The organism is Paraburkholderia sediminicola (genome assembly GCF_046026675.1).
GTDB lineage: Bacteria > Pseudomonadota > Gammaproteobacteria > Burkholderiales > Burkholderiaceae > Paraburkholderia > Paraburkholderia sediminicola_F.
The window spans coordinates 1,664,951-1,722,621 of record NZ_JAQQEY010000002.1 but is presented as its reverse complement, the minus strand read 5'-3'; the positions used below and the strand labels follow the sequence as shown (position 1 = coordinate 1,722,621).

The 57,671-nt window shown below is 61.0% G+C and carries 51 protein-coding genes (2 of these 51 running past the window's edge); 30 read left to right on the top strand and 21 right to left on the bottom strand.

What is annotated here, in order from left to right; all coding sequences use genetic code 11:
• Together PQQ86_RS27380 and PQQ86_RS27375 are read right to left on the bottom strand one after the other, a co-directional pair.
• A protein-coding gene (locus PQQ86_RS27380) for a carboxyl transferase domain-containing protein (protein WP_408274056.1) crosses the window boundary here: on the bottom strand, positions 1 to 569 show its start. The gene continues 1,039 nt to the left of window position 1, outside the view; the window shows 569 of its 1,608 coding nt (coding positions 1-569); it begins with the start codon at positions 567 to 569; the stop codon falls past the left edge of the window.
• Positions 570 to 590: 21 nt separating this feature from the next.
• Positions 591 to 1,772 (bottom strand): isovaleryl-CoA dehydrogenase, encoded by a 1,182-nt coding sequence (locus tag PQQ86_RS27375; RefSeq protein ID WP_408274054.1) that lies wholly within the window; start codon positions 1,770 to 1,772, stop codon positions 591 to 593.
• Between the two features lie 280 nt (positions 1,773 to 2,052).
• Here PQQ86_RS27375 and PQQ86_RS27370 point away from each other — a divergent pair, with 280 nt between their 5' ends.
• Positions 2,053 to 2,784 (top strand): TetR/AcrR family transcriptional regulator, encoded by a 732-nt coding sequence (locus PQQ86_RS27370; RefSeq protein WP_408279371.1) that lies wholly within the window; start codon positions 2,053 to 2,055, stop codon positions 2,782 to 2,784.
• Positions 2,785 to 3,430: 646 nt separating this feature from the next.
• Here the strand turns inward: PQQ86_RS27370 and PQQ86_RS27365 are convergent.
• Positions 3,431 to 4,980 (bottom strand): IS3 family transposase gene (locus tag PQQ86_RS27365; RefSeq protein WP_408265283.1). Its coding sequence is split into 2 segments (ribosomal slippage): positions 3,431 to 4,506 and positions 4,506 to 4,980, totalling 1,551 coding nucleotides; the frame shifts between segments, so codons are not numbered across the junction.
• Between the two features lie 277 nt (positions 4,981 to 5,257).
• On the opposite strand from PQQ86_RS27365, the gene PQQ86_RS27360 reads away from it, so the two are divergent.
• Together PQQ86_RS27360 and PQQ86_RS27355 are read left to right on the top strand one after the other, a co-directional pair.
• Positions 5,258 to 6,064 (top strand): DUF72 domain-containing protein, encoded by an 807-nt coding sequence (locus tag PQQ86_RS27360; RefSeq protein ID WP_408274051.1) that lies wholly within the window; start codon positions 5,258 to 5,260, stop codon positions 6,062 to 6,064.
• A gap of 112 nt (positions 6,065 to 6,176) precedes the next feature.
• Positions 6,177 to 7,295: a 3-deoxy-7-phosphoheptulonate synthase gene (locus tag PQQ86_RS27355; RefSeq protein WP_408274049.1), complete on the top strand. Its 1,119-nt coding sequence runs from the start codon at positions 6,177 to 6,179 to the stop codon at positions 7,293 to 7,295.
• A gap of 277 nt (positions 7,296 to 7,572) precedes the next feature.
• Here PQQ86_RS27355 and PQQ86_RS27350 read toward each other — a convergent pair whose 3' ends face one another.
• A complete protein-coding gene (locus tag PQQ86_RS27350; protein ID WP_006049832.1) occupies positions 7,573 to 7,851 on the bottom strand; it encodes an HU family DNA-binding protein in 279 nt (92 codons plus the stop codon).
• Between the two features lie 601 nt (positions 7,852 to 8,452).
• Here PQQ86_RS27350 and PQQ86_RS27345 point away from each other — a divergent pair.
• On the top strand, positions 8,453 to 10,420 hold the full coding sequence (locus PQQ86_RS27345) for a putative bifunctional diguanylate cyclase/phosphodiesterase (RefSeq protein ID WP_408274047.1): 1,968 nt from the start codon (positions 8,453 to 8,455) through the stop codon (positions 10,418 to 10,420).
• Positions 10,421 to 10,489: 69 nt separating this feature from the next.
• Here the strand turns inward: PQQ86_RS27345 and PQQ86_RS27340 are convergent, their stop codons facing one another.
• Positions 10,490 to 11,218: a DUF899 family protein gene (locus PQQ86_RS27340; protein WP_408274045.1), complete on the bottom strand. Its 729-nt coding sequence runs from the start codon at positions 11,216 to 11,218 to the stop codon at positions 10,490 to 10,492.
• A gap of 263 nt (positions 11,219 to 11,481) precedes the next feature.
• Here PQQ86_RS27340 and PQQ86_RS27335 point away from each other — a divergent pair, with 263 nt between their 5' ends.
• Entirely contained in the window at positions 11,482 to 12,474 is a 993-nt protein-coding gene (locus PQQ86_RS27335) for a LysR substrate-binding domain-containing protein (protein WP_408274040.1), read from the top strand.
• Positions 12,475 to 12,587: 113 nt separating this feature from the next.
• Entirely contained in the window at positions 12,588 to 13,838 is a 1,251-nt protein-coding gene (locus PQQ86_RS27330; RefSeq protein ID WP_408274038.1) for an MFS transporter, read from the top strand.
• Positions 13,839 to 13,901: 63 nt separating this feature from the next.
• Here PQQ86_RS27330 and PQQ86_RS27325 read toward each other — a convergent pair whose 3' ends face one another.
• The gene (locus PQQ86_RS27325) at positions 13,902 to 14,507 is read right to left on the bottom strand and encodes a peroxidase-related enzyme (RefSeq protein WP_408274035.1); all 606 of its coding nucleotides are present in this window, start codon (positions 14,505 to 14,507) and stop codon (positions 13,902 to 13,904) included.
• Positions 14,508 to 14,881: 374 nt separating this feature from the next.
• On the opposite strand from PQQ86_RS27325, the gene PQQ86_RS27320 reads away from it, so the two are divergent.
• From PQQ86_RS27320 to PQQ86_RS27310, 3 genes are all read left to right on the top strand, one after another.
• Complete coding sequence (locus tag PQQ86_RS27320) at positions 14,882 to 15,901, top strand: VTT domain-containing protein (protein WP_408201849.1); 1,020 nt, start codon at positions 14,882 to 14,884, stop codon at positions 15,899 to 15,901.
• 118 nt (positions 15,902 to 16,019) lie between these two features.
• Positions 16,020 to 16,553, top strand: coding sequence for a MarR family winged helix-turn-helix transcriptional regulator (locus PQQ86_RS27315; protein ID WP_408274031.1), 534 nt, complete (start codon positions 16,020 to 16,022; stop codon positions 16,551 to 16,553).
• Entirely contained in the window at positions 16,550 to 17,746 is a 1,197-nt protein-coding gene (locus PQQ86_RS27310; protein WP_408274029.1) for an MFS transporter, read from the top strand. The genes PQQ86_RS27315 and PQQ86_RS27310 overlap by 4 nt, the downstream gene beginning before the upstream one ends.
• Before the next feature lie 33 nt (positions 17,747 to 17,779).
• On the opposite strand, the gene speB is transcribed toward PQQ86_RS27310, so the two are convergent.
• From speB to PQQ86_RS27295, 3 genes are all read right to left on the bottom strand, one after another.
• Entirely contained in the window at positions 17,780 to 18,742 is a 963-nt protein-coding gene (speB, locus tag PQQ86_RS27305) for an agmatinase (protein ID WP_408274025.1), read from the bottom strand.
• A 137-nt stretch (positions 18,743 to 18,879) separates the two neighbouring features.
• Positions 18,880 to 20,373, bottom strand: coding sequence for an aldehyde dehydrogenase (locus PQQ86_RS27300; protein ID WP_408274022.1), 1,494 nt, complete (start codon positions 20,371 to 20,373; stop codon positions 18,880 to 18,882).
• Between the two features lie 90 nt (positions 20,374 to 20,463).
• Positions 20,464 to 21,015, bottom strand: a complete 552-nt coding sequence (locus tag PQQ86_RS27295; RefSeq protein WP_054042828.1) for a cupin domain-containing protein — start codon at positions 21,013 to 21,015, stop codon at positions 20,464 to 20,466.
• A gap of 434 nt (positions 21,016 to 21,449) precedes the next feature.
• Here PQQ86_RS27295 and PQQ86_RS27290 point away from each other — a divergent pair, with 434 nt between their 5' ends.
• The 11 genes from PQQ86_RS27290 (at position 21,450) to PQQ86_RS27240 (ending at position 34,340) form a co-directional block, all read left to right on the top strand.
• A complete protein-coding gene (locus tag PQQ86_RS27290) occupies positions 21,450 to 21,653 on the top strand; it encodes a hypothetical protein (RefSeq protein ID WP_035516723.1) in 204 nt (67 codons plus the stop codon).
• Positions 21,654 to 21,955: 302 nt separating this feature from the next.
• Positions 21,956 to 22,750 (top strand): gamma-glutamyl-gamma-aminobutyrate hydrolase family protein, encoded by a 795-nt coding sequence (locus PQQ86_RS27285; RefSeq protein WP_200620380.1) that lies wholly within the window; start codon positions 21,956 to 21,958, stop codon positions 22,748 to 22,750.
• A 32-nt stretch (positions 22,751 to 22,782) separates the two neighbouring features.
• Positions 22,783 to 24,117: a glutamine synthetase family protein gene (locus PQQ86_RS27280; protein WP_408274016.1), complete on the top strand. Its 1,335-nt coding sequence runs from the start codon at positions 22,783 to 22,785 to the stop codon at positions 24,115 to 24,117.
• Positions 24,118 to 24,166: 49 nt separating this feature from the next.
• Positions 24,167 to 25,612, top strand: a complete 1,446-nt coding sequence (locus PQQ86_RS27275) for an aspartate aminotransferase family protein (protein ID WP_408274012.1) — start codon at positions 24,167 to 24,169, stop codon at positions 25,610 to 25,612.
• A gap of 73 nt (positions 25,613 to 25,685) precedes the next feature.
• Complete coding sequence (locus PQQ86_RS27270) at positions 25,686 to 26,807, top strand: polyamine ABC transporter substrate-binding protein (RefSeq protein WP_408274009.1); 1,122 nt, start codon at positions 25,686 to 25,688, stop codon at positions 26,805 to 26,807.
• A 207-nt stretch (positions 26,808 to 27,014) separates the two neighbouring features.
• Positions 27,015 to 28,178, top strand: coding sequence for an ABC transporter ATP-binding protein (locus PQQ86_RS27265; RefSeq protein ID WP_408274007.1), 1,164 nt, complete (start codon positions 27,015 to 27,017; stop codon positions 28,176 to 28,178).
• Positions 28,175 to 29,146 carry an ABC transporter permease subunit gene (locus PQQ86_RS27260; RefSeq protein WP_408274004.1) on the top strand — a complete coding sequence of 324 codons (972 nt, stop codon included), beginning with the start codon at positions 28,175 to 28,177 and terminating at the stop codon, positions 29,144 to 29,146. Before PQQ86_RS27265 ends, PQQ86_RS27260 begins: the two co-directional genes overlap by 4 nt.
• Positions 29,143 to 30,054, top strand: coding sequence for an ABC transporter permease subunit (locus tag PQQ86_RS27255; RefSeq protein ID WP_097396186.1), 912 nt, complete (start codon positions 29,143 to 29,145; stop codon positions 30,052 to 30,054). The genes PQQ86_RS27260 and PQQ86_RS27255 overlap by 4 nt, the downstream gene beginning before the upstream one ends.
• 38 nt (positions 30,055 to 30,092) lie before the next feature.
• Positions 30,093 to 31,652, top strand: a complete 1,560-nt coding sequence (locus tag PQQ86_RS27250; protein WP_408274002.1) for a DUF3138 family protein — start codon at positions 30,093 to 30,095, stop codon at positions 31,650 to 31,652.
• A 73-nt stretch (positions 31,653 to 31,725) separates the two neighbouring features.
• Entirely contained in the window at positions 31,726 to 33,018 is a 1,293-nt protein-coding gene (locus tag PQQ86_RS27245) for an NAD(P)/FAD-dependent oxidoreductase (RefSeq protein WP_408274001.1), read from the top strand.
• Complete coding sequence (locus PQQ86_RS27240) at positions 33,018 to 34,340, top strand: NAD(P)/FAD-dependent oxidoreductase (RefSeq protein ID WP_408273999.1); 1,323 nt, start codon at positions 33,018 to 33,020, stop codon at positions 34,338 to 34,340. Before PQQ86_RS27245 ends, PQQ86_RS27240 begins: the two co-directional genes overlap by 1 nt.
• Before the next feature lie 37 nt (positions 34,341 to 34,377).
• On the opposite strand, the gene PQQ86_RS27235 is transcribed toward PQQ86_RS27240, so the two are convergent.
• From PQQ86_RS27235 to gabT, 5 genes are all read right to left on the bottom strand, one after another.
• Positions 34,378 to 35,367, bottom strand: a complete 990-nt coding sequence (locus PQQ86_RS27235) for a CobW family GTP-binding protein (RefSeq protein ID WP_408273997.1) — start codon at positions 35,365 to 35,367, stop codon at positions 34,378 to 34,380.
• A 5-nt stretch (positions 35,368 to 35,372) separates the two neighbouring features.
• Complete coding sequence (locus tag PQQ86_RS27230; protein WP_408273995.1) at positions 35,373 to 36,986, bottom strand: amidohydrolase family protein; 1,614 nt, start codon at positions 36,984 to 36,986, stop codon at positions 35,373 to 35,375.
• Between the two features lie 75 nt (positions 36,987 to 37,061).
• Complete coding sequence (locus PQQ86_RS27225) at positions 37,062 to 37,400, bottom strand: tRNA-binding protein (RefSeq protein WP_408273992.1); 339 nt, start codon at positions 37,398 to 37,400, stop codon at positions 37,062 to 37,064.
• A complete protein-coding gene (locus tag PQQ86_RS27220) occupies positions 37,400 to 38,857 on the bottom strand; it encodes an aldehyde dehydrogenase family protein (RefSeq protein WP_408273989.1) in 1,458 nt (485 codons plus the stop codon). Before PQQ86_RS27220 ends, PQQ86_RS27225 begins: the two co-directional genes overlap by 1 nt.
• 3 nt (positions 38,858 to 38,860) lie before the next feature.
• On the bottom strand, positions 38,861 to 40,162 hold the full coding sequence (gabT, locus tag PQQ86_RS27215) for a 4-aminobutyrate--2-oxoglutarate transaminase (RefSeq protein ID WP_408273986.1): 1,302 nt from the start codon (positions 40,160 to 40,162) through the stop codon (positions 38,861 to 38,863).
• 263 nt (positions 40,163 to 40,425) lie between these two features.
• Between gabT and PQQ86_RS27210 the strand changes: the two genes are divergently transcribed.
• Both PQQ86_RS27210 and PQQ86_RS27205 read left to right on the top strand, forming a co-directional pair.
• Positions 40,426 to 41,715: an MFS transporter gene (locus tag PQQ86_RS27210; protein WP_408269710.1), complete on the top strand. Its 1,290-nt coding sequence runs from the start codon at positions 40,426 to 40,428 to the stop codon at positions 41,713 to 41,715.
• A gap of 49 nt (positions 41,716 to 41,764) precedes the next feature.
• Positions 41,765 to 43,336, top strand: coding sequence for a PucR family transcriptional regulator (locus PQQ86_RS27205; protein WP_408273982.1), 1,572 nt, complete (start codon positions 41,765 to 41,767; stop codon positions 43,334 to 43,336).
• 97 nt (positions 43,337 to 43,433) lie between these two features.
• Here PQQ86_RS27205 and PQQ86_RS27200 read toward each other — a convergent pair whose 3' ends face one another.
• The 5 genes from PQQ86_RS27200 to PQQ86_RS27180 form a co-directional block, all read right to left on the bottom strand.
• A complete protein-coding gene (locus tag PQQ86_RS27200; RefSeq protein ID WP_408269716.1) occupies positions 43,434 to 43,928 on the bottom strand; it encodes an Lrp/AsnC family transcriptional regulator in 495 nt (164 codons plus the stop codon).
• A gap of 41 nt (positions 43,929 to 43,969) precedes the next feature.
• On the bottom strand, positions 43,970 to 44,695 hold the full coding sequence (locus PQQ86_RS27195) for a haloacid dehalogenase type II (RefSeq protein ID WP_408273979.1): 726 nt from the start codon (positions 44,693 to 44,695) through the stop codon (positions 43,970 to 43,972).
• A 104-nt stretch (positions 44,696 to 44,799) separates the two neighbouring features.
• Positions 44,800 to 45,525 carry a haloacid dehalogenase type II gene (locus PQQ86_RS27190; RefSeq protein ID WP_408273976.1) on the bottom strand — a complete coding sequence of 242 codons (726 nt, stop codon included), beginning with the start codon at positions 45,523 to 45,525 and terminating at the stop codon, positions 44,800 to 44,802.
• A gap of 284 nt (positions 45,526 to 45,809) precedes the next feature.
• Positions 45,810 to 46,931, bottom strand: a complete 1,122-nt coding sequence (locus PQQ86_RS27185; RefSeq protein ID WP_408273973.1) for a branched-chain amino acid ABC transporter substrate-binding protein — start codon at positions 46,929 to 46,931, stop codon at positions 45,810 to 45,812.
• Between the two features lie 311 nt (positions 46,932 to 47,242).
• Positions 47,243 to 48,613, bottom strand: a complete 1,371-nt coding sequence (locus PQQ86_RS27180) for a D-amino acid dehydrogenase (protein WP_408273970.1) — start codon at positions 48,611 to 48,613, stop codon at positions 47,243 to 47,245.
• Between the two features lie 420 nt (positions 48,614 to 49,033).
• On the opposite strand from PQQ86_RS27180, the gene PQQ86_RS27175 reads away from it, so the two are divergent.
• The 3 genes from PQQ86_RS27175 to PQQ86_RS27165 all read left to right on the top strand — a co-directional run bounded on the left by PQQ86_RS27175 (position 49,034) and on the right by PQQ86_RS27165 (position 50,824).
• Positions 49,034 to 49,396, top strand: coding sequence for a RidA family protein (locus PQQ86_RS27175; RefSeq protein ID WP_408273968.1), 363 nt, complete (start codon positions 49,034 to 49,036; stop codon positions 49,394 to 49,396).
• An 83-nt stretch (positions 49,397 to 49,479) separates the two neighbouring features.
• The gene (locus tag PQQ86_RS27170; RefSeq protein ID WP_408273965.1) at positions 49,480 to 50,388 is read left to right on the top strand and encodes an NAD(P)-dependent oxidoreductase; all 909 of its coding nucleotides are present in this window, start codon (positions 49,480 to 49,482) and stop codon (positions 50,386 to 50,388) included.
• 13 nt (positions 50,389 to 50,401) lie between these two features.
• Positions 50,402 to 50,824, top strand: coding sequence for a hypothetical protein (locus PQQ86_RS27165; RefSeq protein ID WP_408273962.1), 423 nt, complete (start codon positions 50,402 to 50,404; stop codon positions 50,822 to 50,824).
• A gap of 1 nt (position 50,825) precedes the next feature.
• Here PQQ86_RS27165 and PQQ86_RS27160 read toward each other — a convergent pair whose 3' ends face one another.
• Entirely contained in the window at positions 50,826 to 51,707 is an 882-nt protein-coding gene (locus tag PQQ86_RS27160; protein WP_093645091.1) for a LysR family transcriptional regulator, read from the bottom strand.
• Positions 51,708 to 51,976: 269 nt separating this feature from the next.
• Between PQQ86_RS27160 and PQQ86_RS27155 the strand changes: the two genes are divergently transcribed.
• From PQQ86_RS27155 to PQQ86_RS27135, 5 genes are read left to right on the top strand one after another with little or no spacing between them, the layout of a single operon-like run.
• Entirely contained in the window at positions 51,977 to 53,107 is a 1,131-nt protein-coding gene (locus PQQ86_RS27155; protein WP_408273959.1) for a porin, read from the top strand.
• A 32-nt stretch (positions 53,108 to 53,139) separates the two neighbouring features.
• Positions 53,140 to 53,358, top strand: a complete 219-nt coding sequence (locus PQQ86_RS27150) for a DUF3311 domain-containing protein (protein WP_408273957.1) — start codon at positions 53,140 to 53,142, stop codon at positions 53,356 to 53,358.
• Positions 53,355 to 54,833 (top strand): sodium:solute symporter family protein, encoded by a 1,479-nt coding sequence (locus PQQ86_RS27145; protein ID WP_408273955.1) that lies wholly within the window; start codon positions 53,355 to 53,357, stop codon positions 54,831 to 54,833. Before PQQ86_RS27150 ends, PQQ86_RS27145 begins: the two co-directional genes overlap by 4 nt.
• A 5-nt stretch (positions 54,834 to 54,838) precedes the next feature.
• Positions 54,839 to 56,035, top strand: a complete 1,197-nt coding sequence (locus tag PQQ86_RS27140; protein ID WP_408279370.1) for an amidohydrolase family protein — start codon at positions 54,839 to 54,841, stop codon at positions 56,033 to 56,035.
• A 41-nt stretch (positions 56,036 to 56,076) separates the two neighbouring features.
• On the top strand, positions 56,077 to 57,528 hold the full coding sequence (locus PQQ86_RS27135) for an amidohydrolase family protein (RefSeq protein WP_408273952.1): 1,452 nt from the start codon (positions 56,077 to 56,079) through the stop codon (positions 57,526 to 57,528).
• Between the two features lie 85 nt (positions 57,529 to 57,613).
• Here the strand turns inward: PQQ86_RS27135 and PQQ86_RS27130 are convergent, their stop codons facing one another.
• A protein-coding gene (locus PQQ86_RS27130; protein ID WP_408273949.1) for an amidohydrolase family protein crosses the window boundary here: on the bottom strand, positions 57,614 to 57,671 show its 3' end. Its footprint extends 1,160 nt past the window's final position; 58 of the gene's 1,218 nt are visible here — the last part of the coding sequence; its start codon lies off the right edge, out of view; the stop codon is at positions 57,614 to 57,616.

The following is a 57,671-nucleotide window of genomic DNA, read 5'->3' as shown; positions in this document are numbered from 1 at the left end:
GCCGTGCACGAACCCATCACGACGGCGATCTGCGGAATGCCTGCCGCGGACAAATTTGCCTGATTAAAGAAGATGCGGCCGAAGTGATCGCGATCGGGGAACACGTCGTCCTGATTCGGCAGATTTGCCCCGCCCGAGTCGACCAGGTAGACACACGGCAGATGATTCTCGGCGGCGATTTCCTGCGCCCGTACGTGCTTTTTCACGGTGACGGGATAGTAAGTGCCGCCCTTGACCGTAGCGTCATTACAGACGATCACGCACTCCTGCCCCGCAATGCGGCCAATGCCGGTGATGACACCCGCGCCTGGCGCATCGTTGTGATACATGCCGTAGGCCGCAAGTTGCGAGAACTCGAGAAACGGCGTGCCCGGATCGAGCAGTTTCTCGATACGCTCACGCGGCAACAGTTTGCCGCGGCCCGTGTGTTTGTCGCGCGCCGCCTGCCCGCCGCCCAGCGCGAGCTTCTCAATCTTCGCGCGAAGATCGGCGACCAGCGCTTCGAGCGCCGCCGCATTGGTGCGGAAGTCGTCTGAGCGGGGATTCAGCTTTGATTCGATGATCGGCATTGCGTGGCTTCTCCTCTTGGCTCAAGCCGTCTCGGCAAACAGTTCGCGGCCGATCAGCATGCGGCGGATTTCGCTCGTGCCTGCGCCGATTTCATAGAGCTTCGCATCGCGCCACAGACGGCCGACCGGATACTCGTTGATATAGCCATTGCCGCCGAGAATCTGGATCGCCTCGCCCGCCATCCACGTCGCTTTTTCAGCGGTGTAGAGAATCACGCCTGCGCAGTCCTTACGCACCTGGCGCACATGTTCCTTGCCGAGCGTATCGAGTTGACGGCCCACTGCGTAGAGATACGCGCGGCACGCTTGCAGCGTGGTGTACAGATCGGCGACCTTGCCTTGAATCAGCTGGAATTCGCCGATCGGCTGACCGAATTGCTTGCGGTCGTGGATATACGGCACGACTGCGTCCATGACTGCGACCATGATTCCGGTCGGGCCGCCGGCGAGCACGGCGCGTTCGTAATCGAGGCCGCTCATCAGCACCTTCACGCCGCCGTTCAACTGGCCGAGGATATTTTCTTCCGGCACTTCGACGTCCTGGAACACCAGCTCGCCGGTATGCGAACCGCGCATGCCGAGCTTGTCGAGTTTTTGCGCGACCGAGAAACCCTTCATGCCCTTCTCGACGATAAACGCGGTAATGCCTCGCGAATTCGCTTCGGGATCGGTTTTGGCATAGACGACCAGCGTGTCGCAATCCGGGCCGTTGGTGATCCACATTTTCGTGCCGTTCAGCACGTAGTGATCGCCCTTCTTGTCCGCGCGCAGCTTCATGCTGACGACGTCCGAACCCGCGTTCGGTTCGCTCATGGCGAGTGCGCCGATGTGTTCGCCCGAGACCAGCTTGGGCAGATATTTTTCCTTCTGCGCGGCCGTGCCGTTGCGATGAATCTGGTTGACGCACAGATTCGAGTGCGCGCCGTACGAGAGACCGACCGATGCCGACGCACGCGAGATTTCTTCCATCGCGATCATGTGCGCCGTGTAGCCCATGTTCGCGCCGCCGTATTCCTCCGAGACCGTCATGCCGAGCACGCCCAGGTCGCCGAATTTTCGCCACAGGTCCATGGGGAACTGATCCGTGCGATCGATTTCCGCGGCACGCGGGGCGATTTCTTTGGCAGCGAATCCGGCGATGCTGTCGCGCAGCATTTCGATTTCTTCGCCGAGCGGGAATTGCAAACCGGGCAGGTTGCTCATTGCAGTGTCTCCAGAGTTCGTTGGCGGACGGCTTAGCCTGGGTGGGCGCCGGCCCGTCTGAGTGCGGCTCAGCGGACGGCGGCGGCCTTATGGGCCACCCTTGCCACCCCGCACGAGGCGCGAAACGTTCAAGGCGCATTTCACGCCAGATTTACGTAAGCGTCAAGTGGTATTTTTGAGTATCACTCAGAAACCGGTTGGCATGCGTCTGGAGCCGCTATACAGTGATGGGACGGGTGTCACCGAGGCGATTGGCCTCACAAATCTGAACTGGACTCATATGACGGTTGCCATGAAGGCTGAGTTACCTGCCTCGCGCCGCCAGCCGGCCGGGCGCAAGTCTCAGCAGCGCGTGCGGGAGATCTTGCAGGCGGGGCGCGACGTGTTCTCCGAGAAGGGTTACGAGCGCGCGACGACGGCGGAGATTGCGCAGCGCCTGGGGATTTCCGAGGCGACCGTATTCAGTTATTTCCGCGGCAAGCGGGAGTTATGCGCGCGGGTGATTGGCGACTGGTACGACGAGATCATTGAAGCGATCGAGTCGGGGCTGCCGCGTGACGGCAGTGTGCGGCAGCAGTTTGCTTTTATTGTGCGGACGCATTTGCGGTTGATGCTGGTGAATGGCACGGACCTGTGTGCTTTGGTGTTGTCCGAGGGCCGGGCCCGGCATCATGAGTTGAGTGAGGCGCTGACTGAATTGCAGCGGCGGTATACGGCACCGTTGATGCGGGTGTTGGCGCAGGGCCAGGAGACTGGGCAGATTCGGGCTGATATGCCGTTGAGGTTATTGCGGTCGATGGTGTTTGGGCCGATGGAACATGTGTTGTGGGACGCTACGCTGGCTAATCGGCATATTGATATTGACGCTACCGCGGGTCAGTTGATTGATGTGTTGTGGGCGGCGTTGATGCCGCCGGATTTGGAGGTTAGTGCTTTGCAGCAGTTCAGGGCTGATGTTGGTGAGGCTAACCGGCGGTTTGAGGAGGCGGCTCGGGTGCCTCGTGGTGGATAGTGGTTTTGGTTTTTGGGTTTTTTTGTCTGCGCGACGCTCTTGTCTGTGTTCTTGGGGCTTTCCTTGATCTGGTTTTCGTGCCTTTCCTTGTTCTGGCTTTGGTGCCTTTCCTTGCATTGCTAGTGGTCTATTAGTGTTGCCCCTGTGCGGGGCGGCACCTACTTTTCTTTGCTTGCCGCAAAGAAAAGTAGGCAAAAGAAAGCGGCTTAAACCGCTAATACTAAGTGGGCCCCGTGGTCTGCAACGGGTAGTGGTGCATCTGGAATCCGTGTTCTCGCACATTCGGCGTTAGTGACAAAGGAGTCATCAGCTCCCACTCCGCACTGCGTGCGTCGCGGACGGGTGTGCATGGGAATCCAGGGGCTTCGGTTGAGGCTAGCGGGGGCCGTCGGCTTCGCCTCGACGAGACACAAGCGCCAAAACGTAGCGGGTGGTTTTATGAGCGGGTCTTCGGCGCGCGCAGCGCCGCCGGAAGTATGACGCCCTTGTCACTGGCGTATGCAGGGGCACGAACCCAGATTCCAGATGCACCACTACCCCAAGCAGACCACGGGCCCCACTTAGTATTAGCGGTTTGAGCTGCTTTCTTTTGCCTACTTTTCTTTGCAGCCGGCGGTGTGTGTCAAGGTAGTTGTCGCCTGAACCGTCACGCTGCCTGCTTATACATTTGGGCTGAGGCCGAGGCCCGCTCCGGATTCAGATAGACCGCGTCTGCCAGATGCCAGTTGCGGATGGCCCCTGACCAGCGCGCCGGGTTTTGCATGCGTGCGCTCCGGTACAGCGCACGCCGGCGGGCCAGCAGGTCGCTGGCTTCGCCGCGATGCCGTTGCGCCGGGCTGACATACTTCAGGCCGCTGTGGCAGTGCTCTTCGTTGTACCACTGCACGAAGCGCTGCACCCATTCCCGGGCTGCCTCCAGCGTGTCGAACGGCTGCTCGGGCCATAACGGACAGTACTTCGCCGTGCGGAACAGCGACTCGGCAAAGGCGTTGTCGTTACTGACGCGCGGCCGGCTGAACGAAGGCTGCACACCCAGATCAATCATGGCCGCGCGCATCGTGGCGCCTTTCATCGCACTGCCGTTATCCGAATGCAGCACCAGCGGACGCCCGGCGATGCCTTCGCGCAGACATCCCTTGGCTAGCAGCACGCTCGCGTGCTCGGCCGACTCCTGCTCCCACACTTCGTTCATCACCAGCTTGCGGCTGTAGATGTCCTTCATCATGTACCAGTAAAAGTACCGGCCCCTGACCGTGGTCGGCATCCACGTAATATCCCAGCACCACACCTGGTTCGGACCATCGGCACAATGCGTCGTGAGTGTGCGTCGTTGCGGGGCCTTCGCGCGTCCTCGACGCTGGCCCTGTCCTGCCGCTTTCAGTACCCGGTAAAACGTCGATTCGGAGGCCAGATACACGCCCTCATCAGCCAGTTTCGGCACGATCTGGTGTGGCGTCAGGCTGGCGTATGCGGGCCGGTTCGCCGCATCAAGCACGGCCTGGCGCTCGGCCTGACTCAGTTTGTTGGCCGGAGCCTGGCGGGTGGCTAGCGTACGGCCGTCCTGCGGCGCCTCGCGCCAGCGCTGGACACTGCGCACGCTAATGCCCAACTGCTCGCACGCACACGCACGGCGGGCTCCCTGCTGCACCGCTTCATCGATCAACTGCATGGCTTCATCGCGATCCGGGCTGCTGATCAGTCGTCCTCTTCCTTGCCCCAGATCGCTTCGGCTTTTTTTCGCAGGTTCAGCAACGCCGCCGCCTCCGCACGCGCAGCGTCGCTGCGCTTGAGCTGGCGTTCCAGTTCACGGATGCGCTTGTGGGCAACCTTGGCTTCATTGCGCTGCGCAGCTGTGGGTTTCGTTTCAGGCGCGCTGTTGGCCTGTTCGCACGCCTCGCGCCACTGCCGGATCTGCTCCGGGTAAATGCCCTTGCTGCGGCAGTACTGTGAGGTCTCGATCTCGTTCAGCGACGCCGTCTCCAGCACCACCCTGAACTTGTCGGCGCTCGACCACCGATCACCCGTTTTGCCATTGCCCGGCATGAATTCTCCTGCCTGTCTTGCACTTTGCCGCCAGGCGCGCAGCGTCACTGTCGTGATGCCCGTCGCCCCAGCCAGCTCGATTACCGCACGATTGAACGGTGGCATCATCTGTTTGATTACCCACTCCCGGGTTTCCGCTGAGTAGCGCTTCATCTTCCATTCGCTGTCCGCCCCCCATCTTTACACCAATCGGTTCGGATGAGGCGACAACTAGCCTGACATGGAGGGCCGGCAAAGAAAAGTAGGTGCCGCCCCGCACAGGGGCAACGCTAATAGACCACTAACAAATCAAGGAAAGGCCAAAGCCCCAAGAACACTGCCAAAAGCGCCACGAAGGCAAAACAAAAAAAGCACCGCGAAGGCAAAAAACCTGAGACAAATGCGCTAACCTACCTCTCCCGGCGAAGCCGCCCAAACAGGCTCCAAAAAAATGCCATCCCCGAAACCCGGCAAAATCCGAATCGGCATAGGCGGCTGGACCTACGCCCCTTGGCGAGGCACGTTTTACCCGTCAGACCTGACACAAAGCCGCGAGCTCCAACACGCGAGCCAATCCCTCACATCGATAGAAATCAACGGCACCTTCTACGGCTTGCAAAAACCGGCAAGCTACGAAAAGTGGTATCAGGAAACCCCCGAAGATTTCGTCTTCTCGCTAAAAGCCCCCCGCTACGCAACAAACCGAAAAATCCTGGCGGACGCCAACGAAACCATCGAACGGTTCTTCGCCAGCGGTGTGCTACTGCTAAAACAGAAGCTAGGCCCGATCAACTGGCAATTCGCCACCACCAAAAAGTTCGACCCTGAAGACTTCGAGGCCTTCCTGAAATTACTGCCCGCGAGCATCGAAGGGCAAAAACTAAGGCACGCCATCGAAGTCCGTAACGACACCTTCAAGACCCCCGAATTCATCGCGTTAGCCAGAAAGTACAAAGTCGCCATCGTGCTGGCGGCCGACAGCGACTACCCGCAAATCGCCGACATCACCGCGCCGTTCGTCTACGCCCGCATCATGGGTACCAGCGACAAGGAAGCCAAAGGCTATTCGGCCAAGGCCCTCGACGCCTGGGTCGAACGCGCCCGTCAACTCGCCGCAGGCACAACACCGGACGACCTCGATACATCCGCCGCGGCCCCCGCAAAAACCGCAGCGCGCGACGTCTACCTCTACGTCATCAGCGGCTTCAAGGAACGCAATCCGGCCGCCGCCATGGCGCTGATCAAGCGCCTCGAATAACGGTCATCCGGCCCACACGCGCGAGTGTCATAATCCCGGCAGCGAATCAACGCTCCGACACTCACCCATTCAGGCCGCAAGGCCATCTCAACCCAAGGTCCGGGAGACTATTTTGAGCGCCATCGACAATCCTTTGCACGATCAGGAAGTCGGCTCGGCCGACGCCACCCAGGACACCACGCGCATCGACGACGTCCGCATCGGCGCGGTACGTCCGCTGATTTCCCCTGCCTTGCTGCAGGACGAATTGCCTGTGCCGCCGTCGGTGCAGACGCTCGTCGAGAAAACCCGCGCGGAAATCGCCGATGTTCTGCACGGCCGTGACGACCGGCTCGTGCTGATCGTCGGCCCGTGTTCGATTCACGACCACGACCAGGCCATCGAATACGCGCGCAAGCTCAAAGTCGCGGCACAGACCTATAAGGACGATCTGCTGATCGTCATGCGGGTGTACTTCGAAAAGCCGCGCACGACGGTAGGCTGGAAAGGCTATATCAACGACCCGCGTCTCGACGGCAGCTTCCGCATCAACGAGGGCTTACGTCTCGCACGGCAACTGCTGCTCGATATCAACGGTCTCGGCTTGCCCACGGCCACCGAATTTCTCGACTTGCTCAGCCCGCAATACATCGCGGACCTGGTCGCATGGGGTGCGATTGGCGCGCGCACGACGGAGAGCCAGAGTCATCGGCAGCTTGCGTCGGGGCTGAGCTGCCCGATCGGCTTCAAGAACGGTACGGACGGTGGCGTGCAGATCGCCGCGGACGCCATCGTTGCGGCGCACGCAAGCCATGCGTTTATGGGTATGACCAAGATGGGTATGGCCGCGATCTTCGAGACCCGTGGCAATGACGACGCGCACGTGATCTTGCGCGGCGGCAAGAAAGGTCCGAATTACGACAGCGCGTCCGTCGACGCAACCTGCGCAGTGCTCAAATCGGCAGGCCTGCGCGAGCAGGTCATGATCGACTGCTCACACGCGAACTCAGGCAAATCGCATTTGCGTCAACTGGAGGTGGTGCAGGATCTGGCGCAGCAACTCTCGCAGCGCGAGCGCCGCATTCTCGGCGTCATGCTCGAAAGTCATCTGGAAGAAGGTCGTCAGGATCTGAAGACCGGTGTGCCGCTGCGTTACGGCGTATCGATTACGGACGCCTGCGTGAGCTGGGCGCAAACCGAACCGGCGCTCGAGACGCTGGCCGAAGCAACCCGGAAACGACGCGCGGGCTGAAACCCGCCGACGCGGCCTGCACGATCTCGCGCATCCAGTAACCGTCCGATGAACATCACAATGAGCATCATTAAAGGCTGGAACGCGAGCGTGCATGACGCAAATCTGAAGCAGACCTGAAGCAAACAACAACATCATAAGCACCACACGCGCCGCACCAGCCACCGATAGAACACCCTCACCGGTGTTGGGCAGCGCGTGTTTCCTCACGCCCGATGCATCGGGCACCGCGCACTAAAATAGCGCGCGTGGATGCTCCAGCGCGAGGCGCGTTGCATTACGACGCGTTGACGGCTTCCTTGAACGCCTTGCCGGCGGTGAACTTCACCGTCTTGGCTGCGGCGATCTGGATCTCAGCACCGGTCGACGGATTGCGACCCACGCGTGCTGCGCGCGCGCCGGTCGAGAAAGAACCGAAACCGACCAGTTGCACCGTATCACCACCCACCACGGCTTTGGTCACCGCTTCGACGATAGCGTCGATGGTTTGGCCGGTGGCCGCTTTGCTTTCGCCCGTCGCTGCGGCGACTGCATCAATCAGTTCCTGTTTGTTCATAGCACTTCCCGTATGGTAATCATGGAACCGGCGCCACATCTGTTGCGCCGGGACCGACACACTAACGCATAGGCGCGCATTCGCGCAAACCTTGGATGTAAGCCTTGTATCGCCCGCCCAGCGGCAATTTGACGTTTTTTTGTCCCAAAGTGCTATAAGAATCGCGCGCTTACGCATTTCTCCCGCTTTACGACGCTCCGCGGCGTATCACAATCCGTTGCAATTTCAGTGATTTAGCGGCGGCAAATCGACTGCCCCCATGCTTTTTTACGATGTTACGGGGGATCGCGAAAATTCACGATTCAGCACCGCGCTACGCCCAGCAATAAAAATCCGGGAAGAATAAAACAATGAAGATTCGCCATATTGCAACATGCGCGGCGCTCGCCGCATGGTCTTGAATGACCGCGGCAGCCGGCGATATCGCCTGCGAGATGCGGGTCGGCGCAGCACAAATGACTCATCAGCAGCTCGCTCTCAGGGCGTATTTACCGCTCTTTCAACACGCCTGATTTATTTCCGCTGAGAATTCCCTCAAGGTCTCACCGACGTTGCCGATATACAAAGCTGCGTGTGCGGCGCAAACGTTACAAGGACGGGCATGGTTCGGTTAGCCAGATTGAGGGAAGCGCTATCGGTCGCGGAAGGCGACCCGGAACTCGTGCGCTCGCAACTTCAGGCATTCGGCCGCCAGATACCGCTGCTTTATTTCATCCTGATCGTCAACACGATGGCCGTGGCTGTCACGCATCTGGGATCGGCGCCGGCGTGGCTGTCCATCTACTTCCCCGGGACGCTCTGCGCGCTGTGCGTTATTCGTTGCGTGCGCTGGTGGCGCATCCGGCACCGGGTTCTCACGCACGACAAGGCCGTGCCGGAACTGCGCAAGCTGATCTGGCTCGCGGGCATCTTCGCCGTCGCCTTCAGCAGCTGGTCACTATTACTGTTTCCCTACGGGTCAGCCTATGAGCAGGCCCAGGTCGCGTTTTACATGGCGACGACGCTGGTCGGCTGCGTGTTCTGCCTGATGCATCTGCGGGCGGCCGCCCTGCTTTTGTTATCAATCGTTATCCTGAGCTTTTCGACGTACCTGGTCTCCACGCGTTCTCCTGTGTTCATTGCGATGGCCGTCGACATGACGCTGGTCGGCGTCGCGCTCGCCTTCATCATCGAGTTGTATTACCGGACGTTTGCCGGCGTGGTGCATGCGCAGCGCGAATTGCAGGTGAGCCAGCAGAAAACGCAAAGACTCAGCGACGACAACTTCAGGCTGGCGAGCATCGACAGCCTCACCGACCTGCCCAACCGGCGCAGCTTCTTTGCCTCGTTGCGCGCGCTATCGGAACAGACGCCCACCGCCGGTGGCGGCTTCAATGTCGGCTTGATCGATCTCGACGGCTTCAAACAGGTCAACGACATCTACGGACATGCAAGCGGCGACCTCGTGCTGCAGGAAGTCGGCGTGCGCTTGCTGGCGCTCGCGGAACCCGGCATCTTCTTCGCGCGCCTGGGCGGCGACGAATTCGGCGTACTGGCCCAGCACAAACTGCCGAACGAGACCCTCGTCGAGTTGGGAGAGCGTATCTGCGAAACGCTCAGCCAGCCCTATCGGGTGGCCGGCAATGTCGCCGAACTGACCGGAACGATCGGCTGGGCCGCGTTTCCTGAAGCGGGCACGACAGTCCAGCAGGTTTTCGAACGCGCCGACGCCGCCTTGTACGTCGGCAAGGAAAGCCGCCGCGGCACGCCGGTGATCTTCTCGACGGAACATGAGACGCGCATCCGGCGCTCGAGTCTCGTCGCCCAGGAACTCCGCCATGCGGACCTGGAGTCCGAACTGTTCCTCGAGTTTCAACCAATCTACGATGTGCTCACACAACGCACCATCGGCATGGAGGCGCTCGGGCGATGGCACAACGCGCGGCTAGGCGCAGTCAAGCCAGAGGAATTCATTCGGATTGCCGAGCGTACCGACCTGATTCTGCGCGTCACTGAGGTGCTGCTGCGCAAAGCGCTCGATGAAGCATCGCGCTGGCCGTCCGATCTCTATCTGTCGTTCAATCTCTCCGCGATCGATATTTCGACTTCGCCACGCGCTCGCCGCCTGGTCGATATCGTGCTCGGCAGCGGCGTGCCTGCGCATCACGTCAACTTCGAGATCACGGAAACCGCGGTCACGCGCGATTTCGAACAGGCCCACTGCTCGCTGACGATGATCAAGCAAGCCGGCTGCCGCGTCTCGCTCGACGATTTCGGCACCGGTTATTCGAGCCTCAGCTACGTGCATCGCCTGCCCTTCGATACAATCAAGATCGACCGCAGCTTCATGACCGACGTGGATTCCAATAGCGCGTCGAAGAAGATCGTCAAGTCGGTGCTCGATCTGTGCAGAAACCTCGGACTTGAATGCATCGTGGAAGGACTCGAGACGTCGTCGCAAGCCGACGTCGTCAAGGCGCTGGGCGCTCGCGCGCTACAGGGCTATCTGTTCGGCAGGCCGATGCGGGCAAGCGCCGTCCCGGGCTATTTGCAGACCATGCTCGGGCAAGGTGACGTCGTCGAGACGTAGATGCTCTCCTCCCTGCCTCGTGCGACTCAGCGCGACAGGCGCACAGCACGCCTGCATGAAACCGCACGACTAACGCGGCACCGTGTCGTACTCCAGCTCCGGATACCAGTCGCTGCCGCGGCCGCCGGGGGTCATGTCGAGCACCGTCCAGATCGGCATCACATCGGGTGCGCCGCGCGGATCCTGACCCGGGTCCGCTGTCGACGGTCCCATTTCCTCGGCCCAGAAATGCCGTACCGTACCGCCTGAACGCGTGAATACGTTGAAGGCGGGATTGTCACCGCCATCCGGAACTTCAGCGGCGTAGTCGCGGTTGAAGGTATTGCCGCCCGACGAATACAGCCGCAGGTGCCGCCAGCCGCGCTCTTTCTTGAATGCCACCAGCTTGTCGATCGGCGAGCGGCCGATCACCGCAAAGGCCACGCGCTGCAATATGTCGGGCATTTCACCGTCGTAAGCGCTCAGGAGCGAAGTGCACATCGAACAGGGGCGCTCACGCTGCGGGCCGAACATCCAGTTATAGGTGACGAGCGTGTCATGCGCGCCGAACATTTCGGATAGCGTCACCGGGCCCGCTTCGCCCTCGAACAGATAGTCCTGCGGCACGATACCGCCGGGCGGCAGAGCGCGGCGCTGCACGGCCACGCGTTCGATATGGCGGCGCAATTCGATTTCCGCAGCCAGCAAGTCGTTGCGCGCACTGCGATATTCAGCGCTCTCGCCCGGAAACCGGGCGGGCGATTCGGCCAGCAGCCGGGCCGGTTTCAACGTTTGTGCAGATGGGTCTACGTCATTCATCAACCACCTCCTGTTGCGGTAACAAGGATTAAGGGCGCGATAGCGGCATGACGCGACGCAGCCGCGAGCGCATCTTTTGCCCTTATATAGCTACGACGAACGGCGTGGCGGCGAATCGACAACGCCAGCGAAATATTTTTCCGACCCGACCGCGGCGGCAATCGGAACCTCATTGCAAGGTATCCTTTCCCGAAACAGCATGCGCGCGCCGGCGCATTTTTGCACTGTCACGGCGCCCGCCGCGCCGCCTTTGAGGATGCCCCATGCCGCTTCGTCTGCCCCCGCTGCCCGCGCTTCGTTTTTTCGAAACGGCCGGCAGGCATCAGAGTTTCAAGCTCGCCGCCGCGGAACTGAACGTCACGCCGAGCGCGATTAGCCACGGCATCGTCGGCCTCGAGCAATCGCTCGGCGTCGAGCTGTTCGTACGCGAGCCGCGCGGAATTTCGCTGACGACGGCGGGCGCCGACTATCTGTCCTACGTATCCGAAGCGTTTTCGCTGATCGCGATCGGCACGCAACGCCTGCCGAACCACCGCGCGAATCGCCCGATCGCGCTGAGTTGCGCGCCCACGCTCGCCTCGCGCTGGCTGTTGCCGCGCCTCGCCGCCTTTCGCGCGCGCTGGCCGAATGCGAACGTCACCGTCGATACCTCGCACCGTCAGGTCGGCTTTCCCGTCGACGGTTTCGATTTCGCCATTCGTCTGAGCCGCGCCCCGGTCGCGGGGACCGCCTGGACGCGTCTGTTCGGCGAACGCCTGGTGCCGGTATGCAGCCCGGCGTACGTGGACAATCTGCGCGACGCGCATGGCAACATCGATCTGCGTCACGCGACGTTCATTCACGTGAACTCGGCGAGCGAGGACTGGCAGGCGTGGTTCGACGGGATCGCCATAGACCGGGTCGCCATAGACGGGGTCGCCATAAACGGAACCGCCATCCACGGCATCGACCTGAACGACGGCTTGCGCGTCGACACGATCCAGCTCGCTTTCGAAGCCGCGAGCATGGGGCTCGGCGTCGCGCTCGGCAGACGGCCGCTGGTGGACCGCGATCTCGCAAGCGGTGCGCTCGTCGAGGCCAGTCCACACACGACCGCCTCGTCCACGGCATATTGGCTGGTGAGCGCGCAAAACACGGATAGCGCGGAGAATCGCCCGGAACTGTCCGACTTCAAACGGTGGCTACTCAGCGAGGCTGAACCGTTCGCCAATCCATCCGATGCTGCCAACGCGGAATCGCGCCACGCCAACCGCTAAACCCTGCACGCCCTCTGTCTGGACAGGTGAGCCACACTCACCTGTCGTCAAAATCTTTTCTTTTGCCGCTTCTGACGCTCGCTGCGACCATGGTGTCCAAGGAGATCAGAACCATGTCCACGACAAACAGCAAACGCCTCGCCATCCCGTTGAGTCAAACGACGCTTGTGATCATCGCCGGCGCGCTGATTCTGAGCGCCGCCATGGGCATCCGGCAGACCTTCGGTCTCTTCATCGGGCCGTTCTCGTTCGACCGCGGCCTGCCCGTCACGCTGATCGCTTTCGCCATCGCGCTGCACAACCTGGTATGGGGTTTCGCGCAACCGTTCGCGGGCGCGGCGGCGGATCGCTATGGTTCGGCGCCGGTGGTCGCGTTCGGCGCGACGACGTTTGCCGCGGGCCTGGGCGTCGCGGCGGTCGCGCCATCGGGCCCGATGCTGATCGTCGGTATGGGTCTGCTGGTCGGCATCGGCGTGAGTTGCACGACGTTCGGCGTGGTGTTGCCGGCAGTCGGCCGCATCGCGTCTCCGGAAAAACGCAGCATGGCGATGGGTCTCGTCAGCGCAGGCGGCTCGGCAGGACAGGTGCTGATGATCCCGCTCGTGCAGAGCATTCGACTCAGCTCGGGTATCGCCACCTCGCTCTTCGTGCTGGCCTTCCTGATGCTGCTGATCGCGCCGCTCGGCATCGTGCTCGACCGGCGCACGAGTGTCGGCATGCAGGTTCAGGAGCCGCCCGCTGCGTCGCTTCGCAAGGTATTCGCTCAGGCGATCCGGCATCGGGGATATCGACTCCTGACCCTCGGCTTCTTCACCTGTGGATTTCAGCTCGCGTTCATCGCCACCCATCTGCCTGAGTATCTGACGCTGTGCCATATGCCTGTCGGGCTGGGCGCCACCGCGCTCGCGCTTATCGGCCTGTTCAACATGGCGGGCAGTTGGGGATGCGGCTGGCTGGGCGGCCGGTTCCGCCAGCACCATATACTCGGCTGGCTTTACCTCATTCGAAGCGTGACGATCGGCGTCTTCTTTCTGCTGCCGAAGACCTCCGCTTCGGTCGTCACCTTCGCGGCGGTGATGGGGCTGACCTGGCTCGGGACTGTGCCGCTGACGAGTGGACTCGTGGCGAAAGTGTTCGGCACGCGGCACCTCGGCAGCCTCTTTGGCGTCTGCTTTCTGAGCCACCAGATCGGCTCGTTTCTCGGCGCATGGCTAGGCGGCCTGGTGTTCGATCTGACCGGGTCCTATTCGCTGCTGTGGGAAGCCACGGTCGTCGCAGGACTCGTCGCCGCAATGCTGCACTTCCCCATCGACGACAAGGCCGTCAGTACGCCCGCAATCCGGTCCGAGCCGGTGGGGGCGTGAGGGTTTGGCTGCGGACTTGCGTGAGCGCGTATCGGCGCGCGCCGCGAGTCCGCAGCTCCGATGCTATTTTCGCGGCGCGTCCGCCGCCGCTTTCGGCACACGCCCCATCAGATAGAACTCGTCGTTCGGCCGCATTGAAATGACGTTGGCCATCCGGTTCGACAAACCGAAAAATGCGGTGATGGCCGCGATATCCCACACGTCTTCATCCGAAAAGCCGTGCTTACGTAGCGTCTGAAAATCGGCATCGTCGACCGTGCCGGATTCGCGGCAGACCTTCAGCGCAAAGTCGAGCATCGCCTTCTGACGCGCCGTGATATCCGCCTTGCGATGGTTGACGGCCACCTGATCCGCAAGCAAGGGCGCCTTCTCGTAGATGCGCAGAATCGCCCCGTGCGCGACCACGCAATACAGGCACTGATTCACCGCGCTCGTGGCGACGACAATCATCTCGCGCTCGCCTTTGGTGAGACCGCCTTCTTTCAGCATCAATGCGTCGTGGTAAGCAAAAAACGCGCGGAATTCATCCGGCCGGTACGCCAGCGTCAGGAATACGTTCGGAACAAAACCAGCTTTCTCCTGCACTTCCAGGATCCGAGCGCGGATATCGTCCGGCCACGCGCCAGGCTCAGGCACGGGATAGCGGCTGATCGGCTGAGGGTTTGCCATGGGGTGTCTCCGTTGTATCTGTATGTGCACGACGATTGTAGCGAACTTCGACCCGCTGCCGTCCGGGTCAATCCGGCGCTTTGCTCCGCGCTGAGCCGCGACAGGGACGGACTGCACAGGGCCAACACAGCACGGTCAATCGTTCCATTCCCTTGAATTTTTTCAGGTACTCAGCCCGCCCCACGGCGCCATTTCGCCAACCTGTGCTTAAATCCGAAGTGCGTGCTGCTGCCTTCGTGCCGCCGGCCAGCTGAACGAGCCATGCAGCCGGCCGCTGTCCGGCAGGAACCGGCCATACATGACGTGTTCGCAACGCACGCCGGCGAGGCGCCAACTGTTCCAGATCCCTTCATCGCATCAAGAGGAGCGTGGTTGTGTGGCATTTTCCGGTTGCTATTCCACCCTCGTTGGGCGTGTGGGCCGTATTCATGAGCGTGCTCGTCACGCAACTCGGCCTGCCGATTCCGGCGGCGCCGATGCTGATCCTCGGCGGAACCATGGCCGCCATGGGACAGACCTCTTACGCCAGCGTCATCGGGGCCGCCGTCTGCGCAACGCTGCTGGCGGACTCGCTATGGTTCTTCACCGGGCGGACATACGGCCGGCGCTTGCTGAATCAGCTGGTGCGCTTCTCACTCTCGCTCGATACCACCGTGCGTGTCGCACGCAATACCTATGAACGGTACGGCGCGCCAATTCTGACCGTCGCCAAATTCCTGCCGGGGCTCGGCCTGATCTCGGCACCACTGCTCGGCACCACGCCAATCAACGTTGGCGTGTTTCTGCTGTGGGATTTTGTCGGCGCGGTGCTGTGGGCCAGCGTGTGGGTGATCGGCGGCGCCGCGCTTGACGATCAGATCGTGCAACTCGTCCTGCTCGTGCGCCATCACGGCGGCACGATTTTCGACGCGTTCGCGGCGATCTTCCTTGCCGTGCTCGTCTATCGCTACGTACGCCGCTGGCAGTTTCGCCGCTGGCTCGCGCATATACGCATCTCGCCCGACCAGCTCGACGAACTCATGAAGTCCAATGAACCGCCGCTGATCCTCGATGCCCGGCCGCACAGCATACGCGCGAAAGAATCGCACCGGATTGCAGGCGCGCAGTTGCTGGACCTCGATTCGCCCGAGCCCCTGCATCCCGACTTGCTGAAGCGGCCGATTGTCGTCTACTGCGTCTGTCCTAACGAAGCGACGGCCAAGCGGATCGTCAATCAGTTGCATCGAAAGAATATCCATCACGTCCGCGCGCTCAAGGGCGGCCTCGACGCGTGGGAAAAACGCGGTTATCCGGTCGAGCCGCTGCCGCCCGACTTCGAGACGGCGATGGCCCATATGGCGGAAGACGAGGGCAACGAAGGCGAGTACACCGTGCGGGCGCGATTGGCGAAGTGACGGCAGGTGTTTGAACCCGCCCTCCGAACACAACGGGGCTGCATTAAAAACCGCTTGCGCATCACCTTCAATGTGTGCAACATGCATATATGCATGTTGCACACATTGAGGTGTCGCTATGACGCAGCGCACAGAAAACCTGCTTGGCGTGCTCGCCCTGCTGGTCACGGACGAGATGAACGCGCAGCCTACCGTGGCCGCGCTCGCGGGCCCCACTGCCCGCGCCATGCTCAACGCGGTCGGTCAATATCCTGATTCATCCATTGAAGTATTACGCGAGGCGGTCGATCTTTCGCATCCGGCCGCGGTCCGCGCCGTTGCAGGCCTCGTGGACGCCGGTCTCGTCGAAAAGAAATCCGGCACGGATAAACGTTCCGTCGCGCTTGCCTTGACCGCTTCCGGCAAGCGTGAAGCCAAACGCCTGCAAACGGCACGCGACCAGATGCTCAAACGCATCGTCGGACAGCTCGACGAGCGCGAGCGCGACGTGCTCGAAAGCCTGCTGATCAAGATCCTGTGGAATGAGACCCGCGATCCGGCGCACGCCATGCAACTGTGCCGCCTTTGCGACGACGGCCCCTGCCTGAAAGCCGGCTGCCCGGTCGAATGCCGCGAACAGGGTCTGCCCATGCCTGCGCGGAGCGGCACATGAATACCGCCGTGCCGGTGCGCTGGCCGGCGATCGCCGCGCTGACCGCGGTCTCGGCGCTCTCGCAGATCGGCCAGTTCGGCATCGGCTTCATGGTGCTGCCGGTGTGGCTGGCGCAGCGTGGCCTCGACGCACCACGCGCCGGCCTCTTCTCCGCTTCGCAATGGACCGGCATGCTGGCCGGCTTGTTGATTGCGCCGTGGCTGATGGAACGGATCGGTGCGAAGCGCACGGTATCGCTCGGCCTCGCCGCCACGGTGCTTGCGTTCGCAACGATGAACGCGCTGTGGTGGCCGTTGTGGCTCGTGCCCGGCCTGTTGACCGGGCTCGGCATCGGTTTGCGCTGGATCGCCAATGAAACGTGGCTCTATCGGCTTGTACCGGCCGAATCGAGCGGACGTGTAGTGGGCGTGCACGAAGCGCTGATTGCCAGCGCCGGCGTCATCGGCCCGGCGTTGGCGGTGTGGTGCGCAGTCGACGGACGCATTACGTTCGCGGCCGGGGCGGCCTTCACGTTTGCGGCGGCCCTTCCACTGTGGCTGACTGCGTCGGACGACAGGCCCACTGCTGTCAAATCAGCACGGCCTGCGCGAACAGACAGCGCAGCGAAAAGCGCCCCCATCGGCCCAATGGTCAGCCTCGGCATGGTGGTCGTCGCTGCAGGCGGCATCGGCGATGGCGCGCTCTATGGCCTCTTCCCGCTCTTTGCCGACGCCCACGGTCTCAGTACCACGCAAACGGCCACGCTACTCACGCTATTCGGCGTCGGCGGCATGGCGCTGCAATTTCCGGTCGGCTGGTTTGCGGATCGCGCGGGTCTGGCGGCCACGGTGATCGTCTGCGCCGCGCTCAGCACGCTGGCGATCTGCGGTTTCGCGCTCGCCGCGCCCGCCTCATGGCTCGCGAGCGCGAGCGCCTTGCTGCTCGGCGGCATGAACAGCGCGTACATCACACTCGGCATGGTCGCGGCGGCATGCAGCGACAAGGCCGCGCTCACGCGTAACATGCGGCTGGTGTCCCTCAACTTCACCGCGAGTTCGATCGTGGGGCCGCTCATCGCCGGGTTCGCGATGAAAGCACGCGGCAGCGACATGCTGTTGTGGCAACTGGCAATCATGAGCGGCGCGCTCGTTGTCTACACGCTCGGCTTGCGCGAAGGCCGGCGTCAGCCCGATCGATCATCGTCGATGGGCTGAACCGGGATTGCGCTTCAGGACGATCGAACGTGCCTAGCGTTCAGCGACCTTCTTCTGTCGCCAAAGACACAACAGATCGCACGCGATATGCGCGGCGGCAATCGCCGTGATCTCGCTCTGGTCATAAGCGGGCGCCACTTCCACCACATCCGCGCCCACCAGATTCAACGCACCGAGCCCACGCACGATGGCCAGCCCTTGTGCCGACGACAAACCGCCGGCCACCGGCGTGCCCGTGCCCGGCGCGAACGCCGGATCGAGGCAGTCGATATCGAAGGTCAGATATGCGGGCCGCTCGCCGACAATCGACGTGATCCGCTCCACCGCCGCTCGCGTGCCGTGTTCGTGGACCCAGGCGGCGTCGAGGATATTGATCCCCATGAAGTCGTCGTTCCACGTGCGAATGCCGACCTGCACCGAAGTCTTCGGATCGATCAAGCCGTCTTTCACCGCCTTGTAGAACATCGAGCCGTGATTCAGGCTGTCCGGGCTATCGTCGGCCCAGGTGTCGCAGTGGGCGTCGAAATGGATCAGCGAGAGAGGCTTGCCGTACTTCTCCGCATGCGCGATCAGCAGCGGATACGTAATGTAGTGATCGCCGCCGAGCGTCAGCATTTTTGCGTCTGAACGCAGAATCGTACGGGCATGCGCGACGATCGATTCCTTGATCGTCATGGGATTGTGCGCGTCGAACCAGCAATCGCCGTAGTCCGTCACGGCGAGATCGTCGAACGGATTGAAGCCCCACGGATACGGATGCAGCTCCGACAATTGCACGCTCGCCGCGCGCACCGCCGCCGGGCCGAGACGCGCGCCCGAACGGAACGTGGTGGCCAGATCGAGCGGCACGCCGGAGACCACGACGTCGACGCCGTCGACTTCACGGGTGTACTTGCGGCGCATGAACGACAACACACCCGCATAGGTGTTTTCGATCGACGAGCCATAAAGCGACGGACGACGGATCGCGCCGTCGCCATAAACGAGTTCAGTCATGGGATGACCTGATACCTGATAAACATGCCGGAGCCGCACGCGGGGCTTCCAGGTAATGCGTGCAACGTCCGGCCTCGGATTCATTGGGAACGCGACGGCGTTTCTTTCAAACGCCGCCGCGCTGGCTTGCGAATCCTTTAGCGCAGCCGAACGAGCGTGGACTTCAGCTCGGTGTACTTCTCCAGCGCGTGCAACGACTTGTCACGGCCGTTGCCCGATTGCTTGTAGCCGCCGAACGGGAAGTTCATGTCCCCGCCTTCGTCGTAGCAATTGACCCACACCGTACCGGCGCGCAGCTTGCGCGACACTTCATGCGCGGTGGTGAGGTTCGAGGTCCACACGGCGGCGGCAAGACCGTATTCGCTGTCGTTAGCGATCCTGATCGCTTCCTCAACCGTGTCGAACGTAATCACCGACAACACCGGCCCGAAGATTTCCTCGCGCGCAACCTTTGCGCCGGCAGCCGGGATATCGAAGATGGTCGGTTCGATATAGAAGCCGCCGGTCTCCTGCTTGACGCGCGAACCGCCCAGCAACAGCTTCGCTTCGGCACGGCCCGCTTCGATATAACCGAGCACGCGTTCGAGTTGCACGTTATCGACGATCGCGCCCATCGAGGTTTGCGGGTCGAGCGGATTGCCCGGCGTATAGCTGCGCGCGGCGGCAATCAGCTTGTCGAGGAACACGTCCTTGATGTCTTTGTGCACGAGCAAACGCGAACCCGCGGTGCACATTTCGCCCATGTTGTAGAAAATCGCACCGGCCGCCGCGTTCGCCGCGCGATCGAGGTCGGGGCAATCGGGCATCACGATGTTCGGCGACTTGCCGCCGAGTTCTAGCCACACGCGCTTCAGGTTCGATTGACCGGCGTATTGCATGATCAGCTTGCCGACATTGGTCGAACCGGTGAAGGCGAGACAGTCCACGTCCTGATGCAGCGCCAGCAGCTTGCCCGGTTCGCCCGCGCCCGGCACCACGTTGAACACGCCGGCGGGGATGCCTGCGTCCAGCGCGAGTTGAGCGAGGCGAATCGCGGTAAGTGGTGACTTCTCCGAAGGCTTGAGCACGACGCTGTTACCCGCGGCGAGCGCCGGGCCGAACTTCCACGACGCCATCAGGATCGGGAAATTCCACGGCACGACTGCCGCGACGACACCGATCGGCTCACGCGTGACGAGCCCCACCAAATGATGATCGGCCGGCGCGACTTCGCCGCCGACCTTGTCGATGGCTTCAGCGAACCACTCGACGCAATAGGCGGCGCCCGGCACGTCCACCGAGGTGGTGTCGGCGATCGGCTTGCCTGCGTCCAGCGTTTCGAGCAGCGCGAGTTCGTCCATATGCTCACGGATCGACGCGGCCCAGCGCAGGAGGATCGCCTTGCGCTTGCGGGGATTGAGGTCGGACCACACGCCGGCATCGAACGCGCGGCGTGCGGCTGCCACGGCGGCATCGACATCCGCCGCACCGCTGTCAGCCACCTTGGCAAGCAGCTTGCCGTCGATCGGGCTCAGGCAGTCGAACGTGCGGCCGCCAGCGGCGTCACGGTACTCACCGTCGATAAACGCACGGCCTTCGATCGAAAGCGTAGCGGCTTTGTCTTGCCAGAAAGCGAGAGATTTCTTGTCCATCAGGATGCCTCAATGTTATGCGCTCGACGCACGCCGGCTTCGACTTCAAGCGGCCTGGAAACTGCGTCGCGGCGCGTTGGCGCGGAGTCTTTAGAACGTGGGCGGCGAATTGGCCGACACGATCTCGCAGAGATGCTCCGCGCTGGGATTGCGAAAACGATGCGGTAGACGGCTTTCGAAGTAATAGCTGTCACCGGGGTCGAGCAGCCACGTCACGCCGTCCACTGTCAGTTCGATCTGACCGCTGACCACCACCCCGCCCTCGTGCCCTTCGTGCTCCAGCATTTCCGGTCCGGTATCCGAGAGCGGCTGATAGACCTCGCGCAGAATGCCCATATTGCGGTCTTTGACACTGGAGCCGGCGAGATAGAACTCGATCGACTCATTGCCGAGATTCGGCATGTCGGCGCGGCGCGACACGACCGAGCGCTCCACCTCGACTTCAAAAGTGAAGAACTCGGCGAGACTCATCGGTATGCACTCAAGCAGTTTCTTCAGCGATCCAACCGACGGACTCACCCGGTTCTGTTCGATCAGCGAGATCGTGCCGTTGGTCACCCCCGCCCGTTTCGCCAGCTCACGCTGGGACAGACCATTCTTCTTACGGATGTACTGCAGGCGGGTGGCAACTTCTATGGACATCGCTAGGTTCTCTGACATGGAAGACGATCGGGCGCGTGGACTCGGGCAACGTGTGCCCGCGAGTGTTGAATATTCTAGTCACTTTAATCGTTGCGCCGCTGGGGAAAACCCTGAAAGGATTCCGAAATATGATTTGCGCAACGAATGTTCCCACTGACCCGGATTCCAGGGACACCCTCGGGAAAGCCCTGATAAATCTTTTATAAAAATGATTTGACGGCATTATTGGCTCGTATACGATGGTTCTCAGGCGATCGTCATGCCGACGTCACGAAACACGAACGTGTGTTTCTGACGCAGCGAACCCGGTTCGCAACGGTCAGAGACGGTCATCCCAGCGTCATGTTTCTTTAAACGCCCTGTGCGTTTTTCGAGCAAGCGTTCAATACTTTCAACGTCGCTAGTCGAGTGTAATCGTGAGAGTCCGAGGCCCTTTGGTGAGATGGAATCGAAGTCAGGCGAGTTGTCCTCGCGCTGACGGCGCCATCGCCGACGGCAGCAACGGCAGCCTTGCGTTCCGCCGCTTCCTGTCCGTCTTCACGATCCTGTCCCGCCGTTCAGTTCGACGTCACAACTCCATCTCCGCGCGCGCCTTCATTGCTGTGCGCACGGACGAAGTCGCCTCGCTGCTGCCGTAGCGCCTCCCCCTTTTCCGTCGTTCGATTCGTCCGTTTGCGTGAACGCGCTCTCTTGAGCCATGCGTTTGTGCGTGTGCGGTGCCGTCTGCCGCGCAGCGCCTCATGCGGATCAGATTAGCTGCGCACCGCAGCGGACCGAATCGAACGACACATCTAATTACCACGCGCGGCGCGTCCCGCTGACGACGACCGCCTGCACTACCCGGTGGCCTGACGCCTTGCGTCCGGCTGCGGAATGTTGCCGCGCCGTGTTTAACGTTGTTCATGCCGCGTCCCGCGGGGAACATACACGTCTATCTGATATGCGAAACAAACCTCTCGTCGGCATCAGCGCCGACAGAACGATGATGGGAGTCCACCCGTCGCACGTCACCGGCGAGAAGTACATCGCCGCGATCGTGGACGGCTCGCAGGCGCTGGCCATGTTGCTGCCGGCGCTCGGCGAACGTCAGTCCACCGAGGACGTGCTGGCTACTGTCGACGGCTTACTGTTCACCGGCAGCTATTCGAATGTCGAGCCGCACCGTTACGGCGGCCATCCCAGCGCGCCGGGCACGCTGCACGACGCCGCACGCGATGCGACGACGCTGCCGCTGCTGCGCGCCGCGATCGCCGCAGGCGTGCCGGTGCTGGCGGTATGCCGGGGCTTTCAGGAAATGAACGTGGTGTTCGGCGGGACGTTGCATCAAAGCGTTCACGCGGTGGCCGGTCTGAACGACCATCGTGAGAACAAGGAAGACGACCTCGACGTGCAATATGCACCGTCGCATTCGATCACGCTGACGCAGGGCGGCTTGTTGCAGCGCCTCGCGGGCGGCACGAATGAAGCGCGTGTGAATTCATTGCACGGTCAGGGCGTCGAGCGGCTGGGCGTGGGTCTGGTGGCAGAGGCCACCGCGCCGGACGGATTGATCGAAGCGGTGAGCGTGAAAGATGCGCGTGCCTTCGCGCTGGGTGTGCAGTGGCACCCGGAATGGAAGCATGCCAACGACGCGCTTTCCACCGCGATCTTCCGTGCCTTCGGCGAAGCCTGCCGCGATCGAATGCGCACCAAGGCCGGCTATGGCGCGGCATCCGCCGCTGCCACGCATGCCTGAGCCGGTCGCGCACCAAAACTGAGAGAATAACCATGCATGAAATCGACGACTTCCTGAAGAAGAACCGCGTCACCGAAATCGAAGCGATCATTCCGGATATGGCCGGGATCGCACGCGGCAAGATCATTCCGCGCAGCAAGTTCGAATCCGGCGAATCCATGCGCTTGCCGCAGGCGGTGATGATCCAGACCGTCACAGGGGACTATCCGGAAGACGGCACGCTCACCGGCGTCACCGACCCGGACATGGTCTGCGTTCCCGACGCCAGCACCATCCGCATGATTCCGTGGGCCGTCGATCCGACCGCCCAGGTGATCCACGATTGCGTTCACTTCGACGGCACGCCCGTCGCGATCTCGCCGCGCCGTGTGCTGCGCCGCGTGCTCGAACTGTATAAGGCCAAAGGCTGGAAGCCGGTTATCGCACCGGAGCTCGAGTTCTACCTGGTCGACATGAACAAGGACCCGGACCTGCCGCTGCAACCGCCGATCGGCCGTACGGGCCGTCCGGAGACCGGCCGTCAGGCGTATTCGATCGAAGCCGTCAACGAATTCGATCCGCTGTTCGAAGACATCTATGAATACTGCGAAGTGCAGGAACTGGAAGTCGACACGCTGATTCACGAAGTCGGCGCCGCGCAGATGGAAATCAACTTCATGCACGGCGATCCGCTGAAACTCGCCGACAGCGTGTTCCTGTTCAAGCGCACGGTGCGTGAGGCCGCGCTGCGTCACAAGATGTACGCGACTTTCATGGCCAAGCCGATGGAAGGCGAACCGGGCTCGGCGATGCACATGCACCAGAGCCTCGTGGACGAAGAAACCGGCCACAACCTGTTCACCGGTCCGGACGGCAAGCCTACGTCGCTTTTCACGGGCTATATCGCAGGCCTGCAGAAATACACGCCGGCACTGATGCCGATTTTCGCGCCGTACATCAACTCGTATCGCCGCCTGTCGCGTTTCATGGCTGCGCCGATCAACGTGGCTTGGGGTTACGACAACCGCACGGTGGGTTTCCGGATTCCGCATTCGGGCCCGGCTGCGCGCCGCATCGAAAACCGCATTCCGGGCGTGGACTGCAATCCGTATCTGGCGATCGCAGCGACGCTGGCTGCCGGGTATCTTGGCATGACGCAAAATCTGCAGCCGACCGAGCCGCTGCTCAGCGACGGTTACGAACTGCCCTACCAGTTGCCGCGCAATCTGGAAGAGGGGCTGACGCTGATGGGCGCGTGCGAACCGATGGCCGAGATTCTCGGCGAGAAATTCGTCAAGGCCTACCTCGCACTGAAAGAAACCGAATACGAAGCGTTTTTCCGCGTGATCAGTTCGTGGGAACGCCGGCATTTGCTGCTGCACGTCTAAGACTTTTGTTGATGACGTCGCCCGCAAACGCAAAAAAATTGGAGGCAGTATGAGTTACAGAACAGAAGAAGTCGCTTACGTGCAACCGGCCCAACCCAGCGTCGCCGCCAGCGTGCAAGCCGCACAACCGCAACGCAGCACCGCCGAATACCGCGCGCTCGACGCCGCGCACCACATCCATCCGTTTTCGGATATGGGTTCGCTCAATCGCAGCGGCAGCCGCGTGATCGTCAAGGCGCAGGGCGTGTACCTGTGGGATTCGGAAGACAACAAGATCATCGACGGCATGGCCGGATTGTGGTGCGTGAACGTCGGCTATGGCCGCAAGGAACTGGCCGACGCAGCGTACCGCCAGATGCAGGAACTGCCCTTCTACAACACCTTCTTCAAGACGACGCACCCGCCGGTGATCGAACTGTCGGCCTTGCTCGCCGAGCTGGCGCCGGAACCGTTCAACCACTTCTTCTATTGCAACAGCGGCTCGGAAGGCAACGACACCGTGCTGCGCATCGTTCACCAATACTGGGCGACGCAAGGCAAGCACTCGAAGAAGTTCGTCATCTCGCGCAAGAACGGCTATCACGGTTCGACGATCGCGGGCGGCACACTGGGCGGCATGGGCTATATGCACGATCAGATGCCCTCGAAGGTCGAGAACATCGTGCATATCGACCAGCCGTATTTCTTCGGCGAAGCAGAAGGCAATCTGACGCCGGAAGAATTCGCTCTGGCCCGCGCGCAGCAACTCGAAGCGAAGATTCTCGAAATCGGCGCGGACAACGTGGCCGCCTTTATCGGTGAGCCTTTCCAGGGCGCGGGCGGCGTGATTTTCCCGGCTTCAACTTATTGGCCGGAAATCCAGCGCATCTGCCGCAAGTACGACATCCTGCTAGTCGCCGACGAAGTGATCGGCGGGTTCGGCCGGACCGGCGAATGGTTCGCGCATCAGCACTTCGGTTTCGAGCCGGATCTGATCACGCTGGCCAAGGGCCTGACAAGCGGCTACGTGCCGATGGGCGCGGTCGGTCTGCATGATCGCGTCGCCAAGGCGATCATCGAGAACGGCGACTTCAATCACGGCCTCACCTACTCCGGTCACCCGGTGGCCGCGGCCGTGGCGCTCGCCAATCTGAAGCTGCTGCGCGACGAGAAGATCGTCGAGCGCGTCAAGACCGACACGGGTCCGTACTTCCAGAAGAAGCTGCGCGACACCTTCGCCAATCATCCGATCATCGGCGAAATCTCCGGTGCGGGTCTGGTGGCCGGTCTGCAACTCGCAGAAGACCCGAAAGCGCGCAAGCGCTTCGCCAATGGTGGTGAAGTCGGCACGATCTGCCGTGACTTCTGCTTCAACGGCAACCTGATCATGCGCGCCACCGGCGACCGGATGCTGCTCTCGCCGCCGCTCGTGATCAACAAGCTGGAAATCGACGAGATCGTTTCGAAGGCGAAAAAAGCCGTCGACGCGACCGCACAACAACTCGGAATTTCGTAACGGCAGTTCGTTCCGGCATGGGCACACCCACGATACGCGCTCATGCCGGTTCTTCACATCAAGGGAAAAAACCATGAGCGTTTGTCATCTTCGTCATGCGGTCGCGGGGGCCGCGCTTCTCGCCTTCGCGGGTTTTGCGGCGTTGTCGGTTACGCCGGCCCTTGCGGCCGACACGGATCTGAATGTCTACAACTGGTCGGACTACATTGCGAAGGACACGATTCCGAACTTCGAGAAGCAGGACGGCATTCACGTCAAATACGACAACTACGATAGCGACGATACGTTGCAGGCCAAACTGCTCGCAGGCAGCTCCGGTTATGACATCGTGGTGCCGACGTCGAACTACATGGCCAAGCAGATTCAGGCCGGCGTGTACATGAAGCTCGACAAATCGAAGCTGCCGAATCTGTCGAACCTTGACCCCGTGCTGATGAAGATGATCTCCGACGCCGATCCGGGCAACCAGTACGGTGTGCCTTGGGCTTACGGCACCGATGGTATCGGCTACAACGTGCAGGCCGTGCAGAAAGCACTCGGCGCCAATGCGCCGGTGGATAGCTGGGCACTCGTGTTCGACCCGGCCAATCTGTCGAAACTGAAAGGCTGCGGCGTGTCGTTCCTCGACCAGGCGGTCGACGTGTTTGCCGCAACGCTGCAATACATGCATAAAGATCCGAACAGCACGAACCCCGCCGACTATCAGGCCGCGTTCGAAGTGCTGAAGAAAGTCCGCCCGTATATCACCCAATTCAATTCGTCCGGCTACATCAACGACCTCGCGAACAACGACATCTGCGTCGCGGTGGCTTGGTCCGGCGACGTTGGCATTGCCAGCCGCCGTACCGCTGAAGCCAAGCGCTCGTATCAGGTGAAATTCTCCAACGTCAAGGAAGGCGGTCTGCTGTGGTTCGACGTGATGGTGATCCCGAAAGACGCGCCGCATCCGGAAGCCGCGCTGAAGTGGATCAACTACATCGAAGATCCGAAGGTCAACGCCGCCATCACCAATGAAGTGTTCTACCCGACTGCGAACAAGGCCGCGCGCCAGTTCGTCGTTCCGGGTGTCGCACAGGACACGACCGTTTATCCGGGCGACGAAGTGTTGAGCAAAATGACACTAATGAAACCGATGCCCACCGACATTCTGCGCCTTGAAAATCGTCTTTGGGCGCAGCTTAAAACCGGCCATTGATTAAGCCAAACTAAAAAGAATCGATCCCGCGCTCAGGGATCGCTCGAACCCTGAGCGCATGAATAGTAGTAACAGTAGTCAGCCTGCGTGCTTAAGTCCCACCTGTGCGCAGTCCCATGTTTTCCGATCGCAGCGCATCTTGCGAGCCGCTTTCCGCGACTCGTATGGAGACACTTGCGCTCGCGATCCGCAAGGAATGGTTACATCATGAACTCGACGACACAAACAAGCGTAGCCGGCGCCACCCAGATGGCCCGCCCCGCACCGACGACAAAATCGAAATCGGACGAATTCGTTCGCATCGAAAATGTCGTGAAGAAATTCGGCGACAGTATTGCTGTCGACAACGTCAATCTGAGCATTGCGAAGAACGAATTGTTCGCGCTGCTCGGCAGCTCCGGCTGCGGCAAGTCCACGCTCCTGCGCATGCTCGCAGGACTCGAGTCGGTCACGTCCGGCCGCATTTTCGTCGACGGCGAAGACCTCGCCGCGATGCCGCCGTACAAGCGGCCGGTCAACATGATGTTCCAGTCGTATGCGCTGTTCCCGCACATGAGCGTCGAAGCGAATATCGCCTTCGGCCTCAAGCAGGAGGGCACGCCGAAGAACGAGATCAAGGAGCGTGTTGCCGATGCACTGCATCTCGTGCAGATGAGCAAATACGCGCAACGCAAGCCGCACCAGTTGTCCGGCGGACAGCAGCAGCGTGTGGCGCTGGCCCGCTCGCTCGTCAAGCGCCCCAAGCTGCTCCTGCTCGACGAACCGATGTCGGCGCTCGACAAGAAGATCCGTCAGAAGACCCAGCTCGAACTGGTGAACATCATCGAGAAGGTCGACGTGACCTGCGTGATGGTGACGCACGATCAGGAAGAAGCCATGACGATGGCCGGGCGCCTCGCCGTGATGAGCGAAGGCCGCATCGTGCAGATCGGCTCGCCCAGCCAGGTGTACGAGTTTCCGAATAGCCGCTTCTCGGCCGAGTTCATCGGTTCGACCAACCTGTTCGAAGGCACCGTGGTCGCGGATGAGCCGGACCATATCTTCGTGGAAAGCGAAGACCTCGAATCGCGCATCTACGTGAGCCACGGCATTACCGGCCCGCTCGGCATGCCGGTGGGCATCTCGGTGCGTCCGGAACGCGTGAAGGTCTCGCTCGACAAGCCATCGACGCCGCACAACTGGGCGCGCGGCGTGGTCTCCGATGTCGCCTACATGGGCAGCTATTCGCTCTATCACGTGCGCCTGCCGAGCGGCAAGACGGTGGTATCGAACCTCTCCAGCTCGCACCTGATGAGCGAAGGTGCGCCGTCCTATAACGACGACGTGTTCGTCTACTGGTCGCCGGCTAGCGGCGTGGTGCTGACGCAATGAGCAATCCCACTACCTCCCCCGCGGCGCTCGGCGCGCCGTCCGGCAGCCGTTTGCTCGGCTCGCTGAAAAACCGCCTTGCGATGATGGTGCCGTCGGGCCGCACGACCGTGATCGGCGTGCCGTTCCTGTGGCTCTTCCTGTTCTTCGCGTTGCCGTTCGTGCTGGTGCTGAAGATCAGCTTCGCCGATCTGCGCCTGGGCATTCCGCCGTACACGGATCTCGTGACGGTCAAGGACGGCATGGTGCACTTCGCGATGCAGCTCGGCCATTACGCCTTCCTGCTGCAGGACGATCTGTATGTCGCCACGTACATCAGCTCGCTGAAAATGGCCGGAATCTCGACCTTCTTCTGCCTGTTGATCGGCTACCCGATTGCGTACTACATCGCCCGCTCGGAACCGACCAAGCGCAACCTGCTGATGATGGGCGTGATGCTGCCCTTCTGGACGTCGTTCCTGATCCGCGTCTACGCATGGATCGGCATCCTGAAAGACGACGGCCTGCTCAATCACACGCTGATGGCCATCGGCATGATTCATTCGCCGTTGCGCCTCTACCACACGGATATTGGCGTCTATATCGGCATGGTTTATTCGTATCTGCCGTTCATGGTGATGCCGCTGTATGCCCACCTGGTGAAGATGGATCTGACGCTGCTCGAAGCGGCCTACGACCTCGGTTGCAAGCCGTGGACCGCGTTCACGCGTATCACCTTGCCGCTGTCGAAGAACGGCATTATCGCCGGCAGTCTGCTGGTGTTCATTCCGGCGGTCGGCGAGTACGTGATTCCTGAACTGCTCGGCGGCGCCGATACGCTGATGATCGGCCGCGTGATGTGGGATGAATTCTTCAACGATATGGACTGGCCGATGGCATCCGCTGTCACCGTTGCCATGGTTCTACTGCTGCTCGTGCCGATGGCCGTGTTCCAGTACTACCAGGTCAAGGAACTGGAGGGCGCGAAATGATCAAGCCAAATAGAACGCTTTCCAATAGCGTGCTGACGTTCGGATTTCTTTTTCTGTATATCCCGATCATCAGTCTGGTGGTGTATTCGTTCAACGAGTCGAAGCTCGTCACGGTCTGGTCCGGCTTTTCGCTCAAATGGTATGGCGCATTGCTGCAAGACGGCGAACTGCTCAGTGCAGCGTGGTTGTCGCTGAAAATCGGTCTGCTGACCGCGTGTGCATCGGTGGTGATCGGTACGTGGGCAGGCTTCGTGCTGGCCCGCTTCGGACGCTTTCGCGGCTTCACGCTGTTCGCCGGCATGATCAACGCGCCGCTCGTGATTCCTGAGGTGATTCAGGGCATCTCGTTGCTGCTGCTGTTCGTTGCACTTGAACAGATGCTCGGCTGGCCGAAGGGCCGTGGCCTCTTCACGATCTGGATCGGCCACGTGATGCTGTGCGTTTCGTACGTGGCGATCATCGTGCAATCGCGGGTGAAGGAGCTCAACAAGTCGCTCGAAGAAGCCGCACTCGACCTCGGCGCGACACCCTTCAAGGTGTTCTTCCTGATCACGCTGCCGCTGATTTCGCAGGCTCTGATGTCCGGCTGGCTGCTGTCGTTCACGCTGTCTTTCGACGATCTCGTACTTTCCGCGTTCCTGTCCGGCCCCGGTTCGACCACGCTGCCGCTCGTCGTGTTCTCGCGTGTTCGTCTTGGCCTGAATCCGGAAATGAACGCGCTCGCCACGATCTTCATCACCACGGTGACGATCGGCGTGATCGCCGTGAACCGCTGGATGCAGGTGCGTGAGCGCAAGCGCAACCGCGACATGCAGATGGCTTTCGCACTCGCCGAAGCTGCCGACCCGTTACCGTCAGCACCACAACAAGCCGCCGTACGGAAGTCGCTCGATACGGCACGCGCATAAGAAGTCCTTTTGCAATACGACCAATAAGGAGAATTTGCATGAGAAAGAAGCTCATCTGTCTGTTGGTGGCGGGGAGTTTGCCAGGCTTTGCCATGGCAGACGCCACCAGCGACCAGATCAAGGCGCTACAGGCCCAACTCAACGCACTGCAAAAGGAGGTGAAGCAGTTGCGTTCCGAGGTAGCGTCCAAACCGAAGGCGGCGGCAGCAACCACCGCGGCACCGGCTCCGGCTGTGGTGGCGGCGCCGGTCGACATTTCCTCGCCGGACTACGGCAAGACGCAGGCGACGCTGACCAACGATCAGGTCGATACGATGAAGCAGCAGATCGCCAATCAGCAGTTGAAGGTCGACTCGCTGGTGGACGCTGCTAACACGGGGCCGATCGCCGGCTTGTCGGTGACGGGCTATATCGATCCGACCTACATGTATAACCGGGCGCAGAGCAGCTCGTCGTTCCTGTTCGCAAACCATGAAAGTAGCTACAACTACTTCAACAGCACGTTCGGCGATCTGTACTTAGACATCAAGAAGACCTTCGGTGTCGGCCCGATGGCGCCGTCGGCCGAAATCACCTTGATGCCCAATCGCGGTAACGGTATTACGCTGCTGCAGAATGAGCATGGCGATATCGGCAACAACATCCTGAACACGGCGGTCATCAACGTCCCGCTCACCGCGGAAACGACCCTCGTGGCCGGTTTGATTCCGAGCTTCGGCGGCTATGAAGTGCAGCAGTCGAACCAGATGCTGACGCTCACGCACAACCTGCTGTATGACTTCTCCGATCCGGGCAGCTACATCGGGATCGGCGCGAACTACACGAAGGGTGACTGGGCGTGGAAGTTCTTCCTCGGCAACGAGCAGTACCGTACGTACGGCGCGACGACGCAGATCGGCACCAACGCGCTGGGCGATCCGATCACGACCAGCAACAAGATTCCGACCTTCACGGGACGGGTCGACTACACGTGGTCGAGCGCACTGGATGTGGGTGGCTCGTTCAACATCGGCCGTCAGACCTTGCCTAGCGCGATCGATGCCAACGGTGCAGTCAGCTACGGTGTAGGCGGCCAGTCGCCGAGCGCGGGCGGTACGTTCTTCTTCACGGAAGCCGACCTGACCTACACGCTGGCGGACGTGCAGTACAACGCCGAACTCGACTACGGTCAGCAGCAGAACGCCGCGTACAACGGTGGCCAGGCGCAGTGGTATGGTCTCTCGCTGCTCGCGCACCGCAAGTTCAGCATGCCGGTGGTCGGCCGTGTGGGCGTGACGGCACGCTATGACCTGCTGGTCGACAGTAAGAACGGCGGCGGCGGCGGTGGCATCGCTCTGAATTCGAACGGCATGGATACGTCGAACGGCTTCGGTATCGGTGCGGACTGCATCGCGAACTCGTCTAACCATGGCTTCGAGTGCAAGGGCGCCACCCGTCAGGACGTCGCGCTCGATCTGCTGTTCTACCCGACCCAGCAGATCACGGTCAAGGTGGAATACCGCCACGACTGGGCGAACAAACAGGTGTTCCTGAAGAACGACGGCTCGTACGGCAAGTCCAACGACCTGCTCGCGACGCAGTTCATCTACTCGTTCTAAAACGACCCGCCTCGTCGCGTGGCCCGGCTTTACCGCGGGCCACGCGCCAAGGCCTCTTCTGCATTCCCTGCCTATGCTCCGATTCTCAAACCAGCCTCACGTCACCTCGTATTACGCCGCAACCGCTAACGACACCACCCGCCATCCCCCGCTCGAAGAAACGCTTAACGTCGACGTCTGCGTGATCGGCGCCGGACTCACCGGCATCTCGACCGCGTTGAATCTCGCCGAACGCGGTCACTCGGTCGCGGTGCTCGAAGCATCGAAAGTCGGATGGGCCGCGAGCGGCCGCAATGGTGGCCAGTTGATCGGCGGCTTTGCCTGCGATATCGATACATTCGCGAAATTCATGCCCGCGGATGACGTGAAGCGTGTTTGGGACATGGGGATCGAAACCCTGGATATCGTCAAGGAACGCGTCGCGAAGCATCAGATCGACTGCGACCTGACCATCGGTTATCTGACCGCGGCGAACAAGCCGCGCGATACGGATGCACTACAAAAATGGCGCGACGAAGCGCAACGTCGCTTCGGCTATGACCGTTTTAGTTATGTCGACGCCGATGGCGTCGGCAACTATGTTCAATCGCAGCGCTACGTCGGCGGATTGTTCGATGCGGACAGCGGCCATCTGCATCCGTTGAATTACACGCTCGGTCTGGCGCGCGCGGCACGCGAGGCCGGCGTACAGATTTTCGAAGACAGTTGCGTCACCGCGTTGCGCCAGGAAAACGGCCGGCATGTGGCCGAAACCGCGCGCGGCAAGGTCAATGCGCAATTTGTCGTGCTCGCCTGCAACACCTATCTCGGTCAACTCGCGCCGGATCTCGCCAGCAAGATCATGCCGGTGGGCACCTACGTGATCGCCACCGAACCGCTCGATCCCGATCGCGCCGAAGCGCTGATGCCAGCGAAAGCGGCCGTGTGCGACAGCCGCTTCGTGCTGGATTATTTCCGCCCTGCCCCCGACAATCGCCTGCTGTGGGGCGGCAAAGTCAGCTATTCGACGTTCGCGCCGCGCAACCTCGGTGAAGCAATGCGCCGCGATATGCTGAAGACTTTCCCGCAACTCGACGATGTCAAAATCGACTATGCGTGGGGCGGTTTCGTCGACATTACGATGAATCGCGCGCCGCATTTCGGCCGTCTATCGCCTACCGTGTATTTCGCACAGGGTTTTTCCGGCCACGGCGTGAACACCACCGGGCTCGCGGGCAAGCTGATTGCCGAAGCGATCGACGGTCAGGCGTCGCGCTTCGATCTGTTCGGCAAGATTCGTCACCGCGACTTCCCCGGCGGCGCTACACTGCGCACCCCTGCCCTCGTGCTAGCGATGGCCTGGTATCGAATGAAGGACCTGCTCTGATGAATGCCCCGACTCCTGGCTTCAACACCCTCGACCACCGCGCCGATGCGCTGATCGCCAACTCCTACTATGAGGCGAGCGCCACGCGTCCGCCGGCCGACGATCCGATGCTCGACGGCACGCTGGAGGCCGACGTCTGCGTGATCGGCGCGGGCTTCTCCGGTTTGTCAGTGGCGTTGGAATGCCGGGCGCGCGGATTGTCGGTGGTTGTGCTCGATGCGCATCGTCCCGGTTGGGGCGCGTCGGGCCGCAACGGCGGCCAGACGCTGGTGGGTTTCGCGAAAGACGAGATCATTGAACGGCAACTCGGGCTCGACGGCGCACGCGCCGCGTGGGCGATGTCGGTGGAAGGCGTGGCTCTGGTGCGCGAGCGCATCGAACGCTACGGCATCGATTGCGATTTCACCTCCGGCTATCTGACGGTGGCCACCAAACCAAAGCGTGTGCCGGATTTGCGTTCGTGGATGGAATCGGCGTCGCAACGCTGGGGCTATACAAAGCTCTCGTGGCTCGATACCGATGAAGTGCGCTCACGCGTCGCTTCGCGACGTTATCTGGCCGGCGTCTACGATCCGTTTTCCGGTCATCTGCATCCGCTCAAATACTGCCTCGGTCTCGCCGATGCAGCACGTCGTGAAGGTGCACAACTGTTTGCGCATTCGCCGGTGATCGAAGTCGTGCGTGGTGCACGGCCTGTCGTGCGGACCGCCAATGGCGAGGTACGCTGCCGCTTCGTCGCGGCATGCGGCAATGCCACGATCGGCGACGTGTTACCGGCGCCGGTGGCCGCACGCATTGCGCCGATTGCCTCTTACATTGTCGCCACTGAACCGCTCGGTCAGGCACGCGCGGACGCGTTGATCAAAGGACGTGAGGCGATTTGCGACAACAACTTCTTCCTCGACTACTTCCGTCTTTCGGCTGATCATCGCGTGCTGTTCGGTGGACGCGCGAGTTCGACCGGCGCGTCGCCCGTGCAACTTGGCGAGGAAATCCGCAAGCGCATGATCGACGTGTTCCCGCAGCTAGGCGATGTACGAATCGACTATGCGTGGGGCGGTTTTGTCGACGTAACGCGCAATCGTGCGCCCGATTTCGGTTCGATCGATCCGAACTACTTCTACGTGCAGGGGTTTTCAGGTCACGGCGTGGCGTTGACCGGCATTGCCGGGCGCGTGATTGCTAAAGCGATGGCTGGTGAGACCGCGGCCTTCGATCTGTTCGCGCAACTGCGACATGCACGCTTTCCTGGTGGGCCGGCATTGCGTGGACCGGCGCTGGAACTCGGGATGATGTATCACCGGATTCTGGAGTTGTTTTAGGCGGATTTTCAGGCGCCGGTTGTTGTCCTCTCGCGGTCTAGCTGCGTAGAGTACTCCACGCCACTTCAAACGTCGATTCGATATCCTGGATCTCTTCGAGTGCGAAATCGCGAACAATGAAGATCGCCGTCATCTCTGATGCGCTGCCCGGCGCCAGCCTGCGCGGCGCCGCGAACGTCGTGCCAACGCTCTGCAACAGAACTCGATCGGAAGACGACGCTCCCGCGACGATCGCCTTCATCCTCAACAGGCGCTCCCCTGTCGCGCCGGCAATGTTCTCGAGCCAGTCGAGCACATCCTGCCAGTCAGCCTGGGAAACGAACCGCGCTCGAAACACCTGCACGCGAGGGTGGATTAACGCTCGTGGTCTCAACACTCGCTCGTCGACGAGGGGTGAGCCAGCGGCGAACACATCCCCGAAATCGCGAAACGCCTCTCTCGCGCGCGCCGAAAGCGAAAATTCGTCAATCACACGAGCGAGCGGATTCAGCGTTCGCGCGGTGTCTCCGGCAAGTGTCCGGAGGGCCGGAGTGACAATATCTGTCTTGGTCAGTACGATCGTATGAGCGGCAACAAGCTGCGCCACCGCATCATCAAAATCACCATATTCGGCAGGTGGACGACTGCAGTCGTAAGTGACGACGACATGAACGCGAAGCTTCAATTCCGCTAGCTGATTTAACGCGAGCATCACTTGCCCAGGCTTCGATAATCCACTGCATTCGAGCACTATTCGTTCAAACGGTGGCAGTAACGACTGCTCACGTGTGGCGGCCAGATCGCTAATCGTCGTCACCAGGTCGTCGGTCAACGAGCAGCATACGCACCCGTTGCTCAGTGTCGCCAACGTGGCGCCATGCGCGGATTCCGACAATACGGCCCCGTCAATGTTGACCGCGCCGACCTCGTTGACAATCACCGCCGTCGCCGCGTCAACGCTCGCGCCGTTCAGAAAGGCCTCAATGAGCGACGTCTTCCCGCTCCCAAGCAGGCCCGCGAGAATCACCAGTTGCGTCGACACACCCATCCCTTTCACTCCGCCCTGCTGTCGAATGGCCCCTCGCGATTCGGCCAGGTTGCCGCAACCATCGCCCGGACATCCGCCAGCAATTCCGCAACGCCGAATACCATGCCGCCTTTGATCGTGAACCGCAACGCGCGCTGCTGCTCAAGAGCGCCACGCTCGTCGTTCAACCGCAGTGCACCCGTACCGTACAGCAACTTGAAATCGGACAATGGGTTCTGGTCGTGCACAAGCAGGTCAGCACGACTACCGACTTCGAGCGTGCCGGTATCATGGTCGATGCCAAGCAATTCCGCGCCATGCAGCGTCGCCGCACGTAACACTTCCAGCGGCGAGAAGCCCGCCTCCTGCAGGAGTTCGAGCTCGCGCACGAAGCCGAAACCGTAGATCTGGAACATGAAACCCGAGTCGCTTCCAACACACACGCGACCACCTCGATTCTTGTAGTCGTTGAGGAATGTCATCCAGATGCGGAAGCTTTCGCGCCATTCAACCTCGTTCTTTACCGACCAGCGATAGAAATAGGCGCCGTGACCGCCACGCTGCGGCTGGAAGTACTTCCACGTCGTGCTATCCGTGTAGGCTTCGTGCCATTCCGCACGGCGCGCGCGCATGAGATCGCGATTGCTGTCATAGACGTTCATCGTCGGCACGAACGTATGGCCGGCCTCGAGAAATGCGGCGAGCGCGTCGTCCCACTTGCGGCTACCAGGACGCGCGGCCTGCAGGAACGTCTGCCCAGCCGTCGCGAAACGCAAGTATTCGTCGTTGTAGTTGTAGTTGTCGTCGATGTCCTGCAACGTACGGCCGTCGAACAACGCTTCGGGCAATCCATACGCGTGCTCAGTGCTCGTCAGCCCCCACTGAGCTGTCCTCAGCGCGTTCATCCGCCCCACGGACAGTTGCGCATGGTGACAGCATGTCCGCAAGTCGAGTTTTGCGCATTCGTCGAGCGCCGCCTGCATGATCGCCGGTGGGGCACCGAAGAACTTCACACCTTCCGCACCTTTGTCCCGTGCCTGCCTGAGCCATTCACGGCCCTCGTCGGGGCTGTAGATCGTCTTCAGGTAGTCGTTGACCGCCGGAAAATAGACATAAGGATGCAGATGCGGCGCCGCAATCCGGTTCGCTTCCGACGCGTCTTTCTGCTCACGCGTCCACGCAAGTCCGTTCATGCAGCCAGCCTCGCGAACGGAGGTAACGCCGTGTGCGAGCCAGAGTTTGTAGACATAGTCCGCAGGCATCATCTCGCCGCTTTCCGCATGGAACGGCGTGCCGATGTGCGCATGGCTGTCAATGAAACCGGGGGTAAGGAACTTGCCGGCGCAGTCGATTTCGCGGTCCCCCCCGGCTGGCCGGCGCGTATCGTTGATCGGCAAACCCGGCACGCCGACCGCGGCGATCGTGACGATCCGGTCGCCCTCGATAACAATGTCGGCCGGTCCCCACGGCGGCGCCCCCGTTCCGTCGATGACCATCGCGCCGCGCAGCACGAGCCGTCCGAACGGCCCGTCGCCGCGATCCCTCGTAGTCGACGGCCGGAGTTGCCCCAGCCCCTTGCGGCCGAAGCCCGCGACCATCTCCTCGCCTACCTCGACCGCGGCCTTTGAGGGTTTCGTCATGCCACCTCCAGGTATCTCGTCATGTACCGTGCCGCACGTGTGACACCAATTCAGATAACGCGGCGTGTGCCGACATCAGAAAACTTTTGTGCCAGGTGCGACGTCACGCTCGGTCGTCAGATACACGACGGCACCTTCGGACCGATCGACGCCGAGCATCAACACCTCAGACTTGAAGCCGGCGATCCGGCGCGTGCCGAGATTGACCGCGCAGACGACCGACCTCCCGACGAGCTGCTCCGGCTGGTACAAGACCGTATATTGCGCACTCGTCGTGCGCTCGCCCAGTTCGCCGAAATCAATCCAGAGCTTGTACGCCGGCTTTTTCGCTTCGTGGTTGGGTTCCACACGCGCTACCTTGCCGACGCGCAGCTCGACCTGATTGAACGCTTCATACGCAGTGACTTCATTCATCATCTCTCTCGATTGGTTTCCATTGCACACACACTCGATGCAATCATCGTAGACCTCACGTAGCGCGCGACCTCGCCGGTTTCAGACCAGACGACGCTGGTACCGGCTCGGTCGGCATGAGCTTCTCCGGCATCATTAATCCATACGTCGTCGTATCCAAGTTCGGTTGCCAGGCGGCGTGCGGCCACATGGTCCCCGGACCAGATCCATGCCGCCCTACCCCTTCCGGTCGACGTCGCCATCTCAGCCATCTCTTCTGTCTCGGCAAACTGCAGTACCGGCAGCAGCGGCCCGGCGTGTGCGTCCTCGACGATTCGCATGCCGGGCCGCACGTGATCAATCACTGTCGGCGCAAAATACAGACCGCCCAGGCGCCTGCCCCCAATCACGACCCGCGCGCCGTCGCATACCGCGTCCTCAATCTGTTCGTCGATGATGTTCAAAGTCAGGCTGTCGACCAGTGGCCCAACCTGGGTCCGCGCATCAAGCGAATCACCGCAGCGCAATTCGGCCGTACGCGCGACCACCGCGCGAACCAGATGCTCCGCAACACGCTCGTCGACATAGAGCCGGTTCGCGCTCGTACAATCCTGTCCCGCATTACGCAGAAACGTGACGGCGACGAGCGCATCCGCCGCGCGTTCGAGATCGGCATCCGCCAGCACGACGAACGGCATCTGGCCGTCTACTTGAAGCAACACGTCCTTGCATGCGTCAGCGCATTTGCGCGCCAGGTGCTGGCCAACGTCCCGGCCTCCAATGAACGAAACCATGCCGATGCGTGCGTCGGCCATGAACACATCAGCAGCGGTAACGGGGTCGTCTGTCGTCAACACTTGCAGCGTGCCAGTCGGGCCGCCGGCGGCATCCCACAGGCTCGCTACTGTCAACGCGCTCAGCGGCGCGCGGGACGACGGCTTCAGAATCACGGGGCAACCTGCGGCGAGCTCAGGCGCGACCCGGCGCACCGTCGTCAGCACTGGTTGGCACCAGTTGGTGATCGCGGCGACCGGGCCAATAGGCCGCAACCGGTGCTCGAGCCTCCGCTCGCCAAGATGTTCCGTGACAGGCGCCACCTCCGTCAGCCGGCTCTGCTCGGCGTAACACTCGATCGCGCGGATCGCGTCGCTGACCTCTCGCCGCGCCTCGCCGATCGGCTTGCCGGTCTCGAGTGTCAACGTCGTTGCGACGCGACCGGCGTCGTCGACGAGCCGTGCCGCCCATTTCAGCAGTAGCGCGCTACGAACCCCGGAAGTGGTTTCACGCCATGGACTCGCGGCGCAACACGCCGCCTCGATCGCCAGTAGCGCATGCTGTCGCCCGCATGCTGACACCTGTGCGATGACGAGTCCTGTAGCCGGGTTGACGACTGGAAATGTCGCCGGAATGCGATCGAGCACACCCGCTAGACGCGCATGCCATTGCGGAACGACCTCGTGGGCGTGCGTCGCGTGCATCGTTCAGGCCGCGCGCTTCGCGGCAGTGACTGCGCGCCCGAACATAGCCAGCGCGTCTGTCACATCCTGCGCCGACGTCGTGAGCGGCGCGAGGAAACGGACAACGTTGCGTTCGACGCCGCACTTGATCAGCAGCAACCCTTCGTCGCGCGCTGCATCGAGCACGCGCTGCACGAGTGCAGCCGCAGGAGCTTTCGTACCTCTATCCGTCACGAACTCGACTGCCACCATCGAACCCGTCTGGCGAACTTCGCCCATCTCGTCGTGCGCCTCGGCGAGTACAAGGAGTCCTTCGCGGAGCTGCGCGCCGATCTCGCGGCTACGTTCGATGACGTTCTCACGCTCGAATAGGTCGAGCACCGCGTTCGCCGCCGCGCAAGCGAGCGGATTGCCGCCATACGTACCGCCGAGCCCACCCGGCAGTGGGGCGTCGACCATATCCGCCCGGCCAACGACGCCTGAAAGCGGCAGTCCACCGGCGAGGCTCTTTGCGACCGTCACAAGGTCGGGCTGGATGCCGGAATGTTGGAAACCGAACATCTGTCCGGTACGGCCGAAGCCCGTCTGGATCTCGTCCGCGATCAGTACGATTCCGTAACGCTGAGTAAGCGCGCGCAACGCCTGCATGAATTCCGGCGGCGCCGCGAGAAAACCACCGTCACCCTGCACCGGTTCGAGGATGACCGCCGCGACGCGCTCTGCGGCAATCTGCGTCGTGAAGATCTGCTCGAGCGCGGCAAGCGCGTCGTCCGACGACACGCCGTGGTACGCGTTCGGATACGGAGCGTGGTAGACATCCGGCGCGAACGGCCCGAAGTTCTGCTTGTACGGGGCACTCATTCCGGTCAGCGTCATCCCCATCAGCGTACGGCCATGGAAGCCCCCGCGGAACGCGATGATGCCAGGCCGATTCGTGTAAGCGCGGGCGATCTTGATCGCATTCTCGACAGCCTCAGCGCCCGTCGTGAAGAATGCCGACTTGTAACCCTGCCTGGGTGCGACAAGTTCAGACAGTCGCGCAGCAAGACGAACGTACGGCTCGTAAGCAACCACTTGAAAGCACACGTGGGAGAACGACTCCAGTTGTTGCTGGACGGCTGCGACGACCGCCGGGTGGTTGTGCCCGACGTTCAGGACACCAATGCCCCCGACGAAATCCAGATACTTCCGGCCGTCCTCGTCCCACAAGTACGAGCCGGTCGCACGCTGCGCAAAAATGGGATGCGCGGTCGCCACGCCGCGTGCCACATACGTTTGCCGCATTGCGGCCAGCTGGCTGGTCGTATTCAGTTCTCTACTGCTCATGAGGTTCACCTCCATAGAATGTCCCCATGGTAGGAAACCAGAACGGCCGAGAATACCTACTTAAAATAGGAAAATCTGCGTATTCCTTCCCCTCTTTCAAAGATTCTCCTATCTTTTATACGAAAATAGACCTCATTTTTCCTCTCTCTGGTGGGTAGTTATGCGATTTGTGGCTAAGTCCAATGGCTGTGAACGGGCGCGCTACGCTGCCCCGTGCCCCGGCTCGACGCCGTCGCAGATATTACGAATCAGGAGTGGTGGAAATGAATACCGTGCAACTGTCCGCAGGCTACGAAGAGGACCGCACTGCGCGACGACGCGCTATCGTCGCGACCGTGCTCGGCAACGGATTCGAATGGTTCGACTTCATGGTCTATGGCTTCTTCGCCATCATTATCGCGAAGCTGTTCTTTCCAACGGGCAACGAGCTAACGTCGTTGATGCTGTCGGTTGCAACGTTCGGCGTCGGGTTTCTCGTGCGGCCGTTTGGCGGCATCCTGATCGGGATCTACGCGGATCGCGCCGGCCGAAAGGCCGCGCTTTCGCTGACAATTTTGCTGATGTGCGCCGGTACCGCGTTGATTGGCCTTGCGCCGACATATTCGCAAATCGGCATTGCGGCCCCCTGTCTCATCGTGCTGGCGCGGCTGCTGCAGGGCTTCTCCGCGGGCGGCGAAATGGGTACGGCAACGGCCTTCCTCACCGAGCACGCACCGCCCGGCAAGAAAGCGTACTACTCGAGCTGGATCCAGACGAGCATCGGCTTCGCGGTGCTGCTCGGCGCGTGCTTTGGCACCGGTATTACGCTTGGCCTGTCGGCGGCCGACGTCGAGAACTGGGGCTGGCGTATTCCCTTCCTCTGCGGCCTGCTGATTGGGCCGATCGGTTTTTTCATCCGGCGCAACCTCGAAGAAACACCGGTGTTCCTGCAAACGACAGACAAGTCGAAGACACCGCTCGCGGATGTGCTGCGCGACTATCCGCGGCAAGCATTCGCGAGTTTCGCGATGGTCGTATTGTGGACTGTATGCATCTACGTGATTCTGTTCTACATGCCGACTTTCTCGGTCAGGGTGCTGAAGCTGCCGGCGTCCGCGTCATTCATCGCTGCAATGGTCGGCGGCGGCGTAATCACCGTGTGTTCGCCCATCACCGGCTGGTGGTCGGATCGAATCGGGCGGAAATGGCTGCTCGGGGGTGCGTCGGCCGCGATGCTCATCCTCGCATGGCCGCTGTTCGCGATGATTGTGTCGGCGCCGTCGCTTGCCACGCTGTGCGTATTCCAGGCAGTGTTCGGCGTGCTGATTGCCGTCTATACCGGCCCGATTCTCGCCGCGCTTTCCGAAACGTTCCCGGCCAAGGTGCTGTCGACCGGGCTGTCGGTCGCGTACAACCTCGCCGTGATGACGTTCGGCGGCTTCGCGTCGCTGATCCTGACCTGGCTGATCAGCAGGACCGGCACCGCGATGGCACCCGCGTTCTACGTGATGTTCGCGGCCGCATTCAGCTTGCTCGGCGTGCTGTTCGGTTACCGTCAGCCGCGTGGCACCTGATTTTGCTCGACTTCGCGGCGCCCCGCCGCGTCGTTCCTGGGGAGCCGCGATGAAACTCGAGACCGCAATTCGCGAAACCGTGCTGCGCGACGCCCAGGTCGTAGCCGGCGGCAAGAATCTTCAGCGCGAGATCACCTGGGTGCACATGGTCGATCACCCGGACATCGCGAACTGGGTGAAATCAGGCGAGCTTCTACTATCGACGGGCTATAACTGGCCCGGGGACGAGACCGCTTCGCGCCAACTCGTCCGGGATCTGAGCGCGATCGGACTCGCGGGGGTCGTACTCGCAGTGCCGAATTTCCGCGAGCATTTCCCAACCGAGGCGCTCGAAGAAGCAAATCGCGTCGGGTTACCTCTGCTGGAGTTGCCATGGGAGGTGCAGTTTAGCGATGTCACGCATGAGATCCTCGCGAAGATCATCAACTTCCAGGGTGAGATCATAGAGCGCTCAGAGCAGTTGCACCGTGCGCTCACGAATGCAGCAGTGTCCGCGACGAGCCTGTCTGATATTGCGCGCGCATTGAGCAGCCTGCTCGGGCGAGCGGTGACTTTCACCGATCCTGCCGGTCATGTGCTCGGCAGCTCCATGAGCGACGTCGACGCGCTGGCGGCCCTGGAGCCGCAGTTCCTCGACGCAACGCGTGTGGACCTCCCTTCACATTACCGTGGGCCCGCGAATCGCCCGACAAAGGTTGCATTCGCGACGGCGGGCGGCGACGCACAACGGCTCTGCCACCCGGTGCGTCTGCAGGACACGATGGTCGCGCTCATTTGGCTCGATCTCGCCGATGGCGCGACCGATGAGCTGGACGCACGCGCTATTGAGCACGCGAGTGTAGTGGCGGCGCTTCACATGATGCACCAGCGAGAACTCGCACAGCAGGAAGACCGGCTCGGCTACGCGCTCGTCGCGAGCCTGCTCGACGGAGAATTCACCACGTCGGCGAGCGCCCTCGAGCGGGCTCGCGTATTCGGCTGGAGCGAAGCCGCCCCGTATCGAATTGGACTCGTGCTGATTGACGAGCCAATCCCTTTGACGACCGAAGGACTCGAACGCCGCGAACACTGGGTCAATGCACTAAAGCGTCAGTTGCGTGCGAAGGGAATGCCGGAATTGCTCGGAATCTGGCTGAACCAGATCCGGTTTATCTTGCCAGCAGACGCATCGGTGACGGCACTTTGGGAAACCGTAACCGACCGGCGCGCAGCGATGGCGGTGAGTCGCGTACACAGCGGCGTGAAAGGCATGGCGGTCGGCGCGAAGGACGTCGAGGCGCTAGTTCCGACGCTGCGGGCCGGCCGGCTGCATCACTTCGACGAGATCCTCTTCCCGCGCGCACTGATGGGCGAAGCCGATGCGCGCGACATGCTAGTCGAGCGGCTCGTGCTGCCACTGGCGGAAAAGCGGCGCGGCGAACCGCTACTCGATACGCTCGGCACGCTTGCCGACGAGGGCTTCCAACTTGCGAACACAGCAAAGGCACTCAGCATCCACATCAGCACGCTGCGCTATCGTGTCGAGCGAATCGAGAGCACGCTCGGCGTATCGCTTGAGGATCCTCGCATTCGTTTTCAGTTGCAGTTCGCCATCGAGCTGTATCGGCTTCGCGAGGAATAGACGCTGATTTCATACGTTGCGCAGGAAGATTTCAGGGCAACATCACGCTTTAATACGGGCGATCGGCCCGTCTTTCCACCACGATCATTGCGTAGCTTCAGTCGTCATCTGTCAGCAACTTGTCGAGAGGCACTCCGTGCTTGACGAACGGCGAACGGATCACGATGTAACTGAAATACTTCTCGATGCCGAGATTGCGGTCGAGCAGGCGTTCAATCACTTCCTGGTAGTGACCGATGTCCTTGACGACAAACTTGAGCAGGTAGTCGTACCCGCCGCTCACCAGGTGACATTCGGTAATCTCGTCGAAATCGCGCACGTTCGCCTCGAAACGGACAAAGTCCTCGCGCCGATGGTCATGCAGCATGATTTCCGTGAACACTGACACGATGCTGGTCACTTTCGCGACGTTCACGTGCGCACCGTATCCAGAAATTACACCGGCCGATTCAAGACGCTTGACGCGCTGCAGGCATGGGCTCGCAGAAAGGCCGACGGCGGCCGCGAGATTCGCGTTCGTGATGTTGCCGTTCCTCTGCAATTCGGCGAGGATCTTGATGTCGATCCGGTCGAGTTTTGGTCGGTTGCTCATATCGTTCTGTTCTCGAATCGGCTGGCGAACCGGCTTTCCCGCTAAACGCGGGAAAGCTCCTCGTGATGCGCCTTGACGAACTGCGCCATGCTGGTGAACCTGAAATCGACAGACGGCTCCGCGAATGTGCGCATCGTCGCGCCGAGCCCGCGCTGCTCGAAGCGCCGATGAATCCAGCATGAACGAATGTCCAACCGGTTGGCTGGCTCATGATCGTGGTACATGCTGTCCGCGACGTGCAGGATTTCGTCCTTACGCACGCCGAGTGTCGACAGCACGTCGAGCATATATTCAAAATTACGGCTCGACGGCTTGTAGCTTCCCACATCCTCAGCCGTGACAATGACGTCAAAGGGCACATGCAGCCTGGCGCGGCTGTATGTGAAATTCTCGTTGTCCACGTTCGATATGATGACCAGCTTGAAGTACTTCTTCAAATACTGCAGCGTACTTGCTGAATCCGGAAACGCAGGCCAATTCCGCACCGAACGACCATAGGCCTCCGCCTGCTCGCGCGTGTAGCTGACACCCCACTCCTCCGCGAGCCGCTTGTAGACCACCTCGAGCAGCCGGTTGTACGGCATGTCGGGCGTCGCGCTCTGCTGATATGACTCGTGGCGGGCGTGCGCTTCCAGCACCTGGTCGCGCGTCGATGGCTGGTCAAGCGATGAGACCAATGCTGACAGGCCCGCGACGATGCCCGACTCCCAGTCGATCAGGGTGCCATAGCAGTCGAATGTCAGGGCCTTAAAATCCGTCAGCCGCATGAAGGGCTCCTTAACTGGGGTGTTCCGGTTTGCGCGGAACTCGCCGCGCCGGCACCGGCGCGGCAAATCAAACCGGCACTAAGGCCGGTAAATTTGTCGACTACTTACTTCTGCAGCAGCGCTTCCTGGTGAGCCTTCGCGAATTCGGCCATGCTATTGAAACGGAAGTTCACAGTGGGTTGCTCACCGGGGTTCATCGTCGCACCGAAACCGGTTTGCGAATGGCGGCGATAGATCCAGCACGATGCAAGCCCGAACGCATTCGCGGGCTTGTGGTCGTGGAACAGACTCTCGGCGGTGTGGAGGATCTTCTCCTTCCGGATGCCACGGTCGCCCAGCTTGTCCAGCATGTACTCGAAGTTCCGCGGCGAAGGTTTATAGGAACCGACGTCCTCTGCGGTGATGATCGCGTCGAATTCGACCTGAAGCTTCGCGTTGCTGTACGTGAAGCTGTCATTGTCGATGTTCGACAGGATGACCAGCTTGTAGTACTTCTTCAGATACTGCAGCGCGTTCGCCGAGTCCTTAAATGCCGGCCAATTGCGTACGGACTTGCCGTAGGCGAGGCACTCCTCGTACGTGAAAGGCACCTGCCATTCCTCGGCGAGTCGCTTGTACACGATCGGCAGCAGTTCCTGGTAACGCTTCGCCGGCGTGTAGGCCTGCTGCGACGACTCATGACGTGCGTGTGCTTCAAGAACCTGATCCCGCGTCAGCGGCGGGTTGACGCGTTCGAGCAGAGGACGCAACCCCTCGAAAATGCCCGTTTCCCAGTCGATGAGCGTGCCGTAGCAGTCGAAAGCCAGTGTATCGAAGTCGGTCAGTTTCATAGTAACTCCTCCTGTTGGTTGGTGAGCTAGACATAGTCTATTGGGCACGCCCAGCAACCGTTACTTATGTTGCCCACCGCATCGGCAATCTCTGTTGCTCGTCCGCACACCATCAGCAGAATCTGCTGCTGGCCTCTGCATGGCATGTTAGCAAAAGGCGACCGCTGAATACCTTACTGCAGGTACCACCTGGTTGTCGGGGAGCCGACACGAACGGGACCTTCGCGCCGCTCCTCCACCGGAACCCGTCAATCGCTTATCCCGCCCGGTATCGCGGGATAACCCTATTGCCGGATCTGGTTCAACTTCCCGTCAGCAATCTTGTACAGCGTAACCGGCGCGTTAGCCCATTCTCCCGAAGCATCGAAGCGGACCGCCCCGACCAGGGTCGAGAACGTGTCTTTCTTCAACAAGGGGACAAACTTCTCGGGATCAGTTGAGTTAGCCCGCTTCATGGCATCGCTCACAAGTATGGTCGCCGAATAGAAGGCGGGCGAATAGATGTCAGGTTTGCTGCCAAACTCCTTGGTATAGCGAGCGGCGAATTCGGGCCCCTTCTCCAGTTGCTCCAGCGGCAAACCACCCTGGGCGCAATAGCCTCGCCCGTCAAGCGCTCCTCCGGCAAGCTTGGGAAGCTCGACAGAGCAGATTCCGTCACCGCCAAGAATCGGAACGGTCAGCGCAAGTTGGCGGGATTGACGGCCGACAGTCGCTGCTTGAGCGTAGTAACCGCCATAAAAGATCACGTCAGGTTTCGTGGCTTTGATCTTGTTCAGGATCGCGGTGAAGTCAACTGACTTGTCCGTCGCGAACTCGCGAGTCGTTATCGACATCCCCAGTTTCTTCGCGGTCTCCACGAAGACGTCGGCCACACCGGCACCATAAGCCGTGCGATCGTCAATCACAGCGACTTTGTCAGCCTTGAGTTCTTTCCGGGCGAATTCCGCCATCCGGGCACCCATGACGTTATCGTTGGCCGCCAGGCGAAATACGTATGGAAGGCCAGCCGCCGTGACCGCTGGATTGGAGGCGGCCCCAGTGATCACAGGGATGCGCGCATTGTTGTAGATTTGGTCGGCGGGAATCATCACACCAGAGTTGTAATGGCCGATCACTGCCTTTACACCAGAATCCACAAGTTTTTGCGCAATTGACATTCCTGTCTTCGGATCTGCCTGATCATCTTCCGAGATCAGTTCAAACTTAACGAGTTGTCCGTTAATCTTCAGATTTGATGCATTCAGATCGTCGATCGCCAACCTTACGCCACGCTCATTGTCCTTCCCGAAGAGTGCCTGCGCACCGGTAAGTGGACCGGCCACGCCGATCTTAACCACCTCGGCGTGAACAACGATAGCGGAAAAAAACACGGACAATGCAAATGCGGATTTGAATTGCGTTTTCATTCGTTACCTCATGGATGGGAAACTGGCTCGTGCGTCTCATTCGATGGTGAAGTCGACACGGCATCGTCCAGCGATTCCGAGCATAGGTAGCCAAATTCGACGAACCATCCTGCTCAACGTACGAAAACGCAAGGATCTTTCACTGCTCTTTACGTTAATGTCCGCCTGTAGGCGTAAGTACGAAGATTGGCGCACCCGGATGACCGGACCGGTTCTATCTCGCGTGCGCGCAACACAGTGCTCGACACGCAGAGGCTCATGGGGTTGTTGCATCGGCCGAAGCAACGGGCAACGGGCGACCGCCGTACTCGTCAGTTCCGCAAGACCATCTCGCGAATGTCGATGGCGGGCTTTCGTCCTGCGACTAGGTCAGCAGTTATCCGGCCGCTGCCGCATGCCATTGTCCAACCCATGGACCCCTGCCCCGTGTTGAGAATCAGGTTCCGGTATTTCGCCGAGCCGAATCGGGTATTGCCGTCAGGCGTAGCGGGTCTCAATCCGGCCCAGTATTTCGCCTTTGAATAATTTCCGATGGTCGGATACAGACTCTTCGCCGCCTGAGTCATATGCCGGAAATCACTCGCCGCGTGCGATGTGTCGTAGCCTACAAATTGCGCCGTCGCGGTGAGCCGAAGCTTGTCGCCGAGACAGGAGAACGCCAGGAGGTTGTCTTCATCTAGTCCGCCAATCACGGGCGCCTGGTCCAGATTCTCGATAGGGACGGTCATGGAGTAGCCCTTCACCGGAAAGACGTCTAGCTTAATACCATGCGGCCTGAGCAAAAGCGGAGAGTAGGAACCCATTGCAACGACAAACTTTTCCGCCACGATCGGGCCGCGAGACGTTTCGACCGAAACGACGCGATCGCTCGCCACGTTGAGACCTTTAACGTCGGTGTTATAGAGAAACTTGACGCCCCGTCCCTCGAGTGCCTTCGCCAACTCGACCGTGAACAGTCTGGCATCCCCGGTGCCATCGCTGGGTACGTAGACAGCGCCGACGAACTCGTTCTTGACCGGTTCGAGCGACGGCTCGATAGCTGCGACCTCAGTCGGATTGACGATCCTGATCGGAAGACCGTTGTTTTCGAGTACGCGCATCTGCTCGACACCGTGCTTCATCGTCGACTCATTGCGATAGATGTACAGCAGTCCCCGATCGGTATGGTGGAACTGCAGCTTCGCGTCGTCGACGACTTCGCCCATAAGCGACTGCGAATAGGACGCGAGTCTCAGACGCGACGCGGCGTGACGGTCGGCGCGGTTACGTGGACATTCGAGCAGGAACTTGAAAAGCCACGCCCACATGCGTGGCGAAAACTTGAGGCTCAATCGCAACGCCTGGTCATCGCGTATGAGGGATTTGAGCAGAATTCCCGGCGCTGCGGGGGAAGCCCACGGATACGAGTGTCCGAGGCAAATGAGACTACCGTTCGCATGGCTGGTTTCGTTCGCCGCTACAGGCTGTCGGTCGACCACCGTGACGTCGAAGCCGTCCTTATTCAAATAGTAGGCGCAGAGTACGCCCGAGAGTCCCGCTCCTAGTACAACGACTTTCATCAGTTTCTTCCACGTAGTTTGCAGGCAAAAAGCGGCACCAGTTGTAGTGAAGCCTCGGTCGTCCAGGAATGGTGTTCCCACAATCGACTTTGCCGTGGCGTGAATGCTGAGGTGCTCTGCCACCGCGACTCGATCGTAGCGAGGTGCCGCGGCAAAAAGTATCGAAATTGCGTGGTATATCGCTAGAAAATGCCGGGCAAGTCCAGCTCAGGTAGACAGGGGGCGGCCGAGCCAATGCACAAAATAAAATACTGCAAATAGGGCAAATTTAGCGCGGGCTGCGCCACAAGTAACCTGAGTTCGGTATTGGCTGCCGTGTGAGTCCAATACACTGAAACTCGCCTCTTGCAACCGCACACGGCCTGCCAAACCTTTAACGCGGCGATGTACTCCGTCGACATATCGGATCGAAATATCAACGGAGCTGATGAAGGCCATTGTGAGAGCTTGCACGGAGGAATGAAGGGGTACGGGGGCAATGGCCTTCCTCGGCTCCAGTGCCGTGTGGAAGCGACACGCACCATGTCAACTTGAGAGGAAACGATGACGATTCAACGAACGGAAACATCCAGGCGCATGAGCCAGGCTGTACGCGCGGGCAATACGATTTATATCGCGGGCCAATTGGCGTACGACAATCAGTTCGCCGATGCAAAGACCCAGACCACGGAGATTCTGGATCGCATCGACCGGCTGCTCGCAGTTCACGGCGCGAATCGGGAAAATCTGGTGTCTGCTACCGTATGGCTCAGCGATATTCGCTATTTCCATGAGATCAACGAGGTCTGGGATGCATGGGTTCCTGAAGGCCATGCACCTAGCCGCGCCTGTGTTGAATCGAAGATCGCCTTCGATGGTTACAAGATCGAAATCCAGGCAATAGCCTATCTGTCATCCGACGCGTGATCGCAACGGCGAGGGCAACGGCAGGTACTCGCGGTTGCGCCGATTAGTCACCGTATTCATTCGAAAGCGGGCAACCAACAGCAATGAGAACGATTTTCGTAGACTGCACCCCGGAGCTGTATGAAGCGATCTCCCGACGACGCCTGCCGGTTCCCGCAGGTCTGGAATTTCACGTGGGCAGTCCTGATGGCGAAGAGATGCTGCAGTTGTGCCGAGGTGCAGATGTGGTCCTGGTCGAACACAGTTTCGTTCCAGATGCCCTGTTTCGTGAAAACACCGGGCTTCGCGAAATTGTGTTCATGGGTACCGGAGCGAGTTCATACATTAACCTGACGGCCGCAGAAAGTGCTGATGTTCCTGTATCGACCGTCTCGCGCTATGGTGACCGGGCCGTGGCCGAACATACAGTCGCCCTGATGTTTGCGGGGGCAAGACAGATTGCCAGAATGGATCGCGATGTACGTGGTGGAATCTGGATGCCATTGTCGGGCCAGCAGCTCCACGAGCGCAAGCTTGCGGTGCTTGGTCTTGGTGGCGTAGGGACAGCCGTGGCCGAACTTGGGCAAGCACTTGGTATGGATGTGTATGGATGGAGTGCTACTGCCCGTTCAGCTCCCTTCTTTGAACCCGATCTACGAAAAGCGCTTCAATCGGCGGACGTGGTCTCCATCCATCTGGCTCTTACGAAGGAAACGCAGGGATTGTTGACTGAGGAATTGTTGCATCTTCCCAGCAGAGGATTTCTACTCGTTAACACCGCTCGTGCGGCGCTGGTCGACAGGAAAGCGATGATCGCGGCACTTGACTCCGGGCAAATGGGCCACGCCGCTCTGGACGTATTTGACGCAGAGCCATTGCCACGCGACGACACGCTTGCAAGACGATCTAACACAACCCTGACGTCACACGCAGCATATATGACGGAGGAGGCATATTGTTCGTTGTGGCGTAAGGCGCTCGATCATTTAAGGCGTATCGCCGCAGCCGACTAGGCCCGAAGGAGGAGTGACCTTCTTCGAATCTTGCACACACGGAAATGAGACCAGCCTTGGCATCGTCATCTTGCGAGTCGTTGAAATGAGTCAGTTTGAAAAAATCGTCTACGTATGCCGAGTGAGCGGTCAGCGCTTGCACGTTCGACATGAGGGTAACGCATTGTGGATGCGCCTCGGCGACGCAGCGCGGCTCTTTGGCAAGAGGCCCGCGCAACTCGAAAAGTCGCTAAAGTATTTGCGGCTCAATCGCGAAATTGACGAGGCCACCGATATCAAGGAAATGAACTCCGAACCAGCGACGGCCGACCTGTTACTCAATCACCGTGCAGTGATCTCGCTTGGGTACCACCTGAATTTCGGGCGCGTTCCTCCCTTCAGGGACTGGTGTTCCGAAACGCTGCAGGCACATCACCGGATTCTGGAGTTGTTCTAGCTCACCGCCGCTGCGGCCCAAACATACGCGACAACGCACGCGCGAGTTCCTTAACAGCGGCATCCGCCGTCGGACGATGCAGCAGCGCGATATCCATGGTCTCGATCGAAGGCAACCCGCTCTTCGATGTCAGCACCGCGTGATCCGCCAGCACCGCGCGCGCGGGCAGCAGACTGATACCGAGACCATCGGCAACGGCTGCCTGGATTCCGCTCAAACTCGAACTGATAAAGCTCATCCGCCAGCGGCGCCCGAGTCCTTCGATCGCGTTGGTCATGTCGTCACGGTATAACCCGCGCGGCGGAAACGCGACGATCGGAATCGGATCGAGGTGGATTGAAGGGTTCTTCGCACTGTCGATCCACCTCAATTGCTCCGGCCAGCACGCCACGGCCTCGCGGCTATTGCGCCGCTGCTTCACGAGAATCAGATCCAGATCGCCGCGATCGTAGCTATTGCTCAGGTCGCGGCTCAATCCGCTGGTCACTTCCAGCTTGACCTGCGGATGCTTGCGGTTGAACGCGGCGAGCATATGGGTTGTCGGCCCGCCGACGAAATCTTCCGGCACGCCCAGCCGGACCGTCAGCCCCACCGTCGCGCCCGACAGCGCTTCAATCATTTCATCGTTGAGAGCAAGCATGCGGCGCGCGTAGGCGAGCAAGGTTTCGCCGGCATCGGTCGGACTCACGTCGCGACTGCCCCGCTCGAGTAGCTTGTGCCCCGCCATATCCTCGAGACGCCGCACCTTCTGGCTGATGGTGGACTGCGTGGAATGAAGCCGTGCGGAAGCCGCTGTAAAGGTGCCGCAATCGGCCACCATGACGATGGCCTTCAGCAGATCCAAATCGAACAACGGGGTACGCGCTTTCGCGTTGGGTTTCATTGAGCCTCCAATCAGACGACGCAATGCCGGATAACGGCATACGTCTGATCAATGGTATTCGATTTTGCACTGATATGCATTTGAACATTTAATTTTTGAATATTGGGCGACGTGGATAACATCAAGCGATGTCGAAGCGGTGGCCACTCGACGGCCAGCTACTTAGCGTCGACATCAGACAAAAAACTCGAATGTGAGCGAAACGCGGCACGACGCCGCCATGCCGGCAGAAAAAAACACCACAACGAGACACATACCCGGAGACAGGCATGCAGCAAACGCAGTTGAAGAAAAGTTGGAGGAAGTCACTCGTAGGCATCGGCGCAGGCATGATGCTAGTGGGCACAGCAGGCGCGCAGTCCAGTGTCACGCTGTACGGAATCGTCGATTCGGGCGTGACCTACACGAACAACCAGCAAGGCCATTCGGCATGGCAGGCGACGGCCGGCAACGAATCCGGGCCGCGCTGGGGGATGCTCGGAACGGAAGATCTGGGTGGCGGGCTGAAGGCGAACTTCCGGCTGGAAAACGGTTTCAACCTCGAAAACGGCGCGGCCGGCCAGGGCGGCCGGATGTTCGGCCGGCAGGCATGGGTCGGCATGAGCAGCGACAAGATGGGCGCGCTGACCTTAGGCCGCCAGTACAACACCGTTCAGGACATCCTTGGATCAATTCAGATCAGCAACACGCTGGTCCAGTATTCGACCCACCCGTTCGACAACGACGACATCAACAATACGTTCCGCACCAACAACGCGGTCAAATACGTCTCGCCGACCATCGCCGGCTTGCAAACCAACCTGATGTACGGCTTTTCGAACGCAACCGGCTTCGCCGCGAACAATAGCTGGAGCGCGGGTGTGTCGTACACGCACGGCCCGCTCAATGCCGGTGCCGCGTACGCGCGTATGAACCAGCCCGCCAGCAGCGCGGCAGGCGCGGTCGCATCCGACAATTACTTTGCGCCTTCGGCCGCCGTATTCGGCACACATCTCGGCGCCGCGACGCGTCAACAGATCTGGGGCGCCGGTGCGACCTACGCCATCGGGCCCGCCACGCTGGGGCTGCTCTACACGGGCACGGACTTCAACATGGCGGCCGGTGGCGCCCTGCGCTTCGGCAACTACGAAGGAAGCCTACGCTACGCGCTGACGCCCGCACTGATCGCGGCCGCCGGTTACACCTACACACAGGTGTCACAAGGCGACGCCAGCGGACACTATCACCAGGCCTCGGCCGGTCTCCAGTACCTCCTGTCCAAACGCACCGACGTGTATGTGAACGGCCTCTACCAGAACGCCTCGTCGCGCATCGGTCATGCGTGGATCGACGGCATCGCAGCGCCATCGTCGACGACTTCACAACTGGCGTTCGTCGCCGGCCTGCGTCAGAAGTTCTGACAGGACACGCAAGACACCTCGGGAAGGACCCTATGAAACTTCGCTTTCTGCTTGCCACGCTGCCATTCATCGGCATCTATTCGGGCGGCTCTCTCGCCGCCGGTACGCCGCTCCTGTTCGGCCTGCCGTTTCTGCTCGTCTGGAACCTGTTCTGGATGGCTGCAACGGCCGCCATCCTCGCCATCATCTATTGCCTCGACACGCGCGACGAAGCGGCGCGCGCGGCCGAACAGACGGGAGGTGGGCAATGAACCCGGCCCTCGTCATCATCGTTCTGTTTGCCCTCTTCGCGCTGGCGGTCGGCCTGTACGCGCGGCGCGGCAAGACGTTCAGCCTGGAACAATGGGCCGTCGGCGGGCGCGGTTTCGGGTCGCTTCTCACCTTCCTGCTGATGGCGGGTGAGGCGTTCTCGACCTTCTCGTTTCTCGGCGCGAGCGGCTGGACCTACAGCAAGGGCGTGCCGGCGTTCTATATCCTGTCGTACGGCTGCCTCGCGTACGTGTTCGGTTACTGGATGCTGCCCGCCATCTGGCGTTATGCGAAGGAACGCGGCCTCGTGTCGTTCGCCGATTATTTCGCTTCGAAATACGACAGCCGCGCGATCGGCGTGCCGGTGTCGGTGGTGGCTGTCTTCGCGATGGTGTCGCTGCTGATCATCCAGTTACGCGGTCTCGGCATTATCGTCTCCGAGATGTCGTATGGCTTGATCTCGCAGGAAACAGCCATCTGGATCAGCGCGACGCTGATGGTCCTGTACATGAGCGTCTCCGGCATCCACGGTTCGGCCAGCATTGCGATCTTCAAGGATGTGCTGATCCTCGGCCTCGCGATTTTTCTCGGCACCTATTTGCCGCTGCACTACTTCGGCGGCTTTGGCGAGATGTTCGCGCGCATCGACGCCGTCCATCCGGAACTGCTGCGCATGCCGGAGCACGGTTTCAATCTGAGCTGGTACAACTCGACACTGCTGCTGACATCGCTGGGCTACTACTTGTATCCTCATGGTTTCACCGCCGTCTACGTGGCACGCGATGCGTCGGCGCTGCGCAAGAACACCATGCTGATGCCGATCTACCAGGTGTTGATCGCGTTCCTGTTTCTCGTCGGTTTCGCCGCGGTGCTGACCGTGCATGGGCTCGAAGGCGCGCAAACCGATCTCGCGCTGCTGCGGCTCGTGAAGCAGACTTTCCCGTCGTGGTTCGTCGGGATCGTCGGCGGCGCCGGTCTGCTGACGGCATTGGTGCCAGGCTCGCTGATCATGCTCAATGCGTCGACGATGATTGCCCGCAACATCTATCGCGAAGGCTTCGCGCCGCAGGCGAGCGACCGGCAAGTCGGGCGCGTCGCACGTATCGCGCTGCCGCTGTTCACGCTGGTTGTCGTCTACTTTGTTCTGCGTGGCGGGTCGAACTTCGTTGCTCTCGCAATCTTCTCGTCGAGCCTCTTGACGCAACTCGTACCCATGCTCGCCTCGAGTTTCCTGAAGCGCCCATTCGGCACCCGGGAAGCAGCGTTCGGCGGCATCTTCGCGGGTGCGATCGTGCTGGCGCTGGCGAACTGGCGCGGCATGACGCTGGCCACTGTTTTCCCGGCCGCGCCGATCGCCTTCACCTCCATCAACACGGGCCTCGTCGCGCTGTTCACCAATGCCGTGGTGTTCATCGCGATCAGCGCCGCGCAGCGCGCGCTGCGGACCCGTATCGCCACCTCCGTCGAATCGGCATGACCACCATGACTCGCTCCATTCTTCTCTCCAACGTCCGGCTGGCTGACGGCCAGGCGGTTTCCATAGTCATCGCCGACGGCCGCATCGCGGCGCTCGGTCCGCATGTCGAAGCACAACCCGGCGTGCTGGCCGAAGACGGCGGCGGCGCGTTGCTGCTGCCGGGTTTCGTCGAAGGGCACACGCACATCGACAAAAGCCACTGGGGCCGCTCGTGGTATCGCAACGAGGTCGGACCCGCACTAACCGACCGGATCAGCAACGAGCGCGAATGGCGCAAGACGTCGGGACACGATGCGGCCAGCCAGTCGCTCGCGCTGTCGCGAGCATTCGTGCGGGCAGGTACGACACGCCTGCGTACCCATGTCGACGTGGATACCGACGCGGGGCTGCGCTATGTCGAAGGCGTGCTCAGCACGCGGCAGACGATGCGCGATGTGCTGGACATGCAGATCGTGGCGTTTCCGCAATCGGGCATGTTGATCCGTCCCGGCACGGTCGAACTGCTCGGCAGCGCACTCGCCGCAGGCGCCGACGTACTCGGCGCGCTCGATCCTGCGTTGATCGACGGCGATCCCGTTGCATCGTTGAACGCGACCTTCGAGTTGGCGGAGCGCTATCGCAAGCCGATCGATATCCATCTGCACGAACCCGGTGAAGTCGGCGCGTTCACGCTGAAACTGCTGCTCGATCGCGTTGCCGCGATGGGCATGCAGGGGCAAGTCGTCGTCAGCCACGCATTTTGCCTCGGCGCATTACCGGAACGTGAACGCGACGCGCTGCTCGAACGGATTTCGTATTTACGTGTAGCGCTTCTGACCAGCGCGCCGCCATCTCGCCCCGTTCCGCCGCTCAAGGTCTGCAGGGACAAAGGCATCACGATCTTCGGTGGCAACGATGGCATTCGCGACACCTGGTCGCCATATGGCGTACCGGACATGCTAGAGCGCGCGATGCTGATCGGCATGCGCTACGACTTGCGGCGCGACGACGACCTCGCGATTGCCTTCGACTGCGTGAGCGACGCTGCCGCTCGAGGTTGCGGTTTCGCCGACTATGGCCTGCGTGTCGGTGCACGCGCCGACCTCGTGCTGGTCGATGCCGAGTGCGTCGCGCATGCCGTGGTTGCCCGGCCAAAGCGCAAGCTGGTCATCGCAAACGGACACATCGTCGTGCGCAACGGCGAGCTGGTCGACGCCGTGTGACCGCGCGTGAACACCTCACAAGACACAAGAAGAATTGGCATATGAACGATAAGCAACAGGTCGACATCCTGATCGAGCACGGCTGCGTGATCACAATCGATTCCGCACGCCGCGTCATCGAAGATGGCGCAGTGGCCATCAAGGGGGACCGCATCGTCGCCGTCGGCGAGACAAGCGAGCTTGCGCAGCAATACCAGGCAGACCGAGTAATCGACGCACGCCGCAAAGCGGTGCTGCCAGGCCTGATCGATGCACACGCCCATGCCGGGCACGCGATGCTCAGGACGATCGGCGGCGCAAACGGCGATGCCTGGTCGGCGGCGTGCGAGGCGATCTATACGCGCGCCTCGGACGAAACGTTCTGGGAAATGGAATCGCATCTTGCAGCGCTGGAGCGCCTCAAGGCGGGCGTGACGACGGGCGTATCGCTGCTCGGCGGCGGCGACTCGATCATGCGCGTCGACGACCCCGTGTATGCGCGGCGTCATTGCGACGCGGTGGTCAGAACGGGCACCCGCTCGATCGTCGCGGTTGGTCCGTCGCGGCCACCCGAACCGCGCGCTTACACCCGGCACGGCGCGAATGGCAACGTGACGCGCGAGGTCGATTTCGCGCAGATGTATGAGGTTTGCAAAGAGATCATCGACGCATGCCATGGCGATGCCAACGGCCGCATCCAGATTGCGCTGACGCTGCCTGTCTACGCCCCGCAGCACTATCCCGAACACGCTGCACACGAACCCAGCTTCCGCCTTCAGGCCGAGCGCTACACAGCGTTGGCCCACGAACGTGATCTAAGCCTGACGCAGGACGGACATCGCGCCGGTTCGCTCGATTTCGCGCATCGCGAGCTGGGACTGCTGAACGCGAAGTCGTTCATGTCGCACGCCATCGATCTCACTCCCGAGGACATTGCGGCGTGCGTCGAGACCGGCGCTTCGATCGTGCACAACCCGAGCGCGATCATGTCGATCATCGGACGTTGCCCGGTGCCGGAACTGATCGATGCCGGCGTGACGGTGGCAATCGGCTCGGATGGCGCGGCGCCCGACCGGGGCTACGACATGTTCCGCCACATGTGGCAATGCATGCATTACCACCGCCGTCATTTTCGCGACCCGGATGTCCTGCCGCACGGCAAGGTGCTCGAAATGGTCACGATCGACGCCGCCAAGGCGTTGTCGATCGACCACGAGCTCGGCTCGCTCGAAGTCGGCAAGCAGGCCGACATCATTCTGGTCGACCTGTTCAAGCCGCACCTTATGCCGATGAATATGCCCGTTCATCGCGTCACCTGCTTCGCGAATGCCGGCGACGTGTGCATGACGATGGTCGGCGGCAAAGTCCTGATGGAGGACTACCGGGTGCTGTCGGTCGATGAAGGGGACATCCTTGAGCGCGTGCAGGCGGCTGCCGATCGTGCGTTCGACCACGCAGGGCTGCGTCATCTGCTGGAAGCGCCGCCAACGCTGTGGCGACGTAGTCATTATTGAGGTTGGCGCGGCTTGTGGCGACGCAGGCCGCGCAGGCCGCGCTAGGCGCTAAGCACCGGCTCGGTGCCGGACAACAACCTCAACCTCAGGTGGCAGAGCCCAAGCCTGCCGTCGTGACCTTGAACAGCAAGCGGGACGAATCG

Coding starts and splice junctions, on each gene's coding strand:
- PQQ86_RS27220 (WP_408273989.1), bottom strand. CDS start 38,857: ATGCACGCGACGCACGCCCACGAGGTCGTTCCGCAATGGCATGCGCGT.
- PQQ86_RS27205 (WP_408273982.1), top strand. CDS start 41,765: ATGAAACTCGAGACCGCAATTCGCGAAACCGTGCTGCGCGACGCCCAG.
- PQQ86_RS27230 (WP_408273995.1), bottom strand. CDS start 36,986: ATGACGAAACCCTCAAAGGCCGCGGTCGAGGTAGGCGAGGAGATGGTC.
- PQQ86_RS27240 (WP_408273999.1), top strand. CDS start 33,018: ATGAATGCCCCGACTCCTGGCTTCAACACCCTCGACCACCGCGCCGAT.
- PQQ86_RS27350 (WP_006049832.1), bottom strand. CDS start 7,851: ATGAACAAACAGGAACTGATTGATGCAGTCGCCGCAGCGACGGGCGAA.
- PQQ86_RS27340 (WP_408274045.1), bottom strand. CDS start 11,218: ATGAATGACGTAGACCCATCTGCACAAACGTTGAAACCGGCCCGGCTG.
- PQQ86_RS27280 (WP_408274016.1), top strand. CDS start 22,783: ATGCATGAAATCGACGACTTCCTGAAGAAGAACCGCGTCACCGAAATC.
- PQQ86_RS27345 (WP_408274047.1), top strand. CDS start 8,453: ATGGTTCGGTTAGCCAGATTGAGGGAAGCGCTATCGGTCGCGGAAGGC.
- PQQ86_RS27315 (WP_408274031.1), top strand. CDS start 16,020: ATGACGCAGCGCACAGAAAACCTGCTTGGCGTGCTCGCCCTGCTGGTC.
- PQQ86_RS27330 (WP_408274038.1), top strand. CDS start 12,588: ATGTCCACGACAAACAGCAAACGCCTCGCCATCCCGTTGAGTCAAACG.
- PQQ86_RS27150 (WP_408273957.1), top strand. CDS start 53,140: ATGAAACTTCGCTTTCTGCTTGCCACGCTGCCATTCATCGGCATCTAT.
- PQQ86_RS27160 (WP_093645091.1), bottom strand. CDS start 51,707: ATGAAACCCAACGCGAAAGCGCGTACCCCGTTGTTCGATTTGGATCTG.
- PQQ86_RS27210 (WP_408269710.1), top strand. CDS start 40,426: ATGAATACCGTGCAACTGTCCGCAGGCTACGAAGAGGACCGCACTGCG.
- PQQ86_RS27185 (WP_408273973.1), bottom strand. CDS start 46,931: ATGAAAACGCAATTCAAATCCGCATTTGCATTGTCCGTGTTTTTTTCC.
- PQQ86_RS27265 (WP_408274007.1), top strand. CDS start 27,015: ATGAACTCGACGACACAAACAAGCGTAGCCGGCGCCACCCAGATGGCC.
- PQQ86_RS27145 (WP_408273955.1), top strand. CDS start 53,355: ATGAACCCGGCCCTCGTCATCATCGTTCTGTTTGCCCTCTTCGCGCTG.
- PQQ86_RS27260 (WP_408274004.1), top strand. CDS start 28,175: ATGAGCAATCCCACTACCTCCCCCGCGGCGCTCGGCGCGCCGTCCGGC.
- PQQ86_RS27325 (WP_408274035.1), bottom strand. CDS start 14,507: ATGGCAAACCCTCAGCCGATCAGCCGCTATCCCGTGCCTGAGCCTGGC.
- PQQ86_RS27310 (WP_408274029.1), top strand. CDS start 16,550: ATGAATACCGCCGTGCCGGTGCGCTGGCCGGCGATCGCCGCGCTGACC.
- PQQ86_RS27295 (WP_054042828.1), bottom strand. CDS start 21,015: ATGTCCATAGAAGTTGCCACCCGCCTGCAGTACATCCGTAAGAAGAAT.
- PQQ86_RS27285 (WP_200620380.1), top strand. CDS start 21,956: ATGCGAAACAAACCTCTCGTCGGCATCAGCGCCGACAGAACGATGATG.
- PQQ86_RS27335 (WP_408274040.1), top strand. CDS start 11,482: ATGCCGCTTCGTCTGCCCCCGCTGCCCGCGCTTCGTTTTTTCGAAACG.
- PQQ86_RS27360 (WP_408274051.1), top strand. CDS start 5,258: ATGCCATCCCCGAAACCCGGCAAAATCCGAATCGGCATAGGCGGCTGG.
- PQQ86_RS27370 (WP_408279371.1), top strand. CDS start 2,053: ATGACGGTTGCCATGAAGGCTGAGTTACCTGCCTCGCGCCGCCAGCCG.
- PQQ86_RS27245 (WP_408274001.1), top strand. CDS start 31,726: ATGCTCCGATTCTCAAACCAGCCTCACGTCACCTCGTATTACGCCGCA.
- PQQ86_RS27300 (WP_408274022.1), bottom strand. CDS start 20,373: ATGGACAAGAAATCTCTCGCTTTCTGGCAAGACAAAGCCGCTACGCTT.
- PQQ86_RS27235 (WP_408273997.1), bottom strand. CDS start 35,367: ATGGGTGTGTCGACGCAACTGGTGATTCTCGCGGGCCTGCTTGGGAGC.
- PQQ86_RS27250 (WP_408274002.1), top strand. CDS start 30,093: ATGAGAAAGAAGCTCATCTGTCTGTTGGTGGCGGGGAGTTTGCCAGGC.
- PQQ86_RS27275 (WP_408274012.1), top strand. CDS start 24,167: ATGAGTTACAGAACAGAAGAAGTCGCTTACGTGCAACCGGCCCAACCC.
- speB (WP_408274025.1), bottom strand. CDS start 18,742: ATGACTGAACTCGTTTATGGCGACGGCGCGATCCGTCGTCCGTCGCTT.
- PQQ86_RS27225 (WP_408273992.1), bottom strand. CDS start 37,400: ATGAATGAAGTCACTGCGTATGAAGCGTTCAATCAGGTCGAGCTGCGC.
- PQQ86_RS27175 (WP_408273968.1), top strand. CDS start 49,034: ATGACGATTCAACGAACGGAAACATCCAGGCGCATGAGCCAGGCTGTA.
- PQQ86_RS27255 (WP_097396186.1), top strand. CDS start 29,143: ATGATCAAGCCAAATAGAACGCTTTCCAATAGCGTGCTGACGTTCGGA.
- PQQ86_RS27270 (WP_408274009.1), top strand. CDS start 25,686: ATGAGCGTTTGTCATCTTCGTCATGCGGTCGCGGGGGCCGCGCTTCTC.
- PQQ86_RS27170 (WP_408273965.1), top strand. CDS start 49,480: ATGAGAACGATTTTCGTAGACTGCACCCCGGAGCTGTATGAAGCGATC.
- PQQ86_RS27190 (WP_408273976.1), bottom strand. CDS start 45,525: ATGAAACTGACCGACTTCGATACACTGGCTTTCGACTGCTACGGCACG.
- PQQ86_RS27155 (WP_408273959.1), top strand. CDS start 51,977: ATGCAGCAAACGCAGTTGAAGAAAAGTTGGAGGAAGTCACTCGTAGGC.
- PQQ86_RS27375 (WP_408274054.1), bottom strand. CDS start 1,772: ATGAGCAACCTGCCCGGTTTGCAATTCCCGCTCGGCGAAGAAATCGAA.
- gabT (WP_408273986.1), bottom strand. CDS start 40,162: ATGAGCAGTAGAGAACTGAATACGACCAGCCAGCTGGCCGCAATGCGG.
- PQQ86_RS27200 (WP_408269716.1), bottom strand. CDS start 43,928: ATGAGCAACCGACCAAAACTCGACCGGATCGACATCAAGATCCTCGCC.
- PQQ86_RS27135 (WP_408273952.1), top strand. CDS start 56,077: ATGAACGATAAGCAACAGGTCGACATCCTGATCGAGCACGGCTGCGTG.
- PQQ86_RS27140 (WP_408279370.1), top strand. CDS start 54,839: ATGACTCGCTCCATTCTTCTCTCCAACGTCCGGCTGGCTGACGGCCAG.
- PQQ86_RS27195 (WP_408273979.1), bottom strand. CDS start 44,695: ATGCGGCTGACGGATTTTAAGGCCCTGACATTCGACTGCTATGGCACC.